Source organism: Flavobacterium inviolabile (assembly GCF_013389455.1).
Classification (GTDB): domain Bacteria; phylum Bacteroidota; class Bacteroidia; order Flavobacteriales; family Flavobacteriaceae; genus Flavobacterium; species Flavobacterium inviolabile.
The window spans coordinates 2,595,216-2,652,886 of record NZ_CP058278.1 but is presented as its reverse complement, the minus strand read 5'-3'; the positions used below and the strand labels follow the sequence as shown (position 1 = coordinate 2,652,886).

General features: G+C 40.1%; 49 protein-coding genes and 1 pseudogene (1 of these 50 only partly in view). 40 read left to right on the top strand and 10 right to left on the bottom strand.

What is annotated here, in order from left to right:
* The 6 genes from HW120_RS11815 to HW120_RS11790 form a co-directional block, all read left to right on the top strand.
* Window positions 1-1,328: the 3' portion of a redoxin family protein gene (locus HW120_RS11815; RefSeq protein ID WP_177734309.1), read on the top strand. 34 nt of this gene lie to the left of the window's left edge; the window shows 1,328 of its 1,362 coding nt (coding positions 35-1,362); its start codon lies off the left edge, out of view; the stop codon is at window positions 1,326-1,328.
* Window positions 1,329-1,534: 206 nt separating this feature from the next.
* Window positions 1,535-2,125 (top strand): TetR/AcrR family transcriptional regulator, encoded by a 591-nt coding sequence (locus HW120_RS11810; protein ID WP_177734308.1) that lies wholly within the window; start codon window positions 1,535-1,537, stop codon window positions 2,123-2,125.
* Window positions 2,126-2,135: 10 nt separating this feature from the next.
* On the top strand, window positions 2,136-2,357 hold the full coding sequence (locus HW120_RS11805) for a hypothetical protein (RefSeq protein WP_177734307.1): 222 nt from the start codon (window positions 2,136-2,138) through the stop codon (window positions 2,355-2,357).
* Window positions 2,358-2,367: 10 nt separating this feature from the next.
* Window positions 2,368-3,585 carry an MFS transporter gene (locus tag HW120_RS11800; protein ID WP_218618750.1) on the top strand — a complete coding sequence of 406 codons (1,218 nt, stop codon included), beginning with the start codon at window positions 2,368-2,370 and terminating at the stop codon, window positions 3,583-3,585.
* Window positions 3,586-3,589: 4 nt separating this feature from the next.
* The gene (locus tag HW120_RS11795; RefSeq protein ID WP_177734305.1) at window positions 3,590-4,333 is read left to right on the top strand and encodes a helix-turn-helix domain-containing protein; all 744 of its coding nucleotides are present in this window, start codon (window positions 3,590-3,592) and stop codon (window positions 4,331-4,333) included.
* Between the two features lie 29 nt (window positions 4,334-4,362).
* Complete coding sequence (locus HW120_RS11790; RefSeq protein WP_177734304.1) at window positions 4,363-5,520, top strand: FAD-dependent oxidoreductase; 1,158 nt, start codon at window positions 4,363-4,365, stop codon at window positions 5,518-5,520.
* Between the two features lie 65 nt (window positions 5,521-5,585).
* Here the strand turns inward: HW120_RS11790 and HW120_RS11785 are convergent, their stop codons facing one another.
* Window positions 5,586-6,431: an NAD(P)H-hydrate dehydratase gene (locus HW120_RS11785; protein WP_177734303.1), complete on the bottom strand. Its 846-nt coding sequence runs from the start codon at window positions 6,429-6,431 to the stop codon at window positions 5,586-5,588.
* A 137-nt stretch (window positions 6,432-6,568) separates the two neighbouring features.
* Window positions 6,569-7,378 carry a toxin-antitoxin system YwqK family antitoxin gene (locus HW120_RS11780; RefSeq protein WP_177734302.1) on the bottom strand — a complete coding sequence of 270 codons (810 nt, stop codon included), beginning with the start codon at window positions 7,376-7,378 and terminating at the stop codon, window positions 6,569-6,571.
* A 433-nt stretch (window positions 7,379-7,811) separates the two neighbouring features.
* On the opposite strand from HW120_RS11780, the gene thrA reads away from it, so the two are divergent.
* The 5 genes from thrA to HW120_RS11755 all read left to right on the top strand — a co-directional run bounded on the left by thrA (window position 7,812) and on the right by HW120_RS11755 (window position 14,472).
* A complete protein-coding gene (gene thrA / locus HW120_RS11775; protein ID WP_177734301.1) occupies window positions 7,812-10,253 on the top strand; it encodes a bifunctional aspartate kinase/homoserine dehydrogenase I in 2,442 nt (813 codons plus the stop codon).
* Between the two features lie 11 nt (window positions 10,254-10,264).
* Window positions 10,265-11,188, top strand: coding sequence for a homoserine kinase (locus HW120_RS11770; RefSeq protein ID WP_177734300.1), 924 nt, complete (start codon window positions 10,265-10,267; stop codon window positions 11,186-11,188).
* Window positions 11,189-11,201: 13 nt separating this feature from the next.
* Entirely contained in the window at window positions 11,202-12,494 is a 1,293-nt protein-coding gene (gene thrC, locus HW120_RS11765; protein WP_177736322.1) for a threonine synthase, read from the top strand.
* A 73-nt stretch (window positions 12,495-12,567) separates the two neighbouring features.
* The gene (gcvT, locus tag HW120_RS11760) at window positions 12,568-13,650 is read left to right on the top strand and encodes a glycine cleavage system aminomethyltransferase GcvT (RefSeq protein ID WP_177734299.1); all 1,083 of its coding nucleotides are present in this window, start codon (window positions 12,568-12,570) and stop codon (window positions 13,648-13,650) included.
* 108 nt (window positions 13,651-13,758) lie between these two features.
* The gene (locus HW120_RS11755; RefSeq protein ID WP_177734298.1) at window positions 13,759-14,472 is read left to right on the top strand and encodes a YebC/PmpR family DNA-binding transcriptional regulator; all 714 of its coding nucleotides are present in this window, start codon (window positions 13,759-13,761) and stop codon (window positions 14,470-14,472) included.
* A 67-nt stretch (window positions 14,473-14,539) separates the two neighbouring features.
* On the opposite strand, the gene HW120_RS11750 is transcribed toward HW120_RS11755, so the two are convergent.
* Window positions 14,540-14,959, bottom strand: a complete 420-nt coding sequence (locus HW120_RS11750) for an OsmC family protein (protein WP_177734297.1) — start codon at window positions 14,957-14,959, stop codon at window positions 14,540-14,542.
* A 348-nt stretch (window positions 14,960-15,307) separates the two neighbouring features.
* On the opposite strand from HW120_RS11750, the gene HW120_RS11745 reads away from it, so the two are divergent.
* The 21 genes and pseudogenes from HW120_RS11745 (at window position 15,308) to HW120_RS17850 (ending at window position 40,138) form a co-directional block, all read left to right on the top strand.
* A complete protein-coding gene (locus tag HW120_RS11745; RefSeq protein WP_218618720.1) occupies window positions 15,308-16,174 on the top strand; it encodes a bestrophin family protein in 867 nt (288 codons plus the stop codon).
* 170 nt (window positions 16,175-16,344) lie between these two features.
* Complete coding sequence (locus HW120_RS11740; protein ID WP_177734295.1) at window positions 16,345-16,950, top strand: TetR/AcrR family transcriptional regulator; 606 nt, start codon at window positions 16,345-16,347, stop codon at window positions 16,948-16,950.
* 24 nt (window positions 16,951-16,974) lie between these two features.
* Window positions 16,975-18,243: a TolC family protein gene (locus HW120_RS11735; RefSeq protein ID WP_246296980.1), complete on the top strand. Its 1,269-nt coding sequence runs from the start codon at window positions 16,975-16,977 to the stop codon at window positions 18,241-18,243.
* A gap of 17 nt (window positions 18,244-18,260) precedes the next feature.
* Window positions 18,261-19,157, top strand: coding sequence for an HlyD family secretion protein (locus HW120_RS11730; RefSeq protein ID WP_177734294.1), 897 nt, complete (start codon window positions 18,261-18,263; stop codon window positions 19,155-19,157).
* Between the two features lie 5 nt (window positions 19,158-19,162).
* Window positions 19,163-20,074, top strand: coding sequence for an ABC transporter ATP-binding protein (locus HW120_RS11725; protein WP_177734293.1), 912 nt, complete (start codon window positions 19,163-19,165; stop codon window positions 20,072-20,074).
* Between the two features lie 5 nt (window positions 20,075-20,079).
* Window positions 20,080-20,820, top strand: coding sequence for an ABC transporter ATP-binding protein (locus HW120_RS11720; RefSeq protein WP_177734292.1), 741 nt, complete (start codon window positions 20,080-20,082; stop codon window positions 20,818-20,820).
* A gap of 9 nt (window positions 20,821-20,829) precedes the next feature.
* Window positions 20,830-21,936, top strand: coding sequence for an ABC transporter permease (locus HW120_RS11715; RefSeq protein WP_177734291.1), 1,107 nt, complete (start codon window positions 20,830-20,832; stop codon window positions 21,934-21,936).
* A complete protein-coding gene (locus HW120_RS11710; RefSeq protein ID WP_177734290.1) occupies window positions 21,933-23,051 on the top strand; it encodes an ABC transporter permease in 1,119 nt (372 codons plus the stop codon). The genes HW120_RS11715 and HW120_RS11710 overlap by 4 nt, the downstream gene beginning before the upstream one ends.
* Window positions 23,052-23,151: 100 nt before the next feature.
* Window positions 23,152-23,712, top strand: a complete 561-nt coding sequence (locus HW120_RS11705) for a TetR/AcrR family transcriptional regulator (RefSeq protein WP_177734289.1) — start codon at window positions 23,152-23,154, stop codon at window positions 23,710-23,712.
* A gap of 79 nt (window positions 23,713-23,791) precedes the next feature.
* Window positions 23,792-24,889 carry an MBL fold metallo-hydrolase gene (locus HW120_RS11700; RefSeq protein ID WP_218618719.1) on the top strand — a complete coding sequence of 366 codons (1,098 nt, stop codon included), beginning with the start codon at window positions 23,792-23,794 and terminating at the stop codon, window positions 24,887-24,889.
* A 16-nt stretch (window positions 24,890-24,905) separates the two neighbouring features.
* On the top strand, window positions 24,906-25,118 hold the full coding sequence (locus HW120_RS11695) for a hypothetical protein (RefSeq protein ID WP_177734287.1): 213 nt from the start codon (window positions 24,906-24,908) through the stop codon (window positions 25,116-25,118).
* 87 nt (window positions 25,119-25,205) lie between these two features.
* Entirely contained in the window at window positions 25,206-26,198 is a 993-nt protein-coding gene (locus HW120_RS11690) for a DUF3667 domain-containing protein (protein ID WP_177734286.1), read from the top strand.
* Window positions 26,199-26,276: 78 nt separating this feature from the next.
* On the top strand, window positions 26,277-27,518 hold the full coding sequence (pepT, locus tag HW120_RS11685; RefSeq protein ID WP_177734285.1) for a peptidase T: 1,242 nt from the start codon (window positions 26,277-26,279) through the stop codon (window positions 27,516-27,518).
* Window positions 27,519-27,530: 12 nt separating this feature from the next.
* Complete coding sequence (locus HW120_RS11680; RefSeq protein ID WP_177734284.1) at window positions 27,531-28,106, top strand: YdeI/OmpD-associated family protein; 576 nt, start codon at window positions 27,531-27,533, stop codon at window positions 28,104-28,106.
* A gap of 258 nt (window positions 28,107-28,364) precedes the next feature.
* A complete protein-coding gene (locus HW120_RS11675; protein ID WP_177734283.1) occupies window positions 28,365-29,825 on the top strand; it encodes a hypothetical protein in 1,461 nt (486 codons plus the stop codon).
* Window positions 29,826-29,888: 63 nt separating this feature from the next.
* On the top strand, window positions 29,889-30,509 hold the full coding sequence (locus tag HW120_RS11670) for a DUF6705 family protein (protein WP_177734282.1): 621 nt from the start codon (window positions 29,889-29,891) through the stop codon (window positions 30,507-30,509).
* Between the two features lie 201 nt (window positions 30,510-30,710).
* Window positions 30,711-31,328: a DUF6705 family protein gene (locus tag HW120_RS11665; RefSeq protein WP_177734281.1), complete on the top strand. Its 618-nt coding sequence runs from the start codon at window positions 30,711-30,713 to the stop codon at window positions 31,326-31,328.
* A gap of 283 nt (window positions 31,329-31,611) precedes the next feature.
* Window positions 31,612-32,202 (top strand): phage tail protein, encoded by a 591-nt coding sequence (locus HW120_RS11660; protein WP_177734280.1) that lies wholly within the window; start codon window positions 31,612-31,614, stop codon window positions 32,200-32,202.
* A gap of 66 nt (window positions 32,203-32,268) precedes the next feature.
* On the top strand, window positions 32,269-33,411 hold the full coding sequence (locus HW120_RS11655) for an ABC transporter substrate-binding protein (protein WP_177734279.1): 1,143 nt from the start codon (window positions 32,269-32,271) through the stop codon (window positions 33,409-33,411).
* Window positions 33,392-39,142 (top strand): annotated as a pseudogene (locus tag HW120_RS11650) (beta strand repeat-containing protein); the annotation flags it as partial. The gene HW120_RS11655 and the pseudogene HW120_RS11650, both read left to right, overlap by 20 nt.
* Window positions 39,143-39,796: 654 nt before the next feature.
* Complete coding sequence (locus HW120_RS17850) at window positions 39,797-40,138, top strand: T9SS type A sorting domain-containing protein (RefSeq protein WP_394353045.1); 342 nt, start codon at window positions 39,797-39,799, stop codon at window positions 40,136-40,138.
* A gap of 435 nt (window positions 40,139-40,573) precedes the next feature.
* On the opposite strand, the gene yajC is transcribed toward HW120_RS17850, so the two are convergent.
* The 4 genes from yajC to HW120_RS11630 form a co-directional block, all read right to left on the bottom strand.
* On the bottom strand, window positions 40,574-40,849 hold the full coding sequence (yajC, locus tag HW120_RS11645; RefSeq protein WP_177734277.1) for a preprotein translocase subunit YajC: 276 nt from the start codon (window positions 40,847-40,849) through the stop codon (window positions 40,574-40,576).
* A gap of 7 nt (window positions 40,850-40,856) precedes the next feature.
* Entirely contained in the window at window positions 40,857-41,315 is a 459-nt protein-coding gene (locus HW120_RS11640) for a DUF1573 domain-containing protein (RefSeq protein ID WP_177734276.1), read from the bottom strand.
* Window positions 41,316-41,333: 18 nt separating this feature from the next.
* Window positions 41,334-42,278 carry a transcription antitermination factor NusB gene (nusB, locus tag HW120_RS11635; RefSeq protein WP_177734275.1) on the bottom strand — a complete coding sequence of 315 codons (945 nt, stop codon included), beginning with the start codon at window positions 42,276-42,278 and terminating at the stop codon, window positions 41,334-41,336.
* A gap of 87 nt (window positions 42,279-42,365) precedes the next feature.
* Window positions 42,366-43,469 (bottom strand): Glu/Leu/Phe/Val dehydrogenase dimerization domain-containing protein, encoded by a 1,104-nt coding sequence (locus HW120_RS11630; RefSeq protein ID WP_177734274.1) that lies wholly within the window; start codon window positions 43,467-43,469, stop codon window positions 42,366-42,368.
* Window positions 43,470-43,669: 200 nt separating this feature from the next.
* Here HW120_RS11630 and HW120_RS11625 point away from each other — a divergent pair, with 200 nt between their 5' ends.
* From HW120_RS11625 to HW120_RS11610, 4 genes are all read left to right on the top strand, one after another.
* Window positions 43,670-45,418 (top strand): ABC transporter ATP-binding protein, encoded by a 1,749-nt coding sequence (locus HW120_RS11625; RefSeq protein ID WP_177734273.1) that lies wholly within the window; start codon window positions 43,670-43,672, stop codon window positions 45,416-45,418.
* Window positions 45,419-45,490: 72 nt separating this feature from the next.
* Window positions 45,491-45,865, top strand: coding sequence for a PUR family DNA/RNA-binding protein (locus HW120_RS11620; RefSeq protein WP_177734272.1), 375 nt, complete (start codon window positions 45,491-45,493; stop codon window positions 45,863-45,865).
* Between the two features lie 138 nt (window positions 45,866-46,003).
* Window positions 46,004-46,693, top strand: coding sequence for a response regulator transcription factor (locus HW120_RS11615; protein WP_177734271.1), 690 nt, complete (start codon window positions 46,004-46,006; stop codon window positions 46,691-46,693).
* The gene (locus tag HW120_RS11610) at window positions 46,694-48,061 is read left to right on the top strand and encodes a sensor histidine kinase (RefSeq protein ID WP_177734270.1); all 1,368 of its coding nucleotides are present in this window, start codon (window positions 46,694-46,696) and stop codon (window positions 48,059-48,061) included.
* Window positions 48,062-48,224: 163 nt separating this feature from the next.
* Here HW120_RS11610 and HW120_RS11605 read toward each other — a convergent pair whose 3' ends face one another.
* Window positions 48,225-49,214, bottom strand: a complete 990-nt coding sequence (locus HW120_RS11605; RefSeq protein ID WP_177734269.1) for a helix-turn-helix transcriptional regulator — start codon at window positions 49,212-49,214, stop codon at window positions 48,225-48,227.
* Between the two features lie 142 nt (window positions 49,215-49,356).
* Here HW120_RS11605 and HW120_RS11600 point away from each other — a divergent pair, with 142 nt between their 5' ends.
* On the top strand, window positions 49,357-50,187 hold the full coding sequence (locus HW120_RS11600) for a siderophore-interacting protein (protein WP_177734268.1): 831 nt from the start codon (window positions 49,357-49,359) through the stop codon (window positions 50,185-50,187).
* A 47-nt stretch (window positions 50,188-50,234) separates the two neighbouring features.
* Window positions 50,235-51,014 (top strand): ATP-binding cassette domain-containing protein, encoded by a 780-nt coding sequence (locus HW120_RS11595; protein WP_177734267.1) that lies wholly within the window; start codon window positions 50,235-50,237, stop codon window positions 51,012-51,014.
* 128 nt (window positions 51,015-51,142) lie between these two features.
* Here HW120_RS11595 and HW120_RS11590 read toward each other — a convergent pair whose 3' ends face one another.
* Window positions 51,143-54,178, bottom strand: a complete 3,036-nt coding sequence (locus tag HW120_RS11590; RefSeq protein WP_177734266.1) for a PAS domain S-box protein — start codon at window positions 54,176-54,178, stop codon at window positions 51,143-51,145.
* A 2-nt stretch (window positions 54,179-54,180) separates the two neighbouring features.
* A complete protein-coding gene (locus tag HW120_RS11585) occupies window positions 54,181-55,323 on the bottom strand; it encodes an FIST signal transduction protein (protein WP_177734265.1) in 1,143 nt (380 codons plus the stop codon).
* Between the two features lie 472 nt (window positions 55,324-55,795).
* Here HW120_RS11585 and HW120_RS11580 point away from each other — a divergent pair, with 472 nt between their 5' ends.
* A complete protein-coding gene (locus tag HW120_RS11580; protein WP_177734264.1) occupies window positions 55,796-56,500 on the top strand; it encodes a DUF4919 domain-containing protein in 705 nt (234 codons plus the stop codon).
* Complete coding sequence (locus HW120_RS11575; RefSeq protein WP_177734263.1) at window positions 56,501-57,652, top strand: helix-turn-helix domain-containing protein; 1,152 nt, start codon at window positions 56,501-56,503, stop codon at window positions 57,650-57,652.
* Window positions 57,653-57,671: the final 19 nt, after the last annotated feature.

The following is a 57,671-nucleotide window of genomic DNA, read 5'->3' as shown; positions in this document are numbered from 1 at the left end:
TTTTTGCTTCTTTCGCCGGTCCGAAAGAAACCATTACCTTATCGGGTAAAATCAGTAATGCTGATGAAAACAAAATCAGAATCAGAGGGGAAGCCTTTGAAAAGGAAATCACCTTAAAACCCGACGGATCTTTTTCGGAGAGTTTTCCAATTGACTACAGCGGTACCTATACTCTGGGCACCAAAAACAACCGTATTGCCTTATACCTGGCCAAAGGTACCAAGCTGGCGATTAATGCCGACGATAAGAACTTCACCACTACCCTGGCTTTTTCCGGAAACGGCAGTGTTGAAAACCAGTATATCGCTAAAAAGAATGAAATTGTAAACAAGGCACTGGGCGATCCGCAAGCTTTTTACAGCCAGGATGAAAACACATTCCTGACCAAAAATTCCGAATTAAAAAAGACGGTTTTAGAGTTATACAACAAAACAAAGTTCAGTGATGCTGCTTTTAAAACCAGCGAACTAAAAAACATCAATTATTTTGAGCAGCTTTTAAATGCCAACTATGCTCCTTACCACGCGCATTATACAAAAAAAGAAGATTTTAAAGTATCGGCAGGCTTCCCTCTTTTTGACGAAAAGACAAATCTGGATAGCGAAGAAGATTTCTTGTTTTCAAATCCTTACAAACAGATTGTAGCGGCTAAATTCCGTGGGAAAATAATGGAACAGTTAGGTGAAGATGCCGATTATACTTCAAAAGTAGCCCTGCCGGAAATCAAAAAAATCAAGAGCCCGAGCATTAAAAACAGTTTACTGCAAAACTTAGGTTATGAGGTTGGAGCCGGAAATCCGGATGCCGAAAACCTGTATAAAGAATTAATGGCGTTATCAACTAACCAGAAATTCAAAGATGAATTAACGACCAAGTTTAATAAGATCAAAACACTAACCGTTGGAAAACCGTCGCCGAAATTCAACTACGAGAACCATAAAGGCGGAAAAACATCCTTAGACCAGTTAGCCGGAAAATATGTGTATATCGATGTATGGGCAACCTGGTGCGGACCGTGTCGTAAAGAAATCCCTTTTTTACAGGAAGTGGAAAAACAATATCACGGTAAAAACATTGAATTTGTAAGCCTTTCCATTGATGCTAAAAAAGACCATGAAAAATGGAAAAATTTAGTGAATGAAAAAAGTTTAGGCGGTATTCAGCTGTTTGCCGATAACGACTGGAACTCTCAATTCGTAAAAGATTATGCTATTGAAGGTATTCCAAGATTTATTTTAGTAGACACTAAAGGAAATATCGTAACGGCCGATGCTCCGCGCCCATCCGATCCGAAACTGGTTGAACTGTTTCGTTCCTTAGGGATTTAATAAAAAAGCGCTTCGAAAATGAAGCGCTTTTTTTATATAGGATATATGAGGTAAGAAGTGTGAATTATGAAATTAGAAGTACGAGGGGTGATATGGGATTTGCGAGGTGTTCTCAGAATATTTTTACCAAACTAAAAAAATATTTTCCATAAGTAAGCGAACATTCATTTATTAATATTACTTTTGTTCCGATAAAATGAAAGACTATGCGAACACGTGATACTAATAAAGAAGACCTGGTAAAGCAAAAAGCTATAGAAATGCTTGCCGATAAAGGAATTGAAGGCTTTAGTATGAATCGTCTGGCTAAAGAAAGTAATGTTTCGGTGGCAACACTGTATATCTACTATACCGACAAAGACGATCTGATAAAAAAAATCGGTGTGGAAATCGGGCAAAAATTCTTCGCTGCCATGATGAACGGATTCGTACCCGATATGCACTTTGTAGACGGGCTCCGGAAGCAATGGGAAAACAGAGCCGATTTCATGATAAACCACATGGCAGAAATGGGTTGTTTGGAAATACTGCAAAACTCCTCCTATGGCGAATATATCATTCAGGAAAGTGTAAAGGATTTCAGAACCATAATGACTGATTTTTTTACCAATGCTGTAGCAAAAAAACAAATGATACCCGTTTCAAAAGATGTATTCTGGAGCATTGCCTACGGACCGCTATATTCATTGCTCCGCTTTCACAACAGGGGTAAAAGTATGGGCGGCATGCCTTTTACACTAACCAATGAAATCCGCGATGAAACATTTGAACTGGTTATTAAAGCACTAACACCATAAAAGTATTGTTATGAAACTGCAAAACATATTCATATTTGCGACCAATATCAAAACCAAAAAAAGCAAACACAAAATCCGTAAAATTTTAAACGCCCATATTGCCATAACCGCCTGGAGCATTGACCAGGATGATATTGATTGCGTCTTAAGAATAGTAACCGATACGTTAACGGTATCACAGATAATAGCACTTGTTAACGTTCATCATTATGAGTGTAAAGAATTAATATAAAATGAACGATCTGACACCAACAATACCCTTTACCGGCTATCAGAAATTTGTAGTTTTCTTATTAGCCATCACCCAATTTACCGTTGTCCTGGATTTTATGGTAATGTCGCCTTTGGGAGATATTATGATGAAAACATTAAGCATCAGCCCTTCCCAATTTGGTGTGGCGGTATCTGCCTATGCCTTTAGCGCCGGGATTTCCGGACTTCTTACAGCAGGTTTTGCCGACCGGTTTGACCGTAAAAAACTCCTGTTATTTTTTTATATCGGTTTTGCAACAGGAACCCTATTTTGTGCATTAGCGCCAACGTTCCCGCTACTGGTAATTGCCCGGATTGTCACCGGAATATTCGGTGGGGTAATCGGTTCTATTTCTATGGCAATAGTAGCCGACCTGTTCAGCCTGCAGCAGCGCGGGAAAGTAATGGGCTTTGTTCAAATGGGCTTTGGCGCAAGCCAGGTTTTGGGTATCCCGATCGGTTTATACATCGCCAATAAATGGGGCTGGCATATTCCGTTTTTATGGATAGCCGTAATGGCGGGTATTATTGCGCTTACCCTGTTCCTGAAACTAAAACCCATCAACGAACACCTTTCATTGCAAAGAGATAAAACCGCTTTCCAGCATTTGCTGCATACAATAGCTAAAAAAAATTATAGAATCGGTTTTCTGTCAACAGCCCTCCTATCCATTGGCGGCTTTATGATGATGCCTTTTGGCAGCGCATTTGCCATTAACAATTTAAAAGTAACACAAGAACAATTACCGCTTATTTTCCTGGTTTCCGGTATTGCTACATTAATTTCAATGCCTTTTATCGGAAAATGGAGTGATAAAATCAGTAAATTCAAATTATTTGCTGCGGCTACTAGCTGCGCTATCATAATCATTAATATTTATGCCCATTTTTCGGCAACACCATTTTGGCTGGTCCTGACAATGAATGTATTGATGATGGTGGCAATAATGAGCCGGATGGTACCGTCCATTGCGCTCACCTCGGCCATTCCACAGGCACAGGACAGAGGAGCTTTTATGAGCATCAATGCGTCATTACAGCAAATGGCTGGTGGTTTCGGAGCCATGCTCGCAGGAGTTATCATTGTACAAAAAGACAATTTTACCCCTTTACAGCATTATGATACACTAGCCATGATAGCCTCAACCATCATGCTATTCACCATTTATATGGTATACAGGGTAAACAAATTAGTTTTAAAAAAGTAAATGAGTGGACTATAAACTGATCAATCCGCCTCAGTCAATTGCCGCCTTTGTTGAAAGTTTCTGGATGCTGCACAATCCTTCGGACGAAAACAAAGAGGTTATTGTATTGCCCGATGGCAGGATTGATTTGTTTTTTTCAGTATCGGCAACCGAACCGTTCCATATCACCCTTTTAGGGCTGGAAACCCAACCGTCTTATGCCACTATTGAGCCGCAAACGCTCACCTTTGCCATCAGCTTTAAGCCGCTTGCAGCAGAATATCTGCTACAGCAAACGGTATCAGACCTATTGGATACCGCCATCCGTTTACCAGCCGGCTTTTGGGATTTTAATGCCGGTGATCTAAGCAGCTTTGAACATTTTTGCCAAAAGGCAGTCCATATAATACAGGAACGTATACCTGAAAATATTGACGAAAGAAAAATAAAACTTTTCGATCTGATGTTTGCTTCAAACGGAGCACTATCGGTAAAAGAATTTTCAGAAAAAGTATATTGGAGCAGCCGGCAGATCAACCGCTATTTTAACAAACAATACGGTATCTCTTTAAAAACCTATTGTAATATTCTCCGGTTCAGGGCTTCCTTTGACCATATCAAAAAAGGTAAACTGTTTCCCGAACAGGATTTTTTCGACCAGCCGCATTTTATACGAACCGTAAAAAAACTAACCGGTGTTTCTCCTAAAGAACTGCGTTACAATCAAAACGACCGATTTATACAATTTTCAACGCTCACCGGAAAATAACTTTGTTCCGTAATTAAAAAGATACGGAAATGAAACTTAAAGACAAACAAATTGCGATAATCGGCGGTGGTCCGGGCGGACTAACGCTGGCAAGACTTTTACAGCAGGGAGGCTGTAAGGTAACCGTTTATGAACGGGATCTGAACAAAAACGCCAGAGTACAGGGCGCCAATCTGGATTTACATGAAGAATCCGGTTTGGCAGCACTTCGAAAAGCTGGTTTAATGGCTGCTTTTTATGCCAACCATTTACCGGATGCCGGAAAATTAAGAATAACAGATCATCACGGTACCATTTGCCTGGACGATCATCAGGAAGGCAGCATATCTGAAAACCGACCTGAAATTGACAGAGGTCCGCTTCGGAAAATATTACTGGAATCACTACAGAACGATACCGTGGTCTGGGACAGCCGGTTCCTTTCTATGGAAAAAGCAAATGACGGATGGCGGTTACACTTCCACAACAAAGAAAACGTTTATGCCGATATTGTTATTGGTGCAGACGGTGCGAATTCCAAGATCAGACCTTATTTAAGTGCTATAAAACCGGTATATTCCGGCGTTACCATCATTGAAGGCAACATTTACGAAGCAGAAAAAAGTACCCCGAAACTCTTCAACCTGTTAAAAGGAGGTAAATTATTTGCATTAGGAAACGAACAGTCCCTGATTCTTAGTACAAAAGGTGACGGAAGCATTGCTTTTTATACCGGTGAAAAAGTAGATGAAAATTGGGTAACGGAGAGTAATATCAATTTTAAAAACATACCGGAAGTAAAAAACTGGTTCGTTAAAAGCTTCCCCGATTGGGACGTGATGTGGCACGAATTATTTACCGCAGAAAAAACAACCATTATACCACGGCCTTTATTCCATTATCCGCCCGACCAGCATTGGGAACCGCAAAGCAATCTTACGATCATTGGTGATGCTGCACACAGAATGCCGCCTTATGCCGGTGAAGGTGTTAACATGGCAATGCTGGATGCGCTGGAACTGAGCGAGATCCTGCTCGATGATAAATCCGGTGATACCAAAGCGGCTTTTAGCACATACGAAACAAAAATGCTGAAAAGAGCTGCTGAAGTAACTGCAATGACCATGGTCAATACCGTTGCACTCCACAGTTCCGGTGCTTTGCAGTATATCCTGGAAATGTTCCGCAGTTTCGATCAGCAGGCATAGCAACCTGATCAGGGAACCGGTATTTTCGGTTCCCTGATTAGCTATCAATTATTCTAAAATGGTTTTTAATATAAAGTCAGGAATGCTTTTCCGAGATTGTCAATACAGTCCGATGCGGTAAAAGCATGATACCCCACATCCGACAAAGCAATATCTGCCGTCAGTCCGTGTACATATACACCCACTATTGCCGCATCAAGAGGTTCGTAGGATTGTGCCAGCAGGCCGGTAATAATTCCGGTCAGCACATCACCGCTGCCACCAGTAGCCAGGGACTGATTTCCGGTGCTGTTTTCAAAAAGGGCATCGTGATACACAATCACCGTTGGCGCACCTTTTACCACTACTACCAGATCGTATTCTTTAGAAAAAGTCTTTACTTTTTTTATTTTTCCGGCATCGTCATGCCATTCTCCTATAAGCCGTTCCAGTTCTTTTTTATGCGGGGTCAGTATCGTTTTGGGCGGTAACAGTTCCAGCCATTCTTTATTTTCAGAAAGTATATTCAGTCCGTCGGCATCCACTACCAAAGGAGCTTTATTGAGTTTTAAAAAGTGAAAAAATGCCTGCTGGGTTTCCGAATGCAGCCCCATTCCTACTCCAATGCCTATTGCCCGGAAATCGACTGCCTTGTCGATGGCTGTTAAATGTGTCGGATAATCATCGGTAATGACCATGACTTCCGGAATTATCGTCTGCACGATATCATAACCGCATTTGGGAATATATGCCGTAACCAATCCGGCTCCGGATTTCAAACAGGCTTTAGCCGACAGTGCCGGAGCACCGATCTTGCCATAACTGCCGCCCACAATCAAAGCGTGGCCCTGCAGCCCTTTATGCGCAAATTTATCAATCGGTTTAAATCGCTTTAGAATTTCGTTCTTATCTGTTCGCATCAAATTTTCCATTATTTCCGATTTTAAAGACTTCTATAAATTTACAACTATTTCTGCATAGTCCCTTTATCATCCCTGCTAATCCTGCCTTTATATTACAGTATTATTAACAGCGAAAATATGGTCCTAACTTAAAGATAGGCAGCCTATTATTTTTTAGGTCTTCCGTTTTCAAATACTACCGCTGCAAGCAATTTGCCGTTATCATCATAATGATTAAAAATGCCATTGCCGTTTTTAAGCGTACCCGGATCTAATTTGTTACCGTTTTTATCATGGCGTTCCAAAACCTCCATTAGCCTGTTATCGGCCATTATCGCTTTTATGGTAACGATTCCGTTTTCAAAATAGGTCGTGTGCTCTCCAGTAATAGAATTACCCTTCAGGAAACCGTCTTCTTTTACTTTGCCGCTTTCATAATACGTTATATATTTTCTTTCCGGTTTGCCAATTACGTAAAACTCTTCCGTTTTAATTTTTCCGTTATGATAGTATTCGGTATACTTACCCGTTTTAATTCCTTTGTCATAATGCTGAACAGTGTACTTTTTACCGTCATCAAAATACACTATAAATTCACCATCCGGTTTGCCATCCGCATAATTGGACACCAATTTTTTCTTCCCGTCTTCATAATATGCCATGTTTTTTCCGTGCCGGATGCCATTGCTGTAGTTTTCTAAAAATCTTACATTGCCGTTTTTATAATAGATCCGCCAGGTACCGGTTTCCTTCCCTTTATCATATTCCCCTTTTTTCCATAGCTTTTGGTCATCATAAAAATAGGTCCATAACCCCGTTTTCTGATTATCCTGATAACTTCCCTTCCCGCTTTTTTCGTCTGTATACGACAGCTCATCCACCGTTATGGGCGTTGGGGAATGACTTTGCGTGTTTTCCTGGGCATATAGCACACCTGTTAATAACAAACAGGCTAAGAGGTAACTGTTTTTAAGCATTTTGTTTTGGTAATAATTGCTGTGAGAACGCAATTATACACAACTTTACAGAGATGGCAAAACAAAAATCTTCGTTATTTTTTCATATAAATCAGTGATTGCAATGCTGTTGCCAAAATACATCCGGTGAATTTATACCGGCAGCTTGCCGTTTTAAAACAAAAAATAATTATATTTGTTTTAATGTTAAGCAACAATAGCAAATATTACCCTCTTGCTACAACCGTAACTGTATCGGTTGCAACTGCCGTTGCTACAACATCTACAACTACAACAACTACCCCTTTAGGGGTATAATCATTACATATAATCCATTGTGTGCACTTGTTATTTTTAACAAGACGGCTTAGTTGTTTCTCTTAACAACCCTTTCCCTTATATTTTTAATCGTATTCATTTGTAAAACAACAGATGGATCCAAAAAGATAATCCTATGAAAGTCTTAAAATTTGGCGGCACTTCGGTAGCCAATGCCCAGAATATCATACAGTCCATTTCCATTATTAAACAAAAAAGCGGTAAAAAAGTTGTTGTAGTATCCGCTTTGGGCGGTATAACCGATGCTTTAGTTGAAGCGATAAACAAAGCGAAACATAAAGATCCCGAATATAAAAATGCGCTTATAGCAATAAAAGACAAGCATTTCACTACTGTTGAAGCGCTGTTGCCTGAGGAAAACAAAGACGTTATAAACCAATACATTACAGCGGCTTTTGCCCATATCGCTTCGCTTTTGGAAGGTTGTTTCCTGTTAGGGGAATTGTCAGACAAAACAACCGATACCATACTCGCCTACGGAGAATTGCTTTCTTCCCGTATTATTTATGAGAAGCTAAAACAACTGCCCGGTAAAGTCGCTTATGCAGACAGCCGTGAGCTTATTAAAACCGATGCCAACTTTGGCAATGCCCATGTAAATTTTGAAACTACCGATTTCTTAATCCAGTATTTCTTTGATAAAAACCAGGCAGAAATTACAATATTGCCCGGATTTATAGCAGAAGCCTATAACGGTCTGACCACTACTTTGGGACGTGGCGGTTCCGATTATACTGCCGCTATTATTGCTGCTGCGCTCGATGCGGAACAATTGGAAATCTGGACTGATGTGAGCGGCATGTTTACTGCCAATCCCAGAATTGTCAAACAAGCCAGGCCAATTCCCGACATCAGCTATAAAGAAGCAATGGAATTATCCCATTTCGGAGCCAAAGTATTGTATGCCCCAACCATTCAGCCGGTTTTAAACAAACATATCCCGATTCACATTAAGAATACTTTTGCCCCGGAAGAATACGGCACTGTTATCCGCAATGAAGTCGTTCCAAACCAGGATTCCATCAGAGGCATCAGCCATATTGATAATATTGCGCTGATCACTCTGGAAGGTTCCGGGCTTATTGGTGTTTCCGGTGCGTCCAAACGTTTTTTCGGCGCGGTTGCCAAAGAACAGGTCAACATTATTTTTATCACACAGGCATCCTCGGAACATTCTATTTGCATTGGTATTTCAGAACAAAATGCTTCCAGGGCAAAACGGGCTATTGATATGGAATTTCAATACGAGATCAAACAGCTGAAAATCAAACCTTCCTGTATTGAAAACAACCTCAGTATTATTGCCCTGGTGGGTGAAAACATGAAAAACCACCAGGGTTTAAGCGGCAGGATGTTTAGCACTTTAGGCAAAAACAATGTGAATATCCGGGCGATCGCACAGGGAGCTTCCGAACGCAATATTTCGGTGGTTATCCAGCAAAAAGATGTCAAAAAAGCATTGAACACGCTGCACGAGCGATTCTTTGAAGACAACATCAGGCAGCTGAACCTTTTTATCAGCGGTGTGGGAAATGTAGGCGGAAAATTTATCGATCAGATCAACCAGCAGAAAAAATACCTGAAAGACAATTTAAAACTGAATGTCAGGGTTATTGCTATTTCCAATTCCAGAAAAATGTATTTTGACGATGAAGGAATTGCCCTGAACAACTGGAAAGAACACCTGGAAGCCGGAGAAGCCAACAATACTGAAGCTTTTATTGCCAATGTGGAAAAACTGAACCTGCGCAACAGCATCTTTATTGACAATACTGCCAATGCGCATATTGCCGGCATATACGACCGCTTTTTAAAGCAGAATGTCGCTGTGGTAACCTGTAATAAAATTGCCTGTTCATCGGAATATGAGCACTATCAGCACCTGAAATCGCTGTCTAAAAAGTACAATGCTCCTTTCCTGTATGAAACAAATGTCGGAGCCGGTCTGCCCATTATTGACACCTTAAAGAATTTAATTATTTCCGGCGATAAAATCAATAAAATTCAGGCAGTTTTATCGGGTAGTTTAAACTTTATCTTTAACAACTTTAATGAAGATAACAGCTTCCACGATATTGTAAATCAGGCACGGCAGGAAGGCTATACCGAACCGGATCCGAAGATCGATTTAAGCGGAATTGATGTCATGCGGAAAATATTGATCCTAATCCGGGAAAGCGGTTACCAGATGGAAATTGACGACATTCACAACCAGTCCTTTTTACCGGAAGATGCTCTGACAGCAACAACTGTTCCCGGTTTTTTGGAATCCCTGCAGGCCAATGCCGTCCATTTTAAAAATCTCTATCAGGATGCTGCCCAAAAAGAATGCCGCTTAAAATATGTGGCACAATTTGAAAACGGCAAAGCATCCGTAGGCTTGCAATGCATCGCTAAAGAACATCCTTTTTATAACCTGGAAGGGAAAGACAATATCGTGTTGTTTTATACCGACCGTTATTGCGAACAGCCGCTGCTGATAAAAGGTGCCGGTGCCGGAGCGGCTGTAACTGCTTCCGGAATATTTGCAGATGTAATTCGAATTGGTAACGTTTAAACCCCGAAAAAATGAACCGTATTAAACTATTTTGTCCGGCAACGATTGCCAATCTCTCCTGTGGATTTGACGTTTTAGGCTTGTGCCTCGATACGATTGGCGACGAAATGATTATTTATAAAACCGATACCAAAGGAATCCGGATTACCCGGATAACCGGAGCCGATTTACCGCTTGAACCGGAGCAGAATGTTGCCGGCGTGGCGGCTATGGCCTTACTGGAAGCCGTTCAGCCCGATTGCGGATTTGCCATTGAAATCACAAAAAATATAAAAGCCGGAAGCGGCATCGGAAGTTCTGCCGCAAGTGCAGCCGGAGCCGTTTTCGGTATTAATGAATTACTGGGCAGGCCCTTTACCGCAAAAGAATTGGTCCGTTTTGCCATGAAAGGAGAAGCTCTGGCCAGCGGAAGCGAACATGCCGATAATCTTGCTCCGGCACTTTTGGGCGGCTTTACACTCATTAGAGGTTATGATCCTTTAGACATCATCTGCATTGACAGTCCTCCAGCCTTATTTGCAACGGTAATCCACCCGCAGATAACCCTGAAAACATCCGAAATGCGGGCGGTTTTATCACCCGAAATTCCGTTAAAAAGCGCCATCAGACAATGGGGAAATCTCGGCGGACTGATTGCCGGATTGTACACAAACGATTACGGACTGATCCAGCGTTCTTTACAGGATGAAATCATAGAACCCCTGCGTAAAAGATATATTCCTAACTTTGATCTGGTTAAAGAAACCGCCTTAAAAAACGGTGCACTGGGTGCCGGAATTTCCGGATCTGGTCCTTCAATTTACGCTTTAAGTCAGGGAATTGAAACGGCTCAAAAAGTTGCACTTGAAATGAAAAAAATATATAACGATACCACCATTCCATTTGAAATTTATGTTTCGAAAATAAATCCGGATGGCATACGAATCATCAACTGATAAAACCGTACAAATGAACTATTACAGCCTGAATAACCCGAACCATAAAGTCTCTTTCCGGGAAGCCGTTATGCAAAGTATCGCACCCGATAACGGTTTGTATTTCCCGGAAACAATAACACCGCTGCCGGCATCATTTTATGAAACAATAACAGCTTTAACGAATGAAGAAATTGCCTTCCGGGTAATTCAGCCTTTCGTTGGAAACGAAATTCCGGAAACAGTACTCAAACAGATCATACAGGATACAGTATGTTTTGATTTTCCGGTCATTCCGGTAGCCGATAATATTTTCGCATTAGAATTGTATCACGGTCCTACAATGGCCTTTAAGGATGTAGGTGCCCGTTTTATGTCCCGTTGCCTGGAATATTTTAACCGGGAGAATGATTGTAAAACAACCGTTTTAGTGGCTACTTCCGGCGATACCGGCGGTGCAGTTGCCAACGGTTTTTTAGGAACCAAAAATGTCGACGTGGTGATTGCCTATCCAGGTGGAAAAGTCAGTGCTATCCAGGAATTACAACTTACCACTTTGGGAGCAAACATCAGCGCCCTTGAAGTGGACGGCACTTTTGACGATTGCCAGGCGATGGTTAAAAAAGCTTTTTCCGATGCCGATTTAGCCGGTATGCACCTCACATCTGCAAATTCCATCAATATTGCCCGCTGGCTGCCGCAAATGTTCTATTTTTTCTTTGTTTACAAAACTTTGAAACCATACAACAAACCGATAGTTCTGGCCTGTCCGAGCGGTAATTTCGGAAATATCTGTGCCGGAATGCTGTCCAAACGCCTGGGCTTGCCCATTGCCCGTTTTGTTGCCGCCACGAATGCCAACGATACCGTACCCCGTTTTTTAGCAACCGGAACATACACGCCCAATCCCACAGTAGCCACGATATCCAATGCCATGGATGTGAGCAGTCCCAGCAATTTTGTCCGCATTCTGGAATTGTATCAGCATGATTTAAAACAACTGGAACAGGATTTTTCGTCCTTTTCGTTTACCGATGCAGCCACACTGGCAGCTATAAAAGAACTATACCGGCAAAACGGCTATCTTTCGGAACCGCACGGAGCTGTGGGCTATCTTGGTTTGCAGCAGGAAATGCCGCAGCAACCCGGCAGTATCGGTGTTTTCCTGGAAACTGCCCACCCGATCAAGTTTGCCGATATTGTGGCTTCCTGCTTAAACATAACGCTGCCCGTTCCGGAGCAAATTGAACGGATTTTGAATAAAGAAAAAGTGAGTCATAAAATAAAATCCTATCAAGAACTGAAAAATTACCTGATGAAAAAATAATCCCGTTTTATCCCTTTTGCCACTCCATAAAAAATCAATACATTAGCGACCTAAAATAAATATACAGCACAAAATGAAAAATACAGCATTAACGCACGTTCACGAAAGTTTAGGAGCAAAAATGGTTCCGTTTGCAGGTTATAATATGCCTGTTCAATATGAAGGAGTTAACATTGAACATGAAACGGTTCGTAACGGCGTAGGTGTTTTTGATGTTTCGCACATGGGGGAATTTTTCCTGAAAGGAGAAAATGCCCTGGCTTTAATTCAGAAAGTAACTTCAAATGATGCTTCCAAATTAGTAGACGGTAAAGCACAATATTCCTGTTTACCAAACAACGAAGGCGGAATTGTTGACGATTTAATTATTTATAAAATTGCCGATAACGATTATATGCTGGTCGTAAATGCTTCCAACATTGAAAAAGACTGGAACTGGATTTCCAAGCACAATGATTTAGGAGTGGACATGCAAAATGCTTCCGATTCCTATTCTTTACTGGCTATTCAGGGACCAAAAGCAGCTGAGGCAATGCAGTCGTTAACAGCAACTGACCTGATCAATATGCCGTATTATTCTTTCCAGACTGCTGAATTTGCAGGAGTGAAAGACGTAATCATTTCGGCAACCGGTTATACCGGTTCCGGAGGTTTTGAAATTTATTTCAAAAATGAAGATGCCGAAACAATCTGGAACAACGTTTTTGAAGCCGGAGCCGCTTTCGGAATCAAACCGATCGGATTGGCAGCCCGTGACACTTTACGTCTTGAAATGGGATTCTGCCTTTACGGAAACGACATCAACGATACCACTTCTCCATTAGAAGCAGGATTGGGATGGATTACTAAATTTGATAAAGAATTTACCAATTCGGAAAACCTTAAAAAACAAAAAGAAGCCGGAGTAACTAAAAAACTGGTTGCTTTTGAATTAACAGAAAGAGGAATTCCGCGTCACGATTATGAAATCGTAGACAAAGACGGTGCCGTAATCGGAATAGTAACTTCCGGAACAATGTCGCCATCGTTAAACAAAGGAATCGGATTAGGATACGTTCCAACGGCTTTATCGGCTGTTGACAGCGAAATTTTTATCCGAATCAGAAAAAATGATGTAGCTGCAAAAGTGGTTAAATTACCATTTTACAAAAAATAATTATAAAAAAAGAGGCTTCAAAAGAAGTCTCTTTTTTTGTTAAAGTGCTGTAATAATTTTATTTTTGCACACTGTTTTACAAACTATAACAAAAAACAATTAACTCTTATGGGAAGAGCGTTTGAATTTAGAAAAGCGAGAAAAATGAAACGTTGGTCGGCAATGGCTAAAACGTTTACAAGAATTGGAAAAGATATTGTAATGGCCGTTAAAGAAGGCGGACCAAATGCGGAAACAAATTCCCGTTTGCGTGCAGTAATGCAAAATGCAAAAGCTGCCAACATGCCGAAAGACAATGTGGAACGCGCCATTAAAAAAGCTTCCGATAAAGATACCGCTAACTATAAAGAGGTTTTATTTGAAGGATATGCCCCTCATGGTATTGCCATTTTAATTGAAACCGCTACCGATAATAATAACAGAACTGTTGCCAACATCCGAAGCTATTTCAACAAATGCAACGGTACTTTGGGTACTCAGGGTTCTGTAGAATTCATGTTTGACCATACCTGTAATTTCAGAATTCCATCTGAAGGTCAGGATGTGGAAGAATTAGAACTGGAAATGATCGATTTCGGTGTGGAAGAGATCTTTGCAGACGAAGACGGTATCATGATGTATGCGCCTTTTGAAAGCTTTGGTGCTATTCAGAAAGAACTGGAAAACAGAAATATGGAAATTTTATCTTCCGGATTCGACAGAATTCCGCAGGTAACCAAACAACTGAATGCAGAGCAGGTTGCTGATGTTGAAAAACTACTGGAAAAAATTGAAGAAGACGATGATGTGATGAACGTATACCACACTATGGTTGAAGAATAATATTCCCGATTAAAACATAAAAAAACTACGGATCACTCCGTAGTTTTTTATTTTATAACCTTTTTATTTACGCTTCTAAAGTAGCCGACAAAAAGATGTCTGCTTTTAACAGCTGCGATACCGGGCAATTTTCTTTGGCATTTAAAGCGGCTTTCTGAAAATCGTCTTCCGAAATTCCCGGAACTTTTGCGGCCAGCTCCAGATGGATCTGGGTGATTTTTCCGTCTTCAAAAATTACTTTTGCAGTAGTATCGATATTTTCGGGTACAAATCCCAATTCCGACAATACAAAGCTCAGCTTCATTGAAAAACAGCCGGCATGAGCCGCACCAATCAATTCTTCAGGGTTTGTCCCTACTCCATCTTCAAAACGGGTTTTAAACGATAATTGGGCATTATTTAAAGTAGTACTTTGTGTGGAGATGGTTCCTTTACCTTCCATTCCGGTTCCCTGCCAGTTGGCTTTGGCTTTTCGTATTAATTTCATAGTAGGTTGATTTAATTTTTAATTCCTATAAAGTTAACTATTTGTTTGTTAACAAATCCTAACCATAACATAAATTAATCGATAATTCGCCCGAATATTTAAAACAAAACAGTGCAATATGAGATAAAAAAGTGTCGTTCATCGGTAAAACAATACACTTTATCGAAATCATTTTATTTTTAGCACACGAAATAAAGATATGTGCGAAAAAATCATAATTTTATGTTAAACCAATAAATAATTTCCAAAAACAGCTATTAATATCACAAAAAAAGGCTTTACAAAAATAATATAACCGAAAAGGCGACTACTACAACTTTTTAAAATTTCACCCAACCAAACGACATAATGAGAATGAAAACCGACAACGAGAAAAACGTCAAAGAATATTTCTTTTGGCCGGAACAAATCAGCTATACTTTAGTATTATGGGCTGTTATTCCAACATTATTATACCAGTATTTTAACATGAAGTGGATCGTTATTCCATGGATTCCTGTGGCTCTTGTCGGGATTACCACCGCCATTGTGGTTGCCATGAAAAATACCCAGATGCAAAAGCGTTTGGCAGATGCCGGTCTGATATGGAATAACATTATCACCCAAAGCACCGACTGGAATACTACTGTGCAGCATTTTATTCCGAAAAGCAATAGTGCCTACAAAACACTTGTGCACAATCAATATGCCTGGATCATGCTATTGCGCTTTCAGTTAAAACACAACAACAACCAGCCGGGTCCGGCAGCAATGCAGGCATTAAAAAATGAGCTTGCAAATTATATTGCTCCGGAGCGCCTAAACGATATCCTTTTGCAGAAAAACAGTGCCAAACAATTGATTGCACTACAATCGGTCATCATTAAAGAGCTGTATAACAACCAGCAGATCACTAACCAGCAGTATATTGAAATGCTGCGAAAATTAGCCGATTTGTATGATTTACAGCAGCAATGCGAAAAAATAACAAACTATACTCCCAATGGCTTTTTCAGCCGTATCAATCTTGTTATGATCCGACTGTTCATTATCCTGCTTCCTTTCGGGCTCATTAATGAATTCCGAAAATTAGGCAGCGATTTTGTCTTGTTAACGATACCTTTCTGTCTTTTGATTTCCTGTGTTTTCACCTTAATTGAAAGAACCGCTAAAAAACCTTTTGACCTTGGTTTGAATGATTCTTCTGCCCAAAAACTGGCAAAAATAGAACTCTGAACAAGCGTATAACCGTAAAAATAAACCACAACAAAAATCCCTTCTCCGGTATCATTCAGAGAAGGGATTTTTTTTAACCTGTTAACCATCAGTTTATTATTTTTAATCAAATGATTAAAAAATTTGTTTAAATTATTTTGCTTTGCTAACTTTGTGGAAACGAAGCCCTCATGCCAAAGAAAATTGAAAAAGACAGCTCTACTGAAGAACGGATCAAAGCAGCCGCACGAAAAGTCTTTACCCAAAAAGGTTATGCCGCAACACGCACCCGGGACATTGCTGAAGAAGCCGGTTTGAATTTAGCACTGCTGAATTATTATTTCAGGAGTAAGGAAAAGCTATTTGAATTGGTGATGACCGAAAAAACGCAGCAATTCTTCGGATTGATCACACCAATACTGAGCAATGAGGCAACCGGTTTAGAGGAAAAGATTGAACAGCTAACACAGCATTATCTGGACATGCTGCTTAACAATCCGGATTTGCCCATGTTTGTACTCAGTGAGATCCGGCACAATCCCGGACGCCTCAGCAAAAGGGTTTCCGTAAAAGAGCTGCTGGTCAATTCTTCATTTGCCAGACAATTGCAGGAGAAAAAGCCGGATGTCGAAGCCTTACACTTTATCATTACCCTTTTAGGCATGATCATATTTCCGTTTATAGCCCGCCCCGTATTGGAAACCAGCACGGTAATGCCTTCGGAAAGCTTTAATAATTTCATTCTGGAACGAAAAAAAATGATTCCGGTCTGGGTCAAAGCGATTTTAGAAACATAACATTTTTTTAATCTAATTAATCAAATGATGAAAAGTATACTTTATTTCACGGTACTATCCGCTTTCTTTAGCCTGCCAATCCGGTCACAGGAAATACAGACGCTCACTATAGAAAACTGTTATGCCCTTGCCAGTGAACATTATCCTTTAGCCAAACAGCGGGAATTAATCCTGAAAAGCAGGGATTACAGTATCGAGAACATTTCCAAAGGCTATCTGCCACAGGTAAATATTGTCGGACAGGCCAGCTATCAATCGGAAGTAACGCAGGTTCCGATACAGCTGCCCAACACCACTATTCCGGTTTTAGACAAAGACCAGTATAAGATATACGGCGAGATCAATCAGGTAGTCTATGACGGTGGTATGATCAAACAGCAAAAACTGTCGCAGGAATCAAAGTCACTTGTAGAAGCGCAGAAACTTGAAGTGGAACTCTATAAATTAAAAGAGCGGATCAACGATTTGTATTTTGGGATCCTTTTAGTCAACGAACAGCTCAGGCAAAATGCTCTTAAAAAAGATGATATTGCGCTTGGTATAAAGAAAACGGAGGCGCAGCTTGCCAACGGAACCGTTTTCAGAAGCAGCCTGGACATACTAAAAGCAGAATACCTGACCGTAAGCCAGCAGACGCTCACGCTGTTGAGCAATAAAAAGGCCTATCTTAACATGCTGGCATTATTCCTGAACAAACCGCTGGACGACAATACCCTACTGGTCACTCCTGTCCCACCGGTACTCTCTACTCAAAACAACCGGCCGGAATTAGGCTTATTTGAACAGCAGGCAAAAAATATTGACATACAGCAACAGGCAATTACCATCAAGAACATCCCTAAACTAAACCTGTTTTTCCAGGGCGGTATGGGAAAACCGGCTCTGAACATGCTCAGTAATGATTTTGAAGCCTATTATATTGGCGGTATCCGTCTGAACTGGTCGCTTTTCGGGTATTATACCCAGCGAAAAGAAAAAGACCTGCTGAATATCAATAAAGAGGACATCAGCATACAAAAAGAAACGTTTCTGTTCAATACCAACTACCAGCTGCAACAGCAAAATGAAGAGATCAGCAGGCTCAGCGGTTATCTTATCTCCGATCAAGAAATCATCAGTCTGAGAGGCAGCATCAAAAAAGCAGCTCTGGCACAACTGGAAAACGGTGTGAGCACCACCAGCGATTACCTGCGGGAAGTTAACGCAGAAGATACAGCCCGGCAGAATAAAATACTGCATCAGATACAATTGCTTGCCGCACAATATAAAGTCCGATTAACACAGGGTAATTAATTCCAAAAACCGTACGAATGAAACAGATACTTTTTACCATTATTGCCATCCCTTTTTTTATGGCCTGTAACAATACCGAAAACGGATATGATGCAACCGGTACGTTTGAAGCTGTTGAAACCATCGTTTCTGCCGAAGCAAACGGAACCATCAAAGCGTTGGCTATAGCTGAAGGCCAACAACTCACCCGGGACCAGTTTATCGGCTATATCGATACCATTCCGCTATCGCTTAAAAAAGAGCAGTTGGAAGCCCAGATAAAAGCTACTTTGAGCAAAAAACCCAATATTGAAATACAAATTGCGGCCTATAAAGAACAACTAAAACAGGCCCGGCACGAACAGCAAAGAATGAATAACCTGGTAAAAGCGGATGCGGCAACCCGGAAACAGCTGGACGATGCCAATGCGCAGGTAAACATTTTACAAAAACAGCTGGATGCCGCCCAATCAGCGTTATCGATCACTGCCTCTTCTTTAAATGAAGATTCGGCTACGCTAAACGTTCAGATCAGACAGCTCAACGATCAGCTGAAAAAATCCAGAATCATCAATCCGGTAAACGGGACCGTATTAACCAAATATGCCGAACCGGAAGAAATGGCCTCGATTGGAAAACCACTATACAAGATTGCCGATCTGAGCAGCATTATTTTAAGAGCATACATAACCGGTGACCAGTTTTCCCAAATAAAACTGAATGAAAAAGTTACCGTTTATACCAATGCCGACACGAAAAAAAGCTACCCCGGAACGGTCGAATGGATTAGCAGCAAAGCCGAATTTACACCGAAAACCATACAGACAAAAGACGAACGTGCGAATCTGGTATATGCTGTTAAGATCAAAGTGAGCAATGACGGTTTACTGAAAATAGGTATGTATGGCGATGTGAAATTCAAACATCAAAACTAAAAAACATGAAAGCCGTTATTGTTGAAAATATAACCAAAACCTATGGCAAAGACAAAAAAACTGCGGTCGATAACGTTTCTTTTTCGGTAGCAACCGGTGAATTGTTCGGACTGATCGGACCTGACGGAGCCGGAAAGACCAGTATTTTCAGAATGCTCACAACGCTGCTCCTTCCCGATCAGGGAAATGCCAGCGTGATGGCTCTGGATATTGTTAAAGATTACCGGGAAATCCGGCAGCTTGTAGGCTATATGCCCGGAAAGTTTTCCTTATACCAGGATCTTACCATTGCAGAAAACCTGAACTTTTTTGCCACTTTATTCAATACCACCTTACAGGAAAATTACGATCTGATCAAAGATATTTACATTCAGATAGCCCCTTTTAAAGACCGGAAAGCCGGGAAATTATCCGGCGGTATGAAACAGAAACTGGCTTTGTGCTGCGCATTGATCCACAAACCGGCCATACTGTTTTTAGACGAACCCACCACCGGCGTGGATCCCGTTTCCCGGAAAGAATTCTGGGAAATGCTGAAAAAGCTGAAAACACAGGGAATTACCATTATTGTTTCGACACCATATATGGATGAAGCGAACCTGTGTGACCGGATCGCCCTGATACAAAACGGAAAAATACTGACTATTGATACCCCGTTAAACATTACGGCTGCTTATCCTGAGAAGTTATATGCCGTTAAGGCTGCCAATATGTATGCCCTGCTGCAATTACTCGAAAAATATCCGGACCGTATTAATAGTTATGCTTTTGGCGAATTTGCACATATCGCATTAAAACCGGCAGACGATGCTGTTTCACAATTACAGCATTACCTGGAAGAAAGCGGCATGAAGGCGGTAACGATTCATAAAACCGAAGCAACAATAGAAGACAGTTTTATACAACTATTGCACTAATCACGATGGAAGATCAAGTCATAATCTGCGAAAAATTAACCAAACGTTTTGGCGATTTCACGGCTGTAAACCAAATATCCTTTACAGTTTCCAAAGGGGAAATTTTTGGTTTTCTGGGCGCCAACGGAGCCGGAAAAACAACCGCTATGCGGATGCTATGCGGTTTGTCGAAGCCCACTTCGGGCAATGCGCATATTGCCGGTTATGATATTTACAAAAACACCGAACGCATTAAAAAGAATATCGGCTATATGAGTCAGCGGTTTTCCTTATATGAAGATCTTACGGTTGCCGAAAACATCCGTTTCTTCGGAGGAATTTACGGACTTTCCAACCAGCAATTGAAAATGAAAAGTGAAGCCCTGATCCGGAAACTCCATTTACAGAGCGAAGCCAACAGCCTGGTAGCTTCTTTGCCATTGGGCTGGAAACAAAAACTTGCCTTTTCGGTAGCAATTATCCATGAACCTAAAATTGTGTTTTTAGACGAACCAACCGGCGGTGTCGATCCGATTACCCGGCGGCAATTCTGGGAACTTATCTATGAAGCGGCCAACAGCGGAATTACCGTTTTTGTAACCACCCATTATATGGATGAAGCGGAATACTGTAACCGGATATCCATCATGGTGGACGGTTCGATTGAAGCACTGGATACAACGGCCAATCTGAAGAAAAAATACGATGCCGTTACCATGGACGATGTGTTTTACCAGCTTGCCCGAACTGCCAGACGAGGCGAATAAAATCTGATTATGAAACAGTTTATCACTTTTATCCGGAAAGAGTTTCTTCACGTTATACGGGACCGCAAAACGCTGCTGATCCTTTTTGGTATGCCGATTGTTCAGATTTTGATCTTCGGATTTGCCCTGACGAATGAGATCAAAAACTCGGAAATCGTTATTGTCGATAATGCAAAAGATGTCGCCAGTGCTAATATAATCACTAAAATTACCGCAAGCCGTTATTTTAAAGTCAGTACCTTTTTATCACAGAATTCCGATATGGAAGCCGAGTTCCGCAAAGGAAAGATCAAGCTTGCCGTATTGTTCCCTCCGCATTTTAACGAACAGTTAGTACATGAAAACCGGGCACAAATCCAGATCATTGCCGATGCTTCCGATCCGAATACCGCGACCACGCTTACCAATTACATGACTTCCATTATACAGGAATATCAGGCGGAAATTAACGGGAATAACCCGGTTCCGTTACAAATTGTTCCGGAGATCAAGATGCTTTACAATCCGCAGTTAAAAGGTGCCCCAAATTTTGTTCCGGGCGTAATGGCACTGGTATTAATGCTTATCTGCGTTATGATGACGGCTATTTCAATTGTAAAGGAAAAAGAAAACGGTACCATGGAAATTTTGCTGGTTTCCCCGTTTAAACCCATTTTTGTGATCTTCTCCAAAGCGGTTCCTTATCTGTTGCTATCTTTAATTAACGTCAGTACGATATTGCTGCTAAGCATTTTTGTACTGGATTTGCCTATAAATGGCAGTATAGTGTTGCTATTCCTGGAAAGTATCCTCTTTATCATTACCTGTTTAGCCATCGGTATTTTTATTTCCATTAAAACCAGTTCCCAGCAAATTGCCATGCTTATCTCGTTAATGGGCATGATGCTGCCCACTATTTTGTTTAGCGGTTTTATGTTTCCGGTTGAAAACATGCCAAAACCATTACAATTGATTTCCAACATTGTTCCGGCAAAATGGTTTTACATTATTGTAAAATCTATTATGATTAAAGGTCTCGGGTTTTCTGCCATCTGGAAGGAAACACTGATCCTTTTCGGAATGACTGTCTTTTTATTAATCATCAGCCTGAAAAGCTTTAAAACAAGACTGGAATGAGAACGATGCGTTTTTTGCTCCAAAAGGAGTTCCGGCAGATTTTCCGCAACAGAGCCATATTGGTCATGATCATGGTAATGCCGGTCATGCAGCTGATCATTCTCCCGCTGGCCGCAGATTATGAAGTGAAAAACATCAATCTGGCTGTCGTGGACAACGACCATTCGACGTACTCTCAAAAGCTGATTACCACAGCTGCCGCTTCAGGCTATTTTAAACTTTCCGGTTACCGCAGTTCCTATAAAGAGGCTTTACAGCTTATTGAAAATGACGATGCCGACCTGATCCTGGAAATACCTAAAAACTTTGAACGCAATCTTGTCCGGGAAAACCACCAACAGCTTTTTATTGCCGTAAATGCCATTAATGGTGTCAAAGCCGGACTTGGCGTTTCCTATCTGAATACGATACTGAAAAATTTCAATGCCGATATTCGTTTGCAAGTACAACCGGCTGCGAAATTCAATACTGCTCCGCTTATTGAAATTACGGCCTCAAACTGGTACAATCCGCTGCTGGATTACCACACGTTTATGGTTCCGGGCATTTTAGCAATCCTGATCACGATGGTGGGCGGTTTTCTTTCGGCACTGAATATTGTTAAAGAAAAAGAAGTCGGAACCATCGAACAGATCAATGTTTCCCCTTTAAAAAAATACCATTTTATATTGGGTAAACTCATTCCGTTCTGGATTCTCGGTAATGTGGTTTTCACTTTAGGACTGTTGATAGCCTGGCTTGTTTATGGCATAACACCACAGGGAAACATCTTTTTATTATACGGTTTTATCTGGATTTACCTGTTGGCAATTCTGGGCTTTGGTCTGCTTATTTCCACATTTTGCGATACCCAGCAACAAGCTATGTTCATCATGTTTTTCTTTATGATGATCTTTATTTTGATGGGTGGTTTGTTTACCGCAATCGACAGTATGCCGGAATGGGCAAAATATATTTCCCGTTTCACACCGGTGAGTTATCTTATAGAAGTCATGCGCATGGTTGTCCTGAAAGGCAGTACTTTTAAAGATGTATTGCCACATTTCCTTAAAATCGGGCTTTTTGCCGTAGTGCTTAATGTGTGGGCGGTATTGAACTATAAAAAAACATCCTGATAAACCATGAATAAGCCAACGTAAAAAGTTAATTTTTTCCAAAATACTTTTTACTGTTTTAAAAAAGTGTACTTTTACCGACTGATTAGTCAATCTTATCATGGATAAACAAAAAGAAATACTTGCCGCTGCGCTGAAACTATTCGTAGAATATGGTTTTCACGGTACCGCTACCAGCAAAATTGCTAAGGAAGCCGGTGTTGCGAACGGTACCTTGTTTCATTATTACAAGACAAAAGAAGACCTGATCATTGCGCTTTATATTGATATCAAATTAAAAGTTGCGGAACATATTGAAAATGCTGTTGCTTCCAATACCGATTATAAAACGCATTTTAAAAGCCAGTTTATTGCGATCATGCTGTGGTCACTGGACAACGACTACCAGTTTCGCTACATTCAGCAGTTCTATTCTTCACCCTATGCGTCACAGATAGATTATGAAGAAATACAGAAACTTTCTAAAAAAGGCTGTGAGGAGCTGGAAGCCGCTATCCGTAAAAATGTGATTAAAGATCTACCGGTAGATTACCTGATTACGATTGTCAACAATTTTATATTCGGCGTGCAGCAATACCTTCGCCAGTCGAAACTGAGCTTTGAAGCAAAGAAAGAAGTGATTTATAATTCCTTTGATATCTTGTGGACCATGATTAGCTGATTTTTTTTAAACCATATAGAGTGATTAGTCAATCTAAACTTATTGCAACAAAATAATAATGAACAAAATCTTAAAAAAAATGTTACTTACAATTTTTACCATACTCATATCCTTAACCGTAATTGTTTATCTTTTTCTCCAACAGCCAAAATTCGGAAAACTGCCTTCCGGTGCCCGGTTAGAGCGTATTAAGAACTCTCCTAATTTCAGGGACGGTAAATTCCAGAACAGCAGTTTCACGCCCGATCTGACGGAAGGCGCCAGCTTTTACAGCGTTTTAAAGGAGTTTCTATTTAAAGAAAATACAAGGGTAAAACCTGTAGACAGTATTCCGTCGAAAAAAACAGATTTACGGTCGCTTTCCAAAGAAGAAGATGCTTTTGTATGGTTTGGACATTCCTCCTATTTTATTCAGACCGATGGTATTAAAATCCTGGTTGACCCTGTTTTTAGCGGCGCAGCCTCTCCTGTCCGCCTGACTACAAAAAGCTATCCCGGCAGCGACATTTATACCGTGAATGACCTTCCGGAAATCGATTATCTTTTTATTTCACATGATCATTGGGATCATCTGGATTATGAAACCATCAAAGCATTAAAGCCAAAGGTGAAAACAGTGATTTGCGGTTTGGGTGTTGGTGAACATTTTGAATATTGGGGTTATGATACCCAACACATTATTGAAAAAGACTGGCATGAAACAATCGAGCTGCCAGATGGCATTACCGTACATACCACGCCGGCAAGGCATTTTTCCGGAAGAGGATTAACCCGCAACCAATCGCTTTGGTTATCGTTTGTATTACAGACGCCAACAAAGAAAATATTCCTGGGCGGTGATGGCGGTTATGATACCCACTTTAAAAAAATCGGGGAACAGTTTGGTCCTTTTGACCTTGCCATTATTGAATGCGGGCAATATGACAAAAACTGGAAATACATTCATTTAATGCCGGAAGAGGTTTTACAGGTTGCCCGGGATCTTCGGACTTCCCGGTTACTACCGGTTCACTGGAGTAAGTTTTCTCTGGCTAACCACAACTGGGACGAACCGATAACAAAGCTCAGAACCCTGAATCATAACGAAAACATCCGCCTGTGTACGCCGATGATCGGGGAAAAAATGGACCTGAACGCAGAAAAAACCTTTACCGAATGGTGGAAAAATATCAACTAAAATAACCTGAGACCGAATGTTATATATCTTTAAAACAAGCGTTAAAACCAAAAAAGACGCCCGGAAAATTGAACGTGTCTTTACCGAAAATGAGGCCATCAGTCATTTTAATTTTGACCTGGAAGACTGTGATAAAATTCTTCGTGTTAGCAGTGAAAAACTGGAAGTAACTGATGTTACGAATCTTATAACCGCATTGGGTTATCATTGTGAAGAACTAAGTGCGTAAACAAAATGTAATTATTTTGTTTTATTCTTGAAATTTCATCAGTAAAAGTGATTTTTTATTATTTTTATCGCATCAATAAATCTAATAATGAGCCACGAAAAAATACGCGATCATATCGATTGTTTAAACTGCGGAAAAATTGTCACTGAAAAGTATTGTCCGAACTGCGGACAGGAAAATGCCGAATCCCGTAAATCATTTTCTTATTTATTCACACATTTCGTAGAGGATTTAACTCATTATGACAATGCGTTCTGGAAAACAATACAATACCTGTTGTTTCGCCCTTCAAGGCTCACAAGAGAATACCTGTCCGGGAAGCGTAAAAAATATGTGGCACCGGTTAAACTATATATTTTTATAAGTTTTATTACTTTTTTCCTTCCGGGCATATTACCCGAAATAAATCATAAAAGTGACACACTCCGCCAGACACGACAGGCAGAGGCGCATAAATATGACGACAATTACAAAGAGGTCGATTCTATCCTGGAAAAGAACCAGATACCCAAAACTAAAATTGGCAACTATCGTTCTGTAAGGGAATTTGATTCGATACAAAAAACCCTTCCGGAATCGAAAAAGCCTTCAAAACTAATGGCTAAATTTGAACGAAGACTGGCCGAAATAAACGAAACATATACCATAAAAGAGATTGTCTCAAAATTCAGGGAATCCTTTATTCATAACCTGCCAAAGGTACTTTTCCTCTATTTGCCCTTATTTGCTTTTTCGTTATGGCTGTTTCACAATAAGAAAAAATGGTACTATTTTGAACACGGTATTTTTACGCTGCATTACTTTTCGTTTCTATTGCTCAGCACTACCCTGTTCATGACAATTTCATGGCTATTTGATTTAATGGGCGATAATGGACTTCTCAGTGTGCTGCAATTCATCATTACCTGTGTTTATCTCGGATGGGGATTCACGTATTTCTTTAAGGCACACCGGTTTTTATACCATGAAAAACGATATATCTCGAACATAAAGAGTTTACTGTTGTTTTTTATCAACTCGTTTTTGATACTTATCGTACTGCTTATGTTTATCGTTTATACAATTTTATACCTTCATTAATTTGAATTTATTCTAAAAAGCATGGCGTTTCATTTTAATGAAATAGTCGTACTTTTGCGTATCTCAAAAATTTTTAAAATGCAACATATTATTGATCGTTTTATCAGTTATGTAACTGTTGATACAGAATCTGATCCGAATTCCGATACTACTCCCAGTACTGCTAAACAATGGGATTTAGCAAAACAATTAGTTGAAGAACTAAAAGCTATAGGAATGGAAGATGTTACTATAGATGACAATGCTTATATTATGGCAACACTGCCTGGTAATGTGGAGCATGACGTTCCTACTATTGGTTTTATTTCGCATTTCGATACTACTCCTGACTTTACAGGAGCAAACATTAAACCGCAGATCGTTGAAAATTATGACGGGAAAGATATCGTACTGAACAAAGATTTGGATATCGTACTTTCTCCAAATTATTTCAAGGATCTATTACAGTATAAAGGACAAACGATCATCACTACAGATGGTACCACGCTTTTAGGAGCCGATGATAAGGCCGGAATTACCGAGATCGTAACGGCAATGGAGTTCCTGATCAACAATCCGGAGATCAAACACGGAAAAATCAGAGTTGGTTTTACACCGGATGAAGAAATCGGACGCGGAGCTCATAAATTTGACGTCGAAAAATTCGGTGCAGACTGGGCTTACACGATGGACGGAAGCCAGATTGGTGAGCTGGAATATGAAAACTTCAATGCTGCCGGAGCAAAACTAATCTTTAAAGGAAAGAGTGTTCACCCGGGTTATGCAAAAGGAAAAATGATTAATTCCATGCTTTTGGCCAACAAATTCATTTCAAAACTTCCGAAACACGAAACACCGCAGGAAACAAAAGGTTATGAAGGTTTCTTCCACGTAACCAACATCAGCGGTAGTATTGAGGAAACAAAAGTGGAATTGATTATTCGTGATCACGATAAGAAAAAATTCGAAAAACGTAAAGTTGTTGTCGAAAAAATCGCGAAGAAAATCAACAAGAAATTTCAAAAACAATTTGGCGGTGATATTGTTAGCTGTGAAATAAAAGACAGTTATTACAATATGCGTGAAAAGGTGGAACCGGTAATCCATATTGTGGAAATTGCAGAAAAGGCAATGAAAGAACTGGGTATTAAACCGATCATTAAACCTATTCGTGGCGGAACAGATGGCTGCCAGCTTTCCTATATGGGCTTACCTTGCCCGAACATTTTTGCCGGCGGACACAATTTCCACGGAAAATACGAATATGTACCGGTAGAAAGCATGCAAAAAGCAGTGGATGTGATTGTAAAAATTGCGGAATTAACAGCTTTAAAAAAATAATTTCCATTACCGATGGAAGAAAAACACCAATGGGATAAGACCAATCAATGGGAAGAAGAGCTCGATTATTTAAAATCCATACTTCTAAAAACCGAATTGGTCGAAACAACAAAATGGGGCGGCCCTACCTATACCTGTAACGGGAAAAACGTTTTGGGAATTGGCGGGTTTAAATCCTATGTTGGCATTTGGTTTTTCAACGGTATTTATTTAAAAGATGAGCATAAAGTTTTGGTTAACGCCCAGGAAGGCGTTACCAAGGCTTTACGCCAATGGCGCTTCCAGTCGAAAGCCGGGATGAACGAAAAACTGATTTTACAATACGTTCAGGAAGCCATAGCCAATGAAAAAGCCGGAATGGTCTACAAACCGGCAAAAAAAGAAGCAATCGTATCCGAATACCTGCAAAAGGAACTGGAGAACGATCCGGAACTAAAAACTGCTTTTGAACAATTTACGCCTTACAAGCAAAAAGAATTCCTGGAATACATTGCTACTGCCAAACAGAAAAAAACAAAGCAAAGTCGTTTTGAAAAAATCAAACCGTTTATTTTAAGTGGTATCGGACTGAATGACAAGTACCGCTAAATTTTTTAGCTGCCTGTCTTCAAACAATATTAAAAGCTCCGTTTCGGGGCTTTTTCTTTTTAAAAACAGCTTTATGATACCGCCGTTTTTCCGGAATCATTTCGCTGTATCGTTATAAATTCCCTCCCGATTACACCCTTTTTTATCCAAAAAGAGGTACTTATATACGCAAATATACTCAACTCCTGATTTTTATGCCAATCCATAATTGTTATTTCAATAAAAATTACAAGATTCGCAGTTCCAAAACGTATCACTATGAAAATTAGCAAATTACACGCCTGCTTTCCTGTTCTAACTTTTATGCTGTTGGCTCTTTTTAGTTGTGAACTTGAAGAAGAGGTATTGCAAAAGAACAACTACCGGGAAAATATAAAAATCAGAAACAGCACTTTTGACGCGCTGCTGAACGAACAACATTTTGTTAACGCAATTTCGAAACTAAGCAAAAGTAAACCGGCACAATCCAAAACCGTTATGGAGGCAGAATATGGTTTTACCATCCTGCCGGACCAGGCAAAAGTATTGGAGCATAAAGGCAAAACCTCCTATACTTTTCAGATAAAAAGAGAAGTCCAAAATCCGGACTATTTTGAAAACCTTGTCATAGACACGGACAGTATCGGGCAAACGGATGCCTATCTCTTTAAATATTTGCCAACAGAGCCATTAGCGCCCAGTGAAGAACACGATTCATTCCATTTTAAAGGAGCTGTTCATATCACGCCCATTACCTATAATATTGCCATAGCGGAGAAAGAATTACACTGTGTTACGGCTACCGTGATGATGTGTGACCAGTCCTGGTCGGGTAGCGGCTCTACAACACCGCATGTGGCCACCCAATATTGTAACAACCCCAATCACTTAACGGAGGTAACCACCACCACCTGCGATATGACTGCCGGTGGCGGAAGTATGGGTGCCGGAGCCGGCGGATGGTTTGGTGCTAATCAGGGTAGTCAGGGCAGTGACCCCGGCGGCGGACATGCAGGAGCCGGAAATGGCAGCGGAACTGCTCCGGGTTCTAATACGAATCCTCCGGTACTTACCGCTCCGGTTTTTGATTTAGACCTGATCACTAAGTGTAAAACGATCAGCAAACAAATGGCCAAATTCCCGGGTTTAAAACAATCTTTAATCGATTTAGCGGCCACCACCTCAGATAGTCATGAAAACGGGATATTTATTGACAAATCAGCTACAGCGGAAACGCCCGATCCAGTTCAGACAGTACCGGTAGGAAGTGGCGGCACTATCGAAATCAATTTAAATCCGCCATCAAAATATACAATGATAGCACATACACATGATGCATCCGGGGCTGATGGGCAAGGAACTTATTCCATATTTTCTTTTGACGATATGGCAACAATAAGTAATTTAATCCAAAAAGGAAAAATTGATACCGGTGATTTTGTTTTTTATGTGGCTACTGCCGACGGCACACGATATGCGATGACGATAAACTGCGCCTCTTGTTTAGAAGCTTTCTGTTATCCTTGTGGCGAAAATTTAGCGATTGGTACAGTGTTAGATATGAAAAGAGTGACAGAAAATGCTGAGAGGTATAATGAATTTTATAATTTAATTAATGGTATACACGCGAACTCTAACCCCGAAAATGATACAAAAAAGTTCTTAAATTTTATGTCGAAAGCAAATTTGGGTATATCTTTATTTGAAGTTGACGCTACTTTTACAAACTTGAAAAGTTAGAGTATGACTCTAAAACGTCAAAAGTTATTAAAACACCTTGTTCAAACTAAAAACATTCATATTATGAAAAAAATATTACATCTGTTTTTATTAATATTTACAGTCTCTTTTTCTTACGCACAACAGGAAAAAATTGAGGAAATAAGACAATTTTACAATTCCGATTTTAAAACAAGCTCTTTTTATACTTATTACTATAAGGATATAAATAATTATTTTACCCCATTTATCGGAACCTGGATTTACCAAAACGGGAACCAAACTTTTGTTATTAACTTCTGGAAGGAAACTAAAAGTGCCTATCTTGATAAAAAACCAAAGCATTATATTGATGAGTTGAAAGGACATTATAAATTAGTTCAAAATTACGGGCAGCCAAACGAGCAGGTGATTTATACCTCACAAAAAAATGTAGGTAATTCAATAACGCCGTGGCCTACTATCGTTATGGCAAATCAGCCAATGGAATCATATATAATGAGAGGTACTATTTTTGACGTTGCCGGTGTATTAAACCCTTCGTACCCAACAGGGGTAAGGGGGGATTTAGAAATGATAATTAATCCGGCTAATCCTAATACGGCGCAATGGAAAGTTAAATTACCGCCGGGTATACGTCTTTCTGACCAGCCAAGCACTTTTACAATACCCACTAACATAACACTAACAAAAGTTAATCAGTAACATAAAAAGCCGGGAAGTTTTATCGGGTTTTATATACTTTTTGGTACTACTATTTAGTGACGATATTGCTGCAATTTGTTTGTTACAGCTGACCTAATTGCTGTTAGGTATTGTGTGTTATATCACATAGACATATTTTTTAATTAGTGATTATATATCCGTTTAGTATGAGATAAGTTAATCCCGTTAAACACATATATTATGAAAAAAATAGTATACCTGTTTTTATTAATATTTACAGTCTTTTTTTCTTACGCACAGACAGAGAAAATAGAGGACATAAGACAATTTTATAACTCTAATTTTAAAAAGAGTTCTCTAATTACTTATTACTATAAGGATGTAAACAACTATTTTACCCCTTTTATCGGAACCTGGATTTACCAAAACGGAAACCAAACTTTTGTTATAAGATTTTGGAAAGAAACGAAAGTCAGCTACATCAATGAAAATCCGAAGTTTTATATAGACGAATTATGCGGACACTATAAATTAGTTCAGAATTACGGGCAGCCAAACGAACAGGTCATTTATACATCTGAAAAAAATATAGGTAATTCAGTCACCCCATGGCCCACTATTGTAATGTCCAACCAACCAACGGAGCCATACAAAATGACTGGTACCATTTATGATGTAGCAGGTCCGCTAAACCCATCATATCCGACAGGGGTAACAGAACGATTAGAAATGATAATCAATCCGGTTAATCCTGATACAGCGCAATGGGAGGTAACTTTACCTATGGGAATGCGTGGCTTAGACCAGCCAAGCACTTTTACAATACCCACTAACGTAACACTAACAAAAGTGAATTAGAAATATAAAAGCAGCCTCTTTTATAAACCCTGTATTTTACGGGCTTTTAACGTTGGTTATCCATTACTTTCCTTATCGCCATGTCCGAATATGACTTTCGCACAGATAACGGCAAATCTTTAAAATAAAAACAACTTATCGTATATTTGATTAAAATATACTTATATTATTATTAATTTACTACAAATAATACAAGCTTCTTACAAAAACACGTAATTCTACCTGATATCCATCCTACCAATCTGTCTATTTTTGTATAAACTTAACCACAAAATTTACATTTATGGAACAAATTATTGGACAAATCCAGGCGTTTGGATTTGGTTTCGCACCAGCACAATGGGCTTTTTGCGACGGACAAATTATGTCAATTGCCCAAAACACGGCTTTATTTTCTTTGTTAGGAACTACTTTCGGAGGAAACGGACAAACTACATTTGCTTTACCTGATTTAAGAGGACGTTCTATCGTTCACCCGGGATCAGGACCAGGATTAACACCAGTTCAGTGGGGAGAATCAGGAGGAGCACAAAATATTACCTTATCACTTGCTAACGTACCGGCTCACGTTCACCCGATAGTTCCGGGAACAGGAGCAGGACAGGTAAATGTTTCAACAGTTATCCATACCAATACCGGTAACCCGGTTAATGAATCCGATAACGGAAACAACAGTTTTGGTACTGGTGGAGCAGCTCCAAATACCTATAGCGAACCGCCTTTTTCAGGGACAGACAAAGTAGGTAACATTACTACGGCTATTAGCGGAAGTACAGGTATTGCAGGAAGTAACACTCCATTCTCTATCCGTAACCCTTATTTAGGGATCTACACAAGTATCGCATTATACGGTATCTTCCCTTCTCGTAATTAACGAAAGTAAACAAGTTAATCTTAGGAGAGGAAGAATACGTTCATCCTCTCCTATTATTTTTTTTACATGAGTATAGAAACTAAAATAGGACTATTGATCCCGCAATCCAAACAGTACAAAAAACTGGACAGGGATTTTATACGTGGTATCAAACTCAATAACCTGAATGCCAGATATTACGTTGAAAGTATTGGAATTGGTTCCGATGAAGAGTTAATAATAGACAAAATCCAGAAATTTTATTTTCAGGAAGGTATTAATATTATTATCGGATTTTTCGGCCATCACAATATGTCCAGGGTATACGAATATGCTTCCGATAATGATATATTACTGATTGCTTCCGACATTGGGGCTACGGTTCCGTATGCCATGAAAAAGCAAAAAGGTGTCTATATCAATTCATACGGACTAACCGAATCATGTTTCCTGCTCGGTAATCATTTTTCAGCACAGCAATATGATAAAATTGCTTCAGCTACCTCCTACTACGATTCCGGCTACGGAATGTTGTCGGCTATAGAAACATCATTAAGTAAAAACGATATTCTATTTTCCGGACATTACATTACACCTTTCTACCCAAGAGAAAACGAAGCCGAATGCATGCAGTTAACATTAGACCATTATAAACCTGAAGTCGTATTTGCATTCTATAGCGGTTTATATGCCGAAGAAAACGCTGCTTTTATCCGTGACAACAAAGTAACGGAGCAATACACGTTTTACACTACCCCTTTTGCTATAAACGATACGATTATAAACGAATACCAATCCAATGCATTCCCGTTATATGTAGTAGCCTCCTGGTTTGAGAATTATGCTCAAACTTCTGACTGTACTTTCAATACAGAATTTAAGGCACAATATGACGAGCCGGCAACCGTATTTGCTTTATTAGGCTACGAAAATGGTGCACTACTGGCACAACTACTGGAAACAGCCGAAGCAACCGATACACGCACTTTATTACGACATATAAGCACAGTAAAAACCGAAGGGCCACGAGGATCAATACAATTTGATCCCGGAACGAACCGTACAAAATTTGATCATCACATTTATAAACTGGAACGCAATTCGGATGATCAAGTGTTTTTTAACCGGGTGACTACACTGGTAAACGAAGGACACTTTATCGATGAAGTAACGGAACAGGATATGCCCCCAAAAATCGGTGGATGGCAAAATGCCTACTTATGTCATTAAAAATTTAACCTCAATTATTATTCACATGAAGCAGAGATTACTCGCAACCCTCGTATTCCTCTGTACATTTTTTGTACAGCAGAATACAAAAGCGCAAACCCTCGGACCGGGAGACATCGCCTTTATCGGCTATGATTTCGGTACCACAGACGGGTTTTCATTTATCGCCCTCAAGCCCCTTCCGGCCGGTGAAACTATTTACTTTACGGAACAGGGATGGACAACAACAGGTTGGGCCAACAATACAGAGACCCACTTACAATGGGTTATTCCTTCAACGGTACCCTGTGGAACAATCATTTCGATTGTAGAAACTTCAGCTGATAATTTTACCGTAACCGGTACATCAGGAGTTAGTATTGCTTTAAATGCCAACTTTAACTTATCGGGAGGAGACCAGATTCTGGCGTACCAAAGTACATCCGGAGTTCGACCAGCCAGCCCGATCTTTATTTCCGGTGTTCATGGTGACTACAACAGTACCAACTATGATCCCGTTACTACCTGGAATGTAGATACTACAGCTGGTACAGCCGAAAGTATTGTTCCGGCAGGACTTACGAACGGAGTAAACTGTATTTCACTTTTCCCGGCACCGGGACCGGAACTTGCCTACAGCAAGTATAACGGAACTTTAACCGGAACTGCGGCTGCTTTACGAGCAGCTATTAACAATACAGCAAACTGGACTAAAACCGGTACATTAACTTTAGGAATCTTACCGGCTAATTACCCGGCACCAAATGTAAACTGTACCGTTGTTGTAAACCCAACAGTAACAACAACTGCAGCAACCAATGTAGGTGCAGTAAGAGCTACTTTAGGTGGTAACGTAACTGCCGATGGTGGTGCTTCTGTTACCGAAAGAGGAGTTGTATGGGCTTTAGGAGCCAATCCAACGACATCAGACAACAAAGTAATTATCGGAAGCGGCACCGGAACCTTTAGTTCGGTTATTTCGTCATTACCATCTGCTACGACTATCCATTTCAGAGCGTATGCTATCAATTCATCAGGAACCGCTTATGGAAGTGATTTAACTTTTACAACGAACGCAGCTTTATCCGCGACAACTTCTTTTACTACAGTTTCCTGTAACGGAGGTTCAAACGGTACGGCTACCGTTACGGCATCAGGAGGTGTAACGCCTTATACGTATTCATGGGCTCCGTCTGGAGGTACAGCTGCATCAGCTACTGGTTTAGCTGTAGGTGTTTATACCTGTACGATTACGGATAACGAAGGAACCAGCATTACCAGATCTGCTACCATTACCCAACCATCTCTTTTAACAGCAACATCATCCAAAACAAATGTAAGCTGTAATGGTGGTTCTAATGGTGTCGCTACAGTAGTACCAACAGGAGGAGCTGCTCCATATACCTATTCATGGGCTCCGTCTGGAGGAACTGCAGCAACCGCTTCCGGTTTAGCAGTAGGAAATTATGTTTGTACTATTACCGATAACAACGGATGTACCATTACAAGAGGCTTTACAATTACTCAGCCAACCGCTATGTCTGTTACCACTTCCAGAACCGATTTATCGTGTAACGGAGGATCAAACGGTGTAGCAAGTGTTAATGTTACAGGTGGAGTGCCACCATATACTTATTCATGGGCGCCATCAGGAGGAACTGCAGCAACCGCTACCGGATTAGCAGCAGGAACTTACACATGTACGATCACGGATTCTAACAGCTGTACAGCTACCCGAACTTTTACGGTTTCTCAGCCAACAGCTATTACAATTACACCGTCACAGACGAATGTTGCCTGTAATGGCGGAAGCAATGGTACGGCTACAGCAACTGTATCCGGCGGTGTTCCGGGATATACCTATTCTTGGGCTCCAACAGGAGGTACAGCGGCAACAGCTACCGGTTTAGCGGCAGGTACCTATACTTGTACCGTAACCGATTTAAACAGCTGTACTAAGACTCAAACCTACACGATTACAGAACCGGCTACTTTCACAGCAACCACTTCTTTTACTACAGTTTCTTGTAATGGTGGTTCAAACGGTACAGCGACTGTAATTCCATCAGGAGGAACAGGACCTTATACATATTCATGGGCTCCGTCTGGAGGTACTGCAGCAACTGCTTCTGGTTTAGCCGTAGGTGTTTACACTTGTACGATTACAGATGCTAACGCTTGTTCTATTACAAGATCAGTTACCATTACACAACCAACAGCTTTAACTTCTACTGCATCGATGACTACTGTTGCTTGTAACGGTGGTTCAAACGGTGTAGCATCAGTTAACGTTTCTGGTGGTACAGCTCCTTACACCTATTCATGGGCTCCGTCTGGAGGTACTGCAGCAACTGCTTCTGGTTTAGCCGTAGGTGTTTATACTGTTACTGTTACCGATGCTAACGCCTGTACATTAACAAGATCATTTACAATTACACAACCGACAGCTTTAACAGCTTCTACTTCTTTTACTACTGTTTCTTGTAACGGTGGTTCAAACGGTACAGCTTCTGTTAACGTTTCCGGTGGTACTCCTGGATATACCTATTCATGGGCTCCAACAGGAGGTACAGCTGCAACTGCTACTGGTTTATCCGTAGGTGTTTATACTTGTACGATTACTGATGCAAATGCATGTACATTAACAAGAACATTCACAATTACACAACCTGCTGCTTTAACAGCTACTACTTCATTCACTACGGTTTCTTGTAACGGTGGTTCGAATGGTACGGCTACTGTAACCCCTTCAGGAGGAACAGGACCTTACACCTATTCATGGGCTCCGTCAGGAGGTAGTGCAGCAACTGCTACTGGTTTACCTGTAGGTGTTTATACTTGTACGATCACTGACGCAAATGCTTGTCAAATCACAAGATCAGTTACTATTACACAACCAACAGCTTTAACTTCTACTGCATCGATGACTACTGTTGCTTGTAACGGTGGTTCGAATGGTGTCGCTACGGTTAACGTTTCCGGTGGTACAGCTCCTTACACCTATTCATGGGCTCCGTCAGGAGGTACAGCGGCAACAGCTTCTGGTTTAGCAGCAGGTGTTTATACTGTTACTGTTACCGATGCTAATGCATGTACATTAACAAGATCATTCACAATCACACAACCAACAGCTTTAACCTCTACTGCATCGATGACTACTGTTGCCTGCAACGGTGGATCAAATGGTGTAGCTACGGTTAACGTTTCTGGTGGTACAGCTCCTTACACCTATTCATGGGCTCCGTCAGGAGGTACTGCAGCAACAGCTTCTGGTTTAGCGGCAGGTGTTTATACTGTTACTGTTACCGATGCTAATGCATGTACATTAACAAGAACATTTACAATCACACAACCAACAGCTTTAACAGCTACTACATCGATGACTACTGTTTCTTGTAACGGTGGATCAAACGGTACAGCTACTGTTAACGTTACTGGTGGTACTCCTGGATATACCTATTCATGGGCTCCATCTGGTGGTACAGCTGCAACTGCTACTGGTTTAGTGGCTGGTGTATATACTTGTACAATTACAGATGCTAATGCATGTCAGATCACAAGATCATTTACGATTACACAACCAGCTGCTTTAACAGCTACGACTTCATTCACTACAGTTTCTTGTAACGGTGGTTCGAATGGTACGGCTACTGTAACCCCTTCAGGAGGAACAGGACCTTACACCTATTCATGGGCTCCGTCTGGAGGTACTGCAGCAACAGCTACTGGTTTAGCCGTTGGTGTTTATACTGTTACTGTTACAGATGCTAACGCTTGTTCTATTACAAGATCAGTTACCATTACACAACCAACAGCTTTAACTTCTACTGCATCAATGACTACTGTTGCTTGTAATGGTGGATCTAATGGTGTAGCTTCTGTTAACGTTTCTGGTGGTACAGCTCCTTACACTTATTCATGGGCTCCGTCTGGAGGTACTGCAGCAACAGCTACTGGTTTAGCCGTTGGTGTTTATACTGTTACTGTTACCGATGCTAACGCCTGTACATTAACAAGATCATTTACAATTACACAACCAACAGCTTTAACAGCTACAACATCGATGACTACTGTTTCTTGTAACGGTGGTGCTAATGGTGTAGCTTCTGTTAACGTTTCCGGTGGTACTCCTGGATATACCTATTCATGGGCTCCGTCTGGTGGTACAGCTGCAACTGCAACTGGTTTAGCAGCTGGTGTATATACGTGTACAATTACAGATGCTAACGCCTGTACAATCACAAGAACATTTACAATTACACAACCTGCTGCTTTAACAGCTACAACATCCATGACTACTGTTGCTTGTAACGGTGGTACTAACGGGGTAGCTACTGTTAACGTTTCTGGTGGTACTCCTGGATATACCTATTCTTGGGCTCCATCTGGTGGAACTGCAGCAACTGCTACTGGTTTAGCAGCTGGTGTATATACTTGTACAATTACAGATGCTAACGCCTGTACAATTACAAGAACATTTACAATTACACAGCCTTCTGCTTTAACAGCTACTACATCGATGACTACAGTTTCTTGTAACGGTGGTACTAATGGTGTCGCTACTGTTAACGTTTCCGGTGGTACTCCTGGATATACCTATTCTTGGGCTCCAACTGGTGGAACTGCTGCAACTGCTTCTGGTTTAGCAGCTGGTGTATATACGTGTACAATTACAGATGCTAACGCCTGTACAATCACAAGAACATTTACAATTACACAACCTGCTGCTTTAGTCGCTACGGCTGCTGCACAGACAAACGTTTCTTGTAATGGTGGTACTAACGCTTCTGCTACTGTAGCAGTAACGGGTGGAACAGGTGCTTATACTTATGTTTGGGCTCCAACTGGTGGAACTGCTGCAACTGCAACAGGATTAACTGCCGGTACCTATACTGTAACTGCAACGGATGCTAACGGATGTACAGCAACACAATCATTCACAATTACACAACCTGCTGCTTTAGTCGCTACGGCTGCTGCTCAGACAAATGTTTCTTGTAATGGTGGTGCTAACGCTTCTGCTACTGTAGCAGTAACGGGTGGAACAGGTGCTTATACTTACGTTTGGGCTCCAACTGGTGGAACTGCTGCAACAGCAACAGGATTAACTGCCGGTACCTATACTGTAACTGCAACAGATGCTAACGGATGTACAGCAACACAATCATTCACAATTACACAACCTGCTGCTTTAGTCGCTACGGCTGCTGCGCAGACAAACGTTTCTTGTAATGGTGGTGCTAACGCTTCGGCTACTGTAGCTATAACAGGTGGAACAGGTGCTTATACTTATGTTTGGGCTCCAACTGGTGGAACTGCTGCAACTGCAACAGGATTAACTGCCGGTACCTATACTGTAACTGCAACAGATGCTAACGGATGTACAGCAACACAATCATTCACAATTACACAACCTGCTGCTTTAGTCGCTACGGCTGCTGCGCAGACAAACGTTTCTTGTAATGGTGGTGCTAACGCTTCGGCTACTGTAGCTATAACAGGCGGAACAGGTGCTTATACTTACGTTTGGGCTCCAACTGGCGGAACTGCTGCAACTGCAACAGGATTAACTGCCGGTACCTATACTGTAACTGCAACAGATGCTAATGGTTGTAGTACAACACAATCGTTCACAATTACTGAGCCTGCTGCTTTAGTAGCTTCAGCTTCAGCTCAAACGAATGTTGCTTGTAACGGTGGATCTAATGGTTCTGCTACTGTAGCAGTAACGGGTGGAACAGGTGCTTATACTTATGTTTGGGCTCCAACTGGTGGAACTGCTGCAACCGCTTCTGGTCTTGCTGCCGGTACCTATACCGTAACAGTTACAGATGCTAACGGATGTAGTGCAACACAATCGTTCACAATCACACAACCGGCTGCTGTTAACATTACTTCTCAACCGGGTAACAGTACTATTACTGTTGGTGGAAATGCAACTTTCACAGTTACGGCAACTAACGCAACTGTTTATCAGTGGCAAGTGAGTACTAACAATGGTGGTACCTGGAATGATATCAATAATGGTGGAACAAACCCTGTAGTTTCAGGAGCAACAACCAGTACCCTTACATTAACAAATGTACCGGTATCGTACAATGGATATCAGTTCAGAGCGAATGTGGCTAACGGTACTTGTACTGCAATTGCTACAACCGCTGGTGTATTAACGGTTAACAATCTTGTTATTCTTGCTGTTAATGACAATTTCACTACTACTCCTGTTTATGCTGGTTCTGGTGGTGTTGCTGGTGATGTTACGTTAAACGATACCTTAAACGGTCTTCCGGTTAACGATAACGACATAACCATCACATTAGTTAACAACGGTGGTTTAACCGGTGCTACAATCAATGCCAATGGTGAGATAAACGTACCTGTAGGAACTACTCCGGGAACGTATACAATGACTTACTCTATCTGTGAGGTTGCAAACAGTACTAACTGTAGTACTGCAACAGCAATTGTTTTAGTTGAGCCAGGAATGAGTGTTAAAGATTTCGGCACAATGCTGGTTAACATCTATCCTAACCCGGCTACTACTACAGTAACGATTAAATTGATGAACAACATTTCTAATGCAAGCGTGACTGTGTTCGATATGAACGGACGTCAGGTGTTGCGTCAGAATTTACACAACGAAGAGAGCAGCATTAATGTTGATCAATTCGAAGCGGGTGTTTACATCTTCAACATCGTAACCGATCAAGGTAAAACAACTAAGAGACTGATCAAAACAAACAAATAGTTCTGATCGAACTCAATAAAAAGAAAACATCCGCTATATGCGGATGTTTTTGTTTTTAGGGGAAGGTGGTTGGGGAAGCAAAGGGCAAAGAGCAAAGAGCAAAGAGCAAAAGGCAATAGATAATGAAGAATTAGGAATCAGGAATGAAGGATGAAGGATCAGGGATGAAGGATCAGGAATGAAGGATCAGGAATGAAGGATCAGGAATGATGGATCAGGAATGATGGATCAGGAATGATGGATCAGGAATGATGGATCAGGAATGATGGATCAGGAATGATGGATCAGGAATGATGGATCAGGAATGATGAATTAGGAATGATGAATTAGGAATGATGAATTAGGAATGATGAATTAGGAATGATGAATTAGGAATGGGCATAAAAAAAGCAACTCTTTCGAGTTGCTTTTTTTATGTTGTAATCAAAGTAAGAATTATTTCTGAGCGTTTACTTTCATACTTAATTCCATTGAAATAGCGGAACGCTCATATTTAAGTTTTCCGGCCATCGTTTCAATTACGATTGTATCCTCATAAAGTTCAGCGATTTTTCCATGCATACCGGATTTGGTAACAATCTTATCCCCTACTTTAATATCTTTTTCAAATTGTTTTTCTTTTTTCTGTCTTGTCTGTTGCGGTCTGATCATTAAGAAATAAACCACCACGAACATTAATATTATTGGTAAAAACTGACTTATTTGTCCCATATTTAAATTATTTAGCTTTTGGCGTTACTTCAGCCTTGATTGTAACTGTTTCAGTTCCTTTAGCTGTATTGGTTGTTAATGTAACTGTTTTTTGTTGTTGTCCCGGTTTTCCTGTAGAATCAAAAGTAACTTTCAACGGTACAGAAGCTCCCGGTTTGATTGGTTCTTTTGGCCATTCCGGTACCGTACATCCACAGCTTCCCTGTGCATTTACAATAATTAAATCGGCTTCTCCTTCATTGGTAACTGTAAATACAGTTTCCGCTTTATCTCCTTCGTTGATTGTTCCGAAATTGTGCTCTTCTTCGTTGAATTTAATTACAGGTAATTTCCCTGAAGCTTCGTTGTTTTTAGTGGCAAGCTCAACACTCGCATCATCAATTTTATCCGATGCATTTTCTTTTTTACAAGAAGTTGTTAGCACTAATGAAGCTATGGCTAACATTCCAAGAGTTTTGTTAATCATATTTGTTTTTTTACAATTTTACATTAAACCTCTGCCGGTTTTGATCAGTTTATTTTCTTTTTGATAATCTTTAACCAGATTATCTAAAATTCCGTTGATAAAAATACTACTTTTTGGAGTAGAATACTCTTTCGCAATTTCTAAATATTCGTTAATTGTTACTTTTACCGGAATAGACGGGAATTTTAAAAATTCACAAATCGCCATTTTAAGGATAATGGCATCAATCTCGGCAATACGTTCTGCATCCCAGTTAGGTGTCTTATCAATAAATTCTTTGGTTAACTCCGAATTGTTAAGGATCGTTTTGCGGAATAAGTTTCGAACAAACTCCTTGTCATCAATATCCTTATACAGCTTCGGTACAATAACAGCATCCGGATTGGTATCCTTAATTTGCTTTAACTGCTTCTGAATAGCGGTATTTACCAATGGAATATCATCCACCCATGTTAGTTTGTTATCTTCCAGATAATCGTATAACTTTTCATTCGGTGCAATTATTTCGGTAAAGATATCTTCTACAAACTGCTTGTCTTCCTCAAAATCATTCACATCATTGTGCATGTAGTCGGCATACAACTTACTGTTTTTGATGTCATCCAATAAAATAAGGATATAATCGTCGTTATTTTTCCAGTTGTTGATTTTTCTGTCTTCTAACGCAATGCTTAACGAATTGTTTTCGGAAAGGATTTCCAAAACGGCATTGCTGACAAATTTTTTATTGGGATTGCGTTCTTCCTTAGTGGCAAGGTGCTTTTTACTCGATTTATCGATGAAATCCTCTTCTGCTCTTTTGATTTCTACCAGAGAAGAAAGCATAATGAGGTATAAATCCTGAATATTTTCTATACTATAGAACAGGAATTTCTCCTCTTTTTCAAGATTATCTGAACTATTTTGATGCATGGCATATATTGACTGCATCACTTTCACACGAATATGTCTTCTGTTTAACATCCTGCTGTAAGAACTTTTAAAAATTAAAGAAGCGAAAGAAAAATTCTTTCGCTCCGCAAAATTATGAAATATATTATTTGAAAACTACTACTTCGTGTTTTCTTTTTTTCTTGCATCAATACGATTCTGCGCCATTCTCATAGCTGCCTGGTGCGTAGTAATGTTATTCTCTTTTGCATAATTGAAAATATCCAATGTAGTATTGAAGATATTTTCTGTTCTGCGCATAGCTTCCTCTTTACCATATCCGGCGATTTCTCCGTATACGTTAATGATTCCACCGGCATTGATTAAGAAATCCGGAGCATATAAAATACCTCTTTCCTGTAATCTTGCACCGTGAACGTTTTCAACAGCTAACTGGTTGTTTGCTGCTCCGGCAATTACTTTTGCCTGGATTTTTTCGATAGTATCGTCGTTGATTGTTGCCCCTAAAGCACAAGGAGCATAGATATCCACATCAGCACTGTACAAATCAGCACCGCTGAATACTTTAGCACCATATTTAGCACCAACTTCCTGTAAACGTCCTTCGTTAATATCTGTAATCTGTACCAAAGCACCTTCCTTAGTGATTAACTCTACTAAAGTTTCACCTACGTGTCCGATACCCTGTACTAAGATTTTTTTACCTTCTAAATTATCCGAACCAAACTGGTATTTAGCTGCCGCCTTCATTCCCATATAAACACCATAAGCTGTTACAGGAGAAGGATTACCGGAACCACCTCTTGATTCTGAAATACCCGTTACATAAGGTGTTACATCACGGATAAGATCCATATCAGCTGTAGTAGAACCTACATCTTCTGCAGTAATATACTTACCGCTTAATGAGTTTACAAACTGTCCGAATCTCGTGATCATCTCCGGAGTTTTATCCGTTTTTGAATCACCGATGATTACCGCTTTACCACCACCTAAATCTAATCCTGAAATTGCTGATTTGAAAGTCATTCCACGAGACAGACGCAAAACATCGTTTAATGCTTCCCATTCGTTAGTGTATTTCCAGATTCTTGTTCCTCCCAAAGCAGGTCCTAAAACTGTGTTATGAACACCAATTATTGCTTTTAAACCAGTATCTTTGTCGTGACAAAATACGATTTGCTCATGATTATCAAATGAAACTTGACCAAAAACCGGGTCAATTTTATGAAGCTCATTAGCAGTTGTAACTTCTGTTATCATGTTTTAAATTTTATTTTGAGGTTGAAATTTATTCAAAAATAGATTGCAAAATTACACTTATATTCAGAATAATTCAACATAAATCGGTATTTTTAATTATTCTTTAATAATTATTTTTAAAACCAACTTTTAAAATCACAATAAAAAACACAACATTTTAACACCAAAAAAATATATAAAGCAAAACAATTCGTTTAAAAATGAAAGAACTACAATATTTAAACAAATATTTCATCAAATATAAATACCGCTTTTTATTAGGAATCATAATTACAATTGTAGCCCAATTCTTTACACTCTATACCCCTAAACTGGTTGGCGATTCTATAAAGGCATTGGAAAACAGTAAATTAGACGCTTCCGTGGTGCGGAGCCTGCTGTTGGAAAACATCATTTTGATATTGACCACTACCCTGATCGCCGGTTTTTTAACCTTCCTGATGCGCCAGACCTTAATTGTAATGTCCCGTCATGTCGAATTTGATTTAAAGAATGAAGTATTCCAGCAATACGAACGCCTTTCGCAAAATTTCTATAAGAAAAACAGAACCGGTGATTTAATGAACCGTATCAGTGAAGACGTTGGAAAAGTGCGCCAGTATGTGGGGCCGGCCGTGATGTATTCCATCAATACCATTATCCGCTTTGCCGTTGTTACGGTACAAATGTATATTATCTCGCCAAAGCTTACCTTATATTCATTACTGCCATTGCCTTTCCTGGCCTACAGTATTTTTAAGATCAGCTCCGAGATCAACAAGCGCAGCACCTTATACCAGCAAAACCTGTCCCGGCTTTCCACCTTTACTCAGGAAATGTTTTCCGGAATACGGGTTATTAAAGCCTATTCCATTGAAAATGAAAAACAGGAAGACTTTATAAAACTATCGCAGGACAGTAAAAACAAAAACATGCAGCTGGCCAAAGTGAACGCACTTTTCGGTCCGTTAATGATACTGTTAATCGGTGCCAGTAACCTTGTTGTAATTTACGTTGGCGGTATGATGTATATTAACGGCAGCATTCCGGATATTGGCGTGATCGCACAGTTTATACTTTATATCAACATGCTTACCTGGCCGGTAGCCTCATTAGGGTGGGTATCCTCTATGGTTCAGGAAGCGGAAGCCTCTCAGAAGCGAATCAACGAATTCCTGAAAATTGAACCGGAAATCCAAAACACCGTACCGGAGAAAACCGAAATTGAAGGCGAAGTTGCTTTCGAAGACGTTACCTTTGTTTATGAAGACACAAACATCAAAGCCCTGAACAATGTTTCCTTCCGTATCAAAAAAGGCGAAACACTTGCCATATTAGGTAAAACCGGTTCCGGTAAATCAACAATACTCTCCTTAATAAGCAGACTGTATGATGTTAATGAAGGTGCCGTAAAAATTGACCATCGAAACATTGATACCTTAAATTTATTCGATGTCAGAAACAATATCGGCTTTGTACCACAGGATGCTTTCCTTTTCTCCGATTCGATCAAAAACAACATCAAATTCGGAAATGAAGAAGCAACCGACGAAGAAGTAATCGAAGCCGCTAAAAAGGCAGTCGTTCACAAAAACATCGTTAAATTCAAAAACCAGTACGATACCATATTGGGTGAAAGAGGTATCACACTTTCCGGCGGACAGAAGCAGCGGGTTTCCATTGCACGTGCCTTAATTAAAAACGCTCCGATACTACTTTTAGACGATTGCCTGTCGGCAGTGGATACCGAGACAGAAGAGGCAATTTTGAGCAATTTAATGGAATTCTGTAAAGATAAAACTACAATTATTGTCAGTCACAGGGTTTCTTCAGCCAAAAATGCCGACCAGATTATCATTCTTGACGACGGAAAAATAATCCAGCAAGGAACTCATAATCAATTAGTAAACCAGGAAGGCTATTATAAAGACTTATATTTTAAGCAACTTTCGGAAAAAGAATTACAATAAATGTTGGTTATTTTGGTTTTTTTTTAGATTTTTGAGTTCTACTTAACACAATTAATAATTGACAGAAGGATTATGAGAGAAAATGAAATGTTAGAAAAAGAAGAAATTTTTTCTAAAGTTTTACGAGCAGGAAGAAGAACGTATTTCTTCGATGTGAGAGCTACAAAAGCTGACGATTACTACATTACCATCACCGAAAGCAAGAAATTTACGGAAGATGATGGTTCATTCCATTTCAAAAAACACAAAATTTATTTATATAAAGAGGATTTTGTTGCTTTTAAAGAGATTTTAAATGAAATGACTTCTTATGTTTTAAACCATAAAGGAGAAGAAGTAATTTCTGAAAGACACCAAAAAGACTTTAAAAAAGAATATTTTTCAGAGAAAACAGAAGAAACGAAATCTTCCGGAAGCTTCACTGATATTGACTTTGATGATATTTAATATTGAATAGAACTATACACTATAAAAGCCTGAAAAATTAATATTTTCAGGCTTTTTTATTTTTAGCTGCTTCCCTTCCGCTCCACTCGATTTATTATTTTATTTTTGTTAAAGCCTAATCCATTAGTCCCGATACCTATGCCTAAAATTTTAATTATTGAAGACGATACAAGAGTAGCCGAACTGCTAAAAAGAGGCCTGGATGAAGAAGGCTATGAAACCCAGCTGGCCTATGACGGGGAAATGGGAAAAAAGCTTTCCTTATACAACACTTACGATCTTGTGATTACCGATATCGTATTGCCCAAGATCAGCGGACTGGATTTGTGCCAGTCGATTAAAAACAGTAATCCCGGCTTACCGATTATTATGCTGACGGCTTTGGGAACGACCGATGACAAGGTTGACGGTTTCGATGCCGGAGCCGATGACTACCTCGTCAAACCATTTGATTTCAGGGAATTAATGGCACGCATCCGGGTATTGCTGAAACGCAGTACAAACGCACCAAATTATACCGACAAATTCACTTACCAGGATCTGGAACTGGATTATAACACCAAAACCATTAAACGCTCCGGAAAAGAAATCAGCTTAACGCCAAAAGAGTTCAAGCTTCTGGAATACATGATGCAAAATGCCGAACGCGTACTGAGCCGGACCGAAATTGCCGAAAAAGTATGGAACACCCATTTTGATACCGGAACCAATTTTATCGATGTTTACATCAATTACCTCCGCAAAAAGATTGACAAGGATTTCGACAACAAACTGATCCATACAAAATCCGGTATGGGATTTATTCTGAAACTGGAAAGCAACGACTAAATGACAATTACAAACAGACTCAGCCTATTATTTACCTTTCTGACGGCTTCCATCGTGTTGGTCTTTGCAGTCATTATCTACCTGTCCGGCGAAAAAAGCAGGGAGAGAGCCTTCTATAAAAGCCTGAACAAAGAAGCCATCACAAAAGCCAACCTGTTTTTCAAGGCTAAAATTGACACCCAGACCCTGCAGGCGATTTACACCAATAACCGTTCGATAATCAACGAAGTTGAAGTTGCCATTTATGACGATTCCTTTAACTTATTATACCATGATGATGTGGATATTGATATCGTAAAAGAAAATAAAAAAATGCTGCATTCCGTTTTGAAAAAAAAGGAAATCCGTTTCTATCTCGACAAATGGCAGGCTATCGGTTTAAAATACGAATATCAAAACAAGAACTATATTATCATGGCGGCGGCCTATGACCAGAACGGTTACCACAGTTCCGATTCCATTAAACGCACCATCCTTATTTTATTCTTCTCCTCCATCCTGTTTATCTACATCATGGGGCGCATCTTTTCCAAAAAAGCCTTATCGCCGGTGAGCAATATTGTAGCCAACGTAAAGGTGATCTCGGCAACCAATCTGGATTTAAGAGTACAAATACCCAATAGCAAAGACGAAATTGCTGAGCTAGCAACCACTTTTAACGAAATGCTGAACCGCCTGGAAAAATCATTTGAAGCACAAAAAGATTTTGTTTCCAATATTTCACACGAACTGCGCACGCCATTAACAGCCATGCTAACCGAACTGCAACTATCAGTGAGCAATATGCGCACCAACGAAGAATATCAAAAATCCATTACAAACGCGATAAATGATGCGCAAAAACTGGTCCGGTTATCCAACAGTCTGCTGGATCTTGCCAAAGCCAATTATGACCAGGCAGAAATCGGACTGAAAGAAATTCGCCTCGATGAAGTCTTACTGGATGCGCGGAACGATGTGATGCACAACCAGCCGGAATTTAAAGTAAACCTTATTTTTGAAAAGGAAATTGAAGACGACGATTTTATATCCGTAAAAGGCAATGAATACCTGCTGAAAGTTGCCTTTATGAATCTGATTGAAAACGGCTGTAAATTTTCGGAAGAAAAGGAAAGCACTGTAGCGATAACCTATTTTAAAACAAAAACGATAATCCGTTTTCAGGACAACGGTATCGGGATCAATAACGAAGATCTGCCGAATATCTTCACTCCTTTTTTCAGAGGTGATAACAAGAATTTTGCCGGAGGAAACGGGATCGGCCTGTCCCTGACCCAAAAGATAATTGCCTTGCATAACGGTAGTATTTCCGTAGTGTCCGAACCCGGCCAGGGAACCACCTTTACAATCGAATTACCCCATATTTAAGCAATTCTATACAGTAAAACAAAACCAACCCTTCCGCAAAGTACACGATCGAAATGAAAGAAAGCAAAGCTTTTACAGGTGAGATTGTTATTGAAAAAAGGAATTTATGGACCCGTTTTAAATCTTTATTTAAAAAACAGCCCTGATAAGCCATCGCCTTTGTTTAGGCTTGTAGTTTTCCCGGTGTAATACCATATTTTTTACGGAAAGCCGTGATAAAATGCTGCACATATTCATAGCCGCAATAATCAGCTACTTCCTTAATAGTCCTTTCCTGTTCCAGCAGCAAATGTTTCGCTTTTTCCATTCGTAAGTCGTGCAGATAGCCAAAAACAGTAGTGTTAAAGATTGCTTTAAAGCCTTTTTTTAATTTAAAATCGTTTAGTCCTACTTCATGCGCCAGCGCTATTAGCGTGTAAGGATTGCTGATGTTCTGCTCCAGTAAATATTTTGCATGATGGATTTTTTCGATATCCTGGAAATTCATCACCTCTTTTTTCTCCTTTAAGGTCGTTTCAAACTGGGCAAGCTGTAACATAAACAGCTCAATAACCTTCGACTCGATAAAAAGACGTTTCAGCAAACCGGAACGTTTGCACTGCATGATTTCCGAAATGATAAGATTCATCTGTGGCGTAATCGCCATATTTTTCTCTTTCATTGCCGACATACTCCTTTTTTCAATACCGTTAAGAAACTTATCCAGTACGGTATTTTCAACATTCATAAAACGCTGAAAATAATCTTCGGTAAAATGCACTTCAAAAAAGTTATTCAGATCTTCCTGTTTCGAAAAATTAAAATACCCCTCAAAATCTTTGGTATAAATAAGATTATGCTGCTGTGGTTCAAAACGAAAGATCTCTTTGGAGCCTAAAGTAGTGGCCTGGCTGGATCCGGAAAGCGTAAAATGCATTTCAAATACGGAATAATTACTCTCTATTTTTAAGGAAATATCTTCTTTGATCCGGGTTTGCCCTTTCGTAATGTGGATTCCCTCAAACCATAAATCTTCGATATCCGACGAACCGAATTTCGGATGAAATATAGCAGTGTTACTTTCGGTATAGGCTTTATCGCTTTTAAAATTCTGTGGCAAATCCCGCTCAAACAAAATATCATTGAGATCTGTATTCGTAATAACCATTTTCATTTAAAAATCCTTTTAGCGTTATCAATAATCCGTTTTGAGTACAACCTTAAAAGGGATAAAGCTGACCTTTGTTCAAAGATAAATATTATTTAGAAACAATCTAAACTATTAATTTATTTTTATCAAAATCATCAATCACACAATGGCAAATACTAAAGAAAACAAATTATTGCACATCATTAATGCAACACTTCAGGTAAAAGCTAAAAAGTATATAACGCCTAATTATTTACGGATTACACTAACAGGGGCATCTGTAAACCAATATGCAGCAGCAACCGTAGGGGAAAACAATAAAATTTTTATTCCGCCGGCAGGTGTTCGCGAGATTCATTTTCCGCATTTTGATAACGGAAAATGGGCACTTCCGCCACAAGAGGTCTGCCCGTCCATCCGTACCTATACCCACAGGGGGATTGATCTTGAAAAAGAAGAAATGTATATTGACTTTGTTGCTCATGGCGATTCCGGTCCGGCTTCTTCCTGGGCAATCCATGCCAATGTTGGCGATCCTTTAGGTGTGGCGATGTACGGCTTAAAAACGGAACTTTACCCGAAAGCCGACTGGTATTTGCTTGCCGGCGATGCTACGGCTATTCCCGTTATCAGTGTTATACTGGAAACCTTGCCCGAAACGGCAACCGGTGTTGCCTATATACTTGTTGAAAACGAACAGGAAATACAAACCATTTCAACGCGATCGCAGGTAACGGTCAAGTGGTTGTTATATAACGACAATATTTTGACTACTGCACTGGCAGATGCCATTAAAAACCATCCGTTACCGGACTCGGGTATCAGCCGTTTTGCCTATGTAGCAGCCGAATTTGCTACTGTAAAAACGATCCGGAACTATATGCGAAAAGAGCAAAAATGGGAACGCAGCGAACTTTATGCCTACTCTTACTGGAAGGCAGGCAATAGTGAAGAACAATCGGAAATGGAACGACGTGAGGAGTTCCAGCTAAAATAAACGAAGCGGTCCGGAATACCGGTAACAGCTTCCAAACAGGATACAAGATGAACTTTAATATAAACAGAATCATACAATTCTTAAACCGGCCATTGCTGGAAGTGAATCAGGAAGAAAGCCCGGCCACCTTCGACATACAGTTTGACAATGTCGCTTTTAATGCCGATGGTGAAAAAGCCGTCCGGAGAATTTCCTTTCATGCTGAAGAAAAAAGCGTCACGGCATTAGTGGGATTATCTGCAACCGATAAAATAACGTTAACCACACTCCTTTCCCACTTTTGGGATATTAAAAAAGGAACCATTAAAATTGGCGGCATTCCCATCAAAAATATCCCGCAGCAGCAACTTTCAGCATTTGTTAGCGAAATTTTCCAGGATAGTGAAGTATTGAACGACAGTATTTACAACAACCTTAAATCGGAAAATCCGGAAGCCACGGACGATGCCATATTTGATGCTACCGAAAAAGCTCAGGTCATTGATTTTGCCTGGGAACTGCCGGAAGGATTGCACACCCGGATAGGAAAATACGGGTACCAACTGTCTGTTAATGAAAAACTGCGCCTCAATATTGCCCGGGCAATACTAAAAAACGCACCGATACTGCTTTTAGACGAAGCTGCTTTTTCCCTGGATGCAGACCAGAACAACGGTATCCAGAAAACCATTCAGGAACTGGTAAAAAACAAAACCCTGCTTATCATTACCGACAGGCTGGAAACCATAAAAAATGCCGATCAGATCGTAGTCCCGGCAGAAACAGTAGAAAAACCGGATGAATTGTTTACTTCCAACGGATTATACTCGTTGCAGCAAAAACGATAACATCCTGTAAAGTACTTTAATTTTAATTTAATTTTTTTTGTTTACGCAAAGTTAAGTATGTACTGACTTTTTCGTTAAGCCTGGCGTTACCACTAACGCCAGGTTTATATTTTTATAGTAGCTCCGGATTACAGAAAATCCCGTTCGTTTTCTTTTAACTGCAAAATCACTTCTTCCAGTTTCGCCCTGATAAAGCCAAACAGTATTTTAATGGCCGTAACATTCTCTGCATTTTTAGCCAACTCTTCCAGTTGTTTCAGTTCGTTACTAATGGAATGAATCCGTAAGCTTTCCACACTCGGCCTTATTTTGTGCATAATACGGCCCACCTCTGTAAAATTATTTTCCGAAAGGGCAATTTCCGTCTTTTGGATGGTCTCGTTAACCTGCTCAATAAAAACCACCAGCAGCTCATTCATAAACTTATCGTTTTCACTGCTTAATCCCTGGATTAAACGCAAATCATAGAGCTTCGTTAAAGTGCCTATCTTTTCAATTTTACCGTTATTCGTATATTTTGCAATCATGTTAATCAGCACGTCTTCGTCAAACGGTTTGGTAACATAATCATTCATGCCTACTTTCTGGCAGCGTTCTACCTCGGTCTTAAACGCGTTTGCCGTTAAGGCGATAATCGGTATATCCAGTTTCAGCTCTTCTCTTATAAGCGTTGTTGCTTCAATACCGTCCATTTCCGGCATCTGGATATCCATCAGTATCAAATCAATATTCGCGCCTGTTTTTAGAATTTCAATCGCTTTTAATCCGTTTTCCGCTTCAATAACATTGCATTTATAATGTTTCAGGGAATTTTGTGCCACCATCCTGTTCAGAATATTGTCCTCTACAAGAAGGATCGTAACATTTTCGAGATTCATCCATTCTTCCTGCTGGTTCGCCTTCTGGATCTTTTCCTCATCTCCTTTTTCCAGCTCCAGATACACATGAAATACCGTTCCTTTGCCTTTTTCGCTTTCAATTTCAATGGTACCGCCCATCAGCTCTACCAGTTCCCGGGTAATGAACAAACCCAATCCTGTTCCGCCATAGCGTTTTGTTGTGAGCGCTTTGTCCTCCTGTGTGAACTTTCGGAAAATATCTTTCTGGAAATCAGCATCAATACCAATTCCGGTGTCGGAAATCGAGATCTTTATTTTTTGCCGGGCATCCGAACTTTCTACAAGACTGCAATCAACCGCAACGCCGCCCTGTGTCGTAAACTTAACCGCATTGCCGATAAGGTTGAATAAAATCTGCTCCAATCGCAAAACATCCCCTTTTAAAACCTTCGGAATATGCTCCGAAACCGATTTGCTAAGGTATAGCTCTTTGGCTTCAGCCCGTGGCTTCATCACCGTTACCACGTTATTGATGGTATTCTCAAAAATAAAGTCTTCTTTTTCAAGGGACATTTCCCGGGCTTCAATTTTGGAGATATCCAGCACGTTGTTAATGATCGCCAGCAAATGTTTGGAAGCAATATTACTGTTGTTTACATATTCTTTTTGTGCTGCGGTCAGATCCTGTTTCGATAATTCTCTTAAAAAGCCGACTATCGCATTCAAAGGTGTCCGGATCTCATGGCTCATGTGGGCCAGAAAAGCTTCTTTCGATTTCGAAGCCTGCTGTGCCTTGATTTTTTCATTCTTCAACTCAATTTCCATCCGCTTTTGTTCGGTAATATCCAGATGGATCCCTATGGACCCGATCCATTCGCCATTGTCGTCATAATTCGGTCCGCCGCTGATGGCCCACCATCGCAGTTCTCCTTTTTTATTTTTAATCGGCAGCTGGTACAAATTCGAAATACCTTTTCTTCTCAGTTCCTGTTTGCTTTTCACCAGCTTCAGATCTTCATTATACATAAAAATCTCCGGGGCGCTCTTACCGATAATTTCATCCAGTTCGTATCCGGAAATCGAAAGAAAGCCCTGGTTTGCATACAAGATGATATCGTTCCGGTCCACTTCTATCAGTCCCATATTCATATTGGCAATAATGTTGCGGTATTTTTCTTCCTGTGCTTTAAGGCTGGTTTCCGCCTTTTTTCTTTCGGATATGTCCTGAATAAAAGAACAAAAGAATTTTTCTTCATTGTGATTAATCGGCAGTATCGAAATTTCAATAGGAAACTCCTGTCCGTCCCTGTTCAGTCCGCTCAGTTCCAGCTGACGGTTCAACACCGGCCCTTCGCCGGTTTCCAGGTAATGGTTCATCCCGTTAATATGTCCGCTTGCATACTTTTCCGGAATGATCGTATCGGTCAGGTTTTGTCCTAAAACCTCATCCTGGTTCCAGCCGAATATTTTCTCGGCCTGGCGGTTCCAAAAAGTGATTTTCCCGGCACTGTCAATATTAATAATTGCATTCAGCGCCGCATTCATGATCAGGCGGTTTCGCTCTTCATTTTGCTCAATCAGCGTTAACGTCTGCTTTTTCTCGGTAACATCCGTATATTTCCAGAAATTCCCCTGTAGTTCTCCATTGATAACAATCGGGATATAATCCCTTTCAAAAAAGCGGTTGTCTGTTGTCTCGATCAATTCATTCGTCACAATTTTGCCTTCTTCAAAAATCGTTTCCAGGCGGTTTACAAAATCGTCCGGTTTTCTAAAGATATGCCTGGAACGCTCGGCCGTAACAGCACAATCCATTCCAACCATCGTTTCCGGACGCTCTTTTATCCCGAAAAAATTGCAAAACAGCTGGTTGATAAATAAGATTTTCCGGTTTTCGTCTTCTACCATAACACCGGACTGAATATTTGCCAGCAGCATTTTAAAAAGTTCAACCGTGTGGTTCAGGCTCTTTTCGGATTTTCTTCTTTTTTCGATTTGCTCACTTAAATATCCGGAGATAAACAGCAGATCGTTTTTATCTTCATCTTTAATATCCTGATACGTATCGTCAATTCCTTTCAGACTTTCATACAGGTTTTCAATAGACCTTTCTTTAAGGTCATTTTCTCTTTTTAAATTTTCATGTACTTCATTGTATTCTTTTTCACTTTCCTGGAATGCCTGGTTCATAATCCCTTTATCTTTCTCATACGAGTTGTAAGAAGTATTAACAGACTCCAGAAAAGCCCTGAAATCATTATGCTGCCTGAAATCTTTCGGCAGGTATTTATTAATCTGTTTTTGTAATAACTTATGATACGTCATGATCACTCAATTTCATTAAGTCCGGTAATTGTCATCGTTTGGTTATGAAGTTCACAATTAGAGAAAGGCCGCATCGGGGAAATTTCGCCATAAGAGTAAAACCCGGTCAGTAGTGTTGCGGCACCGAAAATATCGGAAACCGCTTCCACCTCTTCCTCTATCCTGTTTCCCAATATCAGTTTTCTTCCCACGCAGCTAATCAGTATAGCGAGCTTGGGAGCGGCATGCTGTATGGCTAAACACGTATTGGCGGCATCACTTGCCGCATCGACCAGTTTATCAAAATTTGCCTTCATAAATTGTACTTCACTTCCCACAGGCAAATCACCGGCAAAAGTCATGCTTTTATTGTTGTTGTCAATGGACAATATGGTTCTTACTATCGTTTCCCCACTGTCTTTTAAAGTTAGTGCCAAAGGGAATAATAATGCCGATCCGGGCAGTTCGGAAGCATATATCCCCAGGTAGTTTTTATACAGGTCCAGGGCGTTCTTGTTGTCTATTTCATATAATATATTTTCACTCGATTTTGTTACTGTTTTTTTCAATCCGAAAGTCTCCCATCCGCCCAAGGAACCGTGTGAAAGCAAGAGTTTATCGCCATAAAAACCAATGGCAATTATCTTACCGGTTTGCGGAACACTGTTTAAACCCACATAGGTTTTTTCAAACCGGTCGGCATCACCGGCCAGTCCGCCGGTAATTAATACCTGTTTCGATTTGGCCGCATTCATCCCTTTAACCAATTCACTCCCGTTTACTTTTCCGCCATCAGACAGTACAAATATTAACCGCAGTCCTTCATCGGGAAGGTTTTCCACCAGTGCTTTCCCGGCGGTAAAACCGGAATCGTAATCCGCAATATCAATTTGTGATGTTTTGATCGCTGTAGCCGAAAATTCATGTGCCGTTAACGTGATCGTATCGTCTACCACTTCTTTCTGATAAATCTCTCCGGCAGAAGAGCAGAGCGCAATATCGGCCAGCGGAAACCGCTTTCTGAGAAAAGCATACGTATCGGGATCTGAAATTAATCCGGGTGCACCGAAGCCAATAAGCAATTGTGCGGCTTCATAATTCAAACCGTCGTCATTCTTTTCTTTTAAAAATGACGCCTCTTTATACAGGAGTAAAGCTGTTTTCATATTTTTCTAGTAAAACCGGTGGATAAATAATACTACTAAAGCAATCTAAATATCGCTGAAACGGTAGTCTCTTTAAACTTTTCACTATTGAATATGAAAATGTTACATTTTTGTATAACCTGAAAAAAGCAACTGTAGTCATAGGTAATTTAGATTTGGGATCGCTTTCACAAGTTACTAAAAAAGCGTGTATTTTATATATTTTTACACAATAATTTAATTTTTACTCAGAAAATTAAAAATTAAATTAACAACATGATAACAACACCCTTAAAATCAGTTATTTTTAGTAGCTGAACTTTTTATTCAGCACTTAAAAAATAACAATATCTTCCGGAACTATAGCAAACCCCGGCAATCCGGGTACTCCGGCTATCGCAGTATTGCAATCCGGGAAATTTCAAAAATATTTGCAATGATTCCTGAATAGTATAAAAACATAATACTATTTTTAGTCCTTAATTAATTTCTAATGAAAAGAGGCCTTTTAGTCACGCTGTTCGTATTGTTCGTAACCGCTGCTTTTGCTCAGGATTTTGAGTTTAAAGTTCCGGACTATAAACAGATACAGAAAGAAGTACAAAATAAAAAATCGGTTTATTATTATCCGTTATTAAAGGAACGGTTAAGCCGTTATGATGCATCGCTGACAGCAGCAGATTTCCAATACCTGTACTATGGTTATATTTTTGATAAAGACTATGACCCTTACAGGAACTTTTCTAAAGAAGACGATCTAGCCCTTTATTTAAACCGCGAGGTACTCGATCCGAAAGACTACGACAAAATTATCGAACTGACCAAAAGCGCTATTCAGGAATTCCCGTTCGATATCAGAATGATGAACATCCTGGCTTACCTCTATCATTTAAAAGGCGATGAAGAACAATCCAAAAAAGTATCCGCTATTTTCCATGGTATTTTAAATACGATCATGCATTCCGGTGACGGGGTAACCTGTGAAACCGGTTTCCACGTTATTGTTGTGGGACATGAATATGTATTGCTCAACATGCTGGAATTAAACAACACCGGACAATCACTTGTTGGCAATTGTGACTTTATTAAAATTGCCGCTACCGAAACATTTAAAATAAAAGGTCTGTATTTTAATATTGAAAAAATGCAGGAGAAAAACCTTGGGATACTGACTTCTAAAAACAATAAAGATCGTTAGATGGATAAAATCAGTTTAATTACGCAGATTGCAAAAATCACCGTTTTTGTTTCCTTTCTTTTAGCGCTCTTCCTGATAACGGTACAAACCCGGAACAAATTGAGCAACCGGCTGTTTGCCTGCTTTATTATTCTGAGTGCTGTTGATATCAGCGGTTTTTTTATGTTCAGCTATACCGGCAGTCTTCTCAATCTGGAAATGTTCCGGATCCTGATGTCGCTGTTAATCATGCCGTTTTTTTACCTGTACATGCTATCGGTCTGTTATTCCGATTTTCGCATACAGCCCAAGCATTTGCTGCATGCCGTTCCTTACCTCATCGGGAATATCGTTATGGCACCACGCCTGTATTTTGCCGATACTGCCGGTAAAGAACAACTGTTCAGCCACCTGACCAAATCTCCCGAAATGATCTTTATCCGCGTGGTTACAGAGCTGCAATTTGCCTTTTATATTATTGCCGTTTTCCTGCTTCTGAAAAAATTCAGGGAAATTTACCGGGAAAACTATACCGATCCAACGAGTGCCACATACAAATGGCTGTTCCAGATTACCGTTATCTCTACCGTTGCACATACTATCGTACTTGTAAAGAACACCGTTATTTATACCGATCATGACGGTATTTTTATCTGGCTGAACATAATTGTCGGCCTGATTGCCTTATCTGTATTATGCTGGTTTGTTCTCAAAGCCCTATACTATCCGGAACTATTCAGAAGCGTTGATTCAAAATTACAACTGGTAAAAGACATCGTTCATACGGAAGAGGCCAATCCGCATCCGGAAACCGTAGCGGAACAGGACACTCCCATCACGGCAAAAATTAATCAGCTTAAAAGCTATATGATCGCTCAGGAGCCTTATCTGGATCCGTCGCTGACAATACAGCAACTGGCCGATCAGATTGAGCTGCCGGTAAAAGAGCTATCCGTTTTGATCAACCACCACATGGATCAGCATTTCTTTGATTTTGTAAACGAATACCGCATTCAGAAAGCTATGCACCTTTTAAGAAATCCCGAAAAAAGCGATGTAACGGTACTGGAAATTTTATATGAAGTGGGTTTTAACTCCAAATCTTCTTTTAATACCTCTTTTAAAAAATATACAAATCTAACGCCTACACAATACCGAAACACCTCATCTTAAAGGCTTTAAAAAAAGTCGA

Excerpts from the sequence above, each read along its gene's own strand:
- HW120_RS11675 (WP_177734283.1), top strand. The coding sequence starts at position 28,365 with ATGAAAATTAGCAAATTACACGCCTGCTTTCCTGTTCTAACTTTTATG.
- HW120_RS11575 (WP_177734263.1), top strand. The coding sequence starts at position 56,501 with ATGGATAAAATCAGTTTAATTACGCAGATTGCAAAAATCACCGTTTTT.
- HW120_RS11605 (WP_177734269.1), bottom strand. The coding sequence starts at position 49,214 with ATGAAAATGGTTATTACGAATACAGATCTCAATGATATTTTGTTTGAG.
- HW120_RS11620 (WP_177734272.1), top strand. The coding sequence starts at position 45,491 with ATGAGAGAAAATGAAATGTTAGAAAAAGAAGAAATTTTTTCTAAAGTT.
- HW120_RS11600 (WP_177734268.1), top strand. The coding sequence starts at position 49,357 with ATGGCAAATACTAAAGAAAACAAATTATTGCACATCATTAATGCAACA.
- HW120_RS11585 (WP_177734265.1), bottom strand. The coding sequence starts at position 55,323 with ATGAAAACAGCTTTACTCCTGTATAAAGAGGCGTCATTTTTAAAAGAA.
- HW120_RS11630 (WP_177734274.1), bottom strand. The coding sequence starts at position 43,469 with ATGATAACAGAAGTTACAACTGCTAATGAGCTTCATAAAATTGACCCG.
- HW120_RS11700 (WP_218618719.1), top strand. The coding sequence starts at position 23,792 with ATGTTACTTACAATTTTTACCATACTCATATCCTTAACCGTAATTGTT.
- HW120_RS11680 (WP_177734284.1), top strand. The coding sequence starts at position 27,531 with ATGGAAGAAAAACACCAATGGGATAAGACCAATCAATGGGAAGAAGAG.
- HW120_RS11615 (WP_177734271.1), top strand. The coding sequence starts at position 46,004 with ATGCCTAAAATTTTAATTATTGAAGACGATACAAGAGTAGCCGAACTG.
- gcvT (WP_177734299.1), top strand. The coding sequence starts at position 12,568 with ATGAAAAATACAGCATTAACGCACGTTCACGAAAGTTTAGGAGCAAAA.
- HW120_RS11740 (WP_177734295.1), top strand. The coding sequence starts at position 16,345 with ATGCCAAAGAAAATTGAAAAAGACAGCTCTACTGAAGAACGGATCAAA.
- HW120_RS11745 (WP_218618720.1), top strand. The coding sequence starts at position 15,308 with ATGAGAATGAAAACCGACAACGAGAAAAACGTCAAAGAATATTTCTTT.
- HW120_RS11790 (WP_177734304.1), top strand. The coding sequence starts at position 4,363 with ATGAAACTTAAAGACAAACAAATTGCGATAATCGGCGGTGGTCCGGGC.
- HW120_RS11705 (WP_177734289.1), top strand. The coding sequence starts at position 23,152 with ATGGATAAACAAAAAGAAATACTTGCCGCTGCGCTGAAACTATTCGTA.
- HW120_RS11750 (WP_177734297.1), bottom strand. The coding sequence starts at position 14,959 with ATGAAATTAATACGAAAAGCCAAAGCCAACTGGCAGGGAACCGGAATG.
- thrA (WP_177734301.1), top strand. The coding sequence starts at position 7,812 with ATGAAAGTCTTAAAATTTGGCGGCACTTCGGTAGCCAATGCCCAGAAT.
- yajC (WP_177734277.1), bottom strand. The coding sequence starts at position 40,849 with ATGGGACAAATAAGTCAGTTTTTACCAATAATATTAATGTTCGTGGTG.
- HW120_RS11655 (WP_177734279.1), top strand. The coding sequence starts at position 32,269 with ATGAGTATAGAAACTAAAATAGGACTATTGATCCCGCAATCCAAACAG.
- HW120_RS17850 (WP_394353045.1), top strand. The coding sequence starts at position 39,797 with ATGACTTACTCTATCTGTGAGGTTGCAAACAGTACTAACTGTAGTACT.
- thrC (WP_177736322.1), top strand. The coding sequence starts at position 11,202 with ATGAACTATTACAGCCTGAATAACCCGAACCATAAAGTCTCTTTCCGG.
- HW120_RS11640 (WP_177734276.1), bottom strand. The coding sequence starts at position 41,315 with ATGATTAACAAAACTCTTGGAATGTTAGCCATAGCTTCATTAGTGCTA.
- HW120_RS11810 (WP_177734308.1), top strand. The coding sequence starts at position 1,535 with ATGCGAACACGTGATACTAATAAAGAAGACCTGGTAAAGCAAAAAGCT.
- HW120_RS11755 (WP_177734298.1), top strand. The coding sequence starts at position 13,759 with ATGGGAAGAGCGTTTGAATTTAGAAAAGCGAGAAAAATGAAACGTTGG.
- HW120_RS11730 (WP_177734294.1), top strand. The coding sequence starts at position 18,261 with ATGAAACAGATACTTTTTACCATTATTGCCATCCCTTTTTTTATGGCC.
- nusB (WP_177734275.1), bottom strand. The coding sequence starts at position 42,278 with ATGTTAAACAGAAGACATATTCGTGTGAAAGTGATGCAGTCAATATAT.
- HW120_RS11720 (WP_177734292.1), top strand. The coding sequence starts at position 20,080 with ATGGAAGATCAAGTCATAATCTGCGAAAAATTAACCAAACGTTTTGGC.
- HW120_RS11665 (WP_177734281.1), top strand. The coding sequence starts at position 30,711 with ATGAAAAAAATAGTATACCTGTTTTTATTAATATTTACAGTCTTTTTT.
- HW120_RS11725 (WP_177734293.1), top strand. The coding sequence starts at position 19,163 with ATGAAAGCCGTTATTGTTGAAAATATAACCAAAACCTATGGCAAAGAC.
- HW120_RS11785 (WP_177734303.1), bottom strand. The coding sequence starts at position 6,431 with ATGGAAAATTTGATGCGAACAGATAAGAACGAAATTCTAAAGCGATTT.
- HW120_RS11715 (WP_177734291.1), top strand. The coding sequence starts at position 20,830 with ATGAAACAGTTTATCACTTTTATCCGGAAAGAGTTTCTTCACGTTATA.
- HW120_RS11690 (WP_177734286.1), top strand. The coding sequence starts at position 25,206 with ATGAGCCACGAAAAAATACGCGATCATATCGATTGTTTAAACTGCGGA.
- pepT (WP_177734285.1), top strand. The coding sequence starts at position 26,277 with ATGCAACATATTATTGATCGTTTTATCAGTTATGTAACTGTTGATACA.
- HW120_RS11595 (WP_177734267.1), top strand. The coding sequence starts at position 50,235 with ATGAACTTTAATATAAACAGAATCATACAATTCTTAAACCGGCCATTG.
- HW120_RS11625 (WP_177734273.1), top strand. The coding sequence starts at position 43,670 with ATGAAAGAACTACAATATTTAAACAAATATTTCATCAAATATAAATAC.
- HW120_RS11580 (WP_177734264.1), top strand. The coding sequence starts at position 55,796 with ATGAAAAGAGGCCTTTTAGTCACGCTGTTCGTATTGTTCGTAACCGCT.
- HW120_RS11695 (WP_177734287.1), top strand. The coding sequence starts at position 24,906 with ATGTTATATATCTTTAAAACAAGCGTTAAAACCAAAAAAGACGCCCGG.
- HW120_RS11590 (WP_177734266.1), bottom strand. The coding sequence starts at position 54,178 with ATGACGTATCATAAGTTATTACAAAAACAGATTAATAAATACCTGCCG.
- HW120_RS11710 (WP_177734290.1), top strand. The coding sequence starts at position 21,933 with ATGAGAACGATGCGTTTTTTGCTCCAAAAGGAGTTCCGGCAGATTTTC.
- HW120_RS11735 (WP_246296980.1), top strand. The coding sequence starts at position 16,975 with ATGATGAAAAGTATACTTTATTTCACGGTACTATCCGCTTTCTTTAGC.
- HW120_RS11780 (WP_177734302.1), bottom strand. The coding sequence starts at position 7,378 with ATGCTTAAAAACAGTTACCTCTTAGCCTGTTTGTTATTAACAGGTGTG.
- HW120_RS11610 (WP_177734270.1), top strand. The coding sequence starts at position 46,694 with ATGACAATTACAAACAGACTCAGCCTATTATTTACCTTTCTGACGGCT.
- HW120_RS11660 (WP_177734280.1), top strand. The coding sequence starts at position 31,612 with ATGGAACAAATTATTGGACAAATCCAGGCGTTTGGATTTGGTTTCGCA.
- HW120_RS11770 (WP_177734300.1), top strand. The coding sequence starts at position 10,265 with ATGAACCGTATTAAACTATTTTGTCCGGCAACGATTGCCAATCTCTCC.
- HW120_RS11805 (WP_177734307.1), top strand. The coding sequence starts at position 2,136 with ATGAAACTGCAAAACATATTCATATTTGCGACCAATATCAAAACCAAA.
- HW120_RS11670 (WP_177734282.1), top strand. The coding sequence starts at position 29,889 with ATGAAAAAAATATTACATCTGTTTTTATTAATATTTACAGTCTCTTTT.